The organism is Rhodococcus sp. KB6 (assembly GCF_001445685.1).
Classification (GTDB): Bacteria; Actinomycetota; Actinomycetes; order Mycobacteriales; family Mycobacteriaceae; genus Rhodococcus_F; species Rhodococcus_F qingshengii.
Genome location: NZ_LNAK01000057.1, coordinates 1 through 52,657, shown reverse-complemented (window position 1 = coordinate 52,657; position 52,657 = coordinate 1). Strand labels below are relative to the sequence as shown.

Here is a 52,657-nt window from a genome sequence, read left to right as displayed (position 1 = left end):
ACAGGTCGATGCCACGATGAAACGAGGATCGGCAACAACTGACCTCGGAATGCCTGGATTCGGATCGATCTCGGGAAGGACTTCCACATGATTACCAAGCTTGAATTCTTGTTCAGAGAAGCCTGCGTCTTCGGCCCCGCGTGGTCCGACGACCAGGACGCTCCAGGTGGCCACGACGGGTGCGATACCCGCAACAACGTCCTGGCCCAAGATCTCTCGGACGTGGTGTTCAAACCGGGAACACGTGACTGCGTCGTACTGTCGGGCGCGATGACCGACCCGTACTCCGGTGATCGCATCGAATTCGAACGCAGCCAGGCCAAGTCCGTCCAGATCGACCACGTCTTCCCACTCGCCGCGGCTTGGGACTTCGGCGCGAACTCCTGGACGCCCGCGCTTCGGATGAGGTTCGCGAACGACACGTCACTGAACCTGTTGGCCGTCAACGGCCCCGACAACCAGTCGAAAGGCGACAGCACGCCCAGTGAGTGGTTGCCGCCCAATCCTGCATACCGATGCTTTTACGCCGGCAAGTACTTGACCGTCGCGATTTCCTACGGCTTACCGGTCAGCCGGGCGGATCACTCGGCGTTGACAGAACTCGCCACTCGCTGTTGAGCTACCGGCCGTCCTTCACCACTCGACCGCTCTGAATGACGAGTGCGATGCGCTCACGATCGGCGAAGATGGACGGATCCGTCAACGGATTGCCGCGGAATGCAACGAGGTCGGCGAACTTGCCGACTTCGATGGTGCCGACCTCGTCGGCGATACCGAGAATGTCGGCGTTGATCCGGGTAGCGGAAACCAATGCGTCCATCGGGGTTTCGACCTTGGCGCGCAGGACTAGCTCCATTCCCCGGCCCGTTTGATCGGTACCGATGAGGTCCGATCCCAAGCCCACTCTGACCCCGGCATTTCGAGCGGCGAGGAGCCCGTCGATCTGCCCCTGCATCATCTTTCCGATGCGAGCCGAAATCGATTCGGGCAGACCCACCGACGCCGCACTGTCCGAGAGCGCCTGCACCACAGCCAACGTCGGCACCAACGCTACTTCGTGCTCGGCCATCAACTTGGCAGTCTCGTCGTCGATACCTGAGCCGTGCTCGACGCATTTTGCCCCGGCAGTGACAGCGTTACGGATTCCCTCGTTGTTGTGGGCATGCACCGTGACATAGGTACCGCGCGCATTGGCTTCCTCGACGGCAACTTCGATCTCGTCGACCGTGAACTGGGTATCGGTGAGCTTGTCATGAGTCGATACCACTCCCCCTGTGACACACAGTTTGAGGAAGTCCGCACCCCTGCGGAACGTCTCGCGAACGTTCTTTCGCATCTCGTGCGGACCGTCGGAAAGCAGAGACATACACCGTAATCCGGGGATGTCATGATCGGACCAGTCCGAAGTCGGCTCCCATTCGGCCGCCAGGTGTCCGTGTCCACCGGTCTGGCACTGGATCGGGCCGCACTGAATGATCCGCGGACCCGGAATCTTGCCCGAGGCGACAACTCCGGCGAGTCCACCGTCGATTCCGCCGCAGTCACGAACAGTGGTGAATCCCCCGTCGAGGGTCGATGCGCAGGTCGCGAACATGTCTGCAGCGAGCTCGGCTACCGAGATCTGACGCCGCAGGCTCGGTGCGAGATCGCTCGATCCACCGAGATGAACGTGTGCGTCGATGAGGCCGGGCGTGATTGTCAGCCCAGCGCAGTCCAGCACCTCCGCCCCCGTGGGTGGCGTGCCACCGAGTGCACTGATGCGCCCGTTTTCCACAGCAACAGCGCAGTTCTCGATCGGGTCGGCGCCCGTCCCGTCGATGATCGTTGCACCGGTCAGCCATACGACAGACATATTGAATGTTCCTCCGACGTGTACCGATCGCCGGAAGATTCCGCCGACATACCGAATAGGGTTCGGTTAGTATGATGCATATCGGCTCCCGAAATCAAGGAGTTGTCATCACTCGATGAAGTCCGAGATTGCTGACGAATCCCTCACCAGGAGAATCGATGCCGCGTCCCACCCAGCCGATACTGTCCACGCGAAACATCACCGACGCGGCTCTGGATGCTGTCGACGCGACCGGCGACTTCACCATGCCCGGGATCGCCAAGCAATTGAACGTGACTCCGTCTTCGCTCTACACACATATTTCGGGTCGATCCGAGATCGTCGAACTCATGCGCATCCGCGTGATGTCGTCGATCTCTGTCCCCCACCCACCGGCAGGGTGGAGCGAACGGATCAGCGCGTGGGGGTGGGCCTATCGCCGAGCTGCGGTCGAGCACTGGCGCCTCATCCCGCTACTCATGACCCGCAGCGTCCGCACCGAGGTAACTTTTGATATCGATACTGCACTGGTTCAGGCATTTTCGGACGGGGGTTTCGATTCGGCCGACACTCGTCACGCAATCTCCACGCTGGACAGTCTGGTTCTCGGATCAGTCGTGAAACTCTCGACGCCGGATGTCGCATGGACCCAATCCTCCAACCCGAGCGAGATCACGCGCGAGGCTACGACCCCACTGCGAACCGACGACACGTTCGACTTCGGCCTGCGAACCCTGATCGCCGGATGGATGGCTCAGCGCGTTGTTCGTCTGTATACCGAACCTCATTCGGATTCCGACGTCACTTCACGGTGAACGACCTGGTGTGCCATCCCGTGGCGCCACCGGGAATCGGCGGAGTGCGCTCTTCCACCTGAACGTTCCCGTCCAGATCCGTCGCTCTGACCTGCACCGTGTGCAAACCCGAGCCTGCATCCCACATCCACGACCATTGACGCCAGGTGTCGATCGAGTACTCCTGCGCCAGTGTCGCCGGTTGCCATTCACCGTTGTCGACGCGAACCTCGACCTTCTCGATCCCGCGATGCTGCGCCCAGGCCGTTCCCGCCACCAGCACCTGGCCCGGCTCGATGGGAGCCAGAGCTGCCGGCACCTCGATACGCGAGGACGTCTTGATCGGTGCCTGCGCACCCCAACCGCGCTGGGTCCAATAGGCCTCGACCTTGTCGAAACGCGTGAGTTCCCACTCCGTCACCCACTTGGTGGCGGAGACGAAACCGTACAGACCGGGAACGACCTGCCGAACGGGATAGCCGTGCTCGAACGGCAACGGCTCACCGTTCATCGCCACGGCGAGAATCGCGTCACGGCCGTCGGTGACTATCTCGACCGGGGTGCCGACTGTGAAGCCGTCGACGCTGGTCGAGAGGAGCATGTCGGCGTCGGGATGGACACCGACTTCGTCGAGCAGGTCCTTCATGGGATAACCGATCCACTTCGCGTTCCCGGCCAGAACGCCGCCCACCTCGTTCGAGACACACGTCAGCGTGATGACTCGCTCGATGGGCGTTCGCGCCACCAGATCGTCGAACGACAACGTCATCTCGCGGTCCACCATTCCGTGAATCCGCAGTTCCCACGAATCCGTCGTCAATTGCGGAACGAGGAGTGCAGTGTCGATTCGGTAGAAGTCGTCGTTGGGCGTGATGTACGTCGACGCACCCGCAATCGCGATGTCCGCACCCGCCGGAATCGGCGGCGCCGGGTCAGCGGCGGTGGGCACGACAAAATCTTCACGATTCGCTACTGCTCCGGCGATTCTCTGCCCCACGAACTTCCCGGCCGCACCCGCTGCCGCAGCCACTGCCAACGCCGCACCCGCAAGCAGGAGGAACTGACGACGAGGCAACCACGAGTCGGCGACGCCCGGCGAGAGCGGCACTTCGAGTTGTGTGATCAGCAACCGCAAGGTTGCGACGCCCGCCACCACACCGACCAGCGTCGGGAACACGTACATCGCATCGGCAGTCGGGCGCTGCATCGCCGCATACACACCAACCGCGCCCAGAAGAACGAGAATGACGCTGCCGATCGGGCGGCGTCGCCGTTCCAGGAGCCCGGCCACCGCACCGAGCAGAACGATCAAGATCGACATTCCGATGAACAGCGCCGGCTTGTCATTGGTACCGAAAGTGTCGATCGCGAACTCGCGAGCCCACGCCGGCGTTCGGTCGACGGTAGTCGCACCTACCGCGTAGAAGGGCGACGCGTCCGGGTTGATCGGCAGCGCCACCAGTTCACCGACGCCCAGGACGACAGCCGCGGCCAAGACCCCGGAGATCGCGTGAGCAGCCCATCTACGACGCGGTGGACGAGATTCGGTGCTCGGGTGCTCGTCGATGTTCTGTGTGACCATGTCGTCTCGGCTCTGTCGGTGCGAGTGGTGCTTCGATCGGATACCCGACATTCGGCGCTGCGGGCCATCCGGATGGGTGCACTCCTCCATCAAGAACTACTCCGAACTCGCGATTAGAGTGGGAACGATGACCGTCGACCTCAACAAGGACACGCTCCTGTGCATGTCGCTCTCCGGGCGACCGAGCAACATCGGCACCAGATTTCACAATTACCTCTACGAAGAATTGGGCCTGAACTTCGTCTACAAAGCCTTCACCACCGAAGACGTGCCAGCCGCGATCGGCGGCATCCGAGCACTCGGGATTCGAGGCTGCGGGGTGTCGATGCCGTTCAAGGAACAGGTCATCGAGCACATCGACGTCATGCATGATTCGGCCAGCGCCATCGACTCCGTCAACACGATCGTCAACGAGTCCGGAGTGCTGCACGCCTACAACACCGACTATCAGGCGGTGGCCGATCTACTGCGTGACAACAACGTCGACACGAGCCTGTCCGTCGCTGTCGCCGGCAGCGGTGGCATGGCAAAAGCAGTCGTCGCCGCGGTGCGCGACACCGGATTCACCGACGTCACCGTGATCGCCCGCAACCAGCAAGTGGGGTCATCGCTTGCGAAGCAGTACGGCTTCGACTGGCAGGCCGAACTCGGTGAGCTTCGTCCCGGTGTGCTGATCAACGCCACCCCGATCGGTATGTCCGGCGGCGCAGAAGCAGATGCACTGTCGTTCCCCGAGCACGCAGTGCGCGCAGCCGATGTCGTCTTCGACGTCGTCGCGATGCCTTCGAAGACGCCACTGATCGCGTTGGCGACCGAACTCGGCAAAACGGCGATCACAGGAGCGTCGGTCATTGCCCTTCAGGCCGCCGAGCAGTTCGTTCTCTACACCGGTGTGCGCCCGAGCGCGGAGCAGATCCAGCGAGCGTCGGAATACTCACGGGCGTAGGAACCACGTCGCCGTGAACGAGACCGGGGAGACTCCACCTCAACAACTCGCGCGGAACTTCAACGAGTTGTTGCAAGAGCTGCGCGTCGCGCTCTCTGGTGTGCAGATCCTGTTTGCCTTCCTGCTGGCCGTGGCATTCACCGAACGCTACGAGGAAGCGTCGGCGTACATCCGCGGCATCCACTTGGTGACGGTGATCCTTGTTGCCATCTCGTTCGGGTTCCTGATGGCACCCGCGGTCTGGCATCGCATGCTTTTCCGCCGTGGGCACCGCGAGAACATATTGCCCGTGGCCAACCGATTCGCCCTGTGCGGCATAGCCTTTCTGGCCGCCTCCATGACCGGCACGGTCCTGTTGATCGCCGAGGTCGCCGTCGGCGGAGTTGCCGCAAAGGTTTTGGCAGCGTGCGCCGCGATCATGTTCACGGCGCTGTGGTTTCTCGTGCCGTCATTCATCGATCGCACCAAGAGCTGACTCAGGCTCCGGTGTCGACGGCGCGAGTGCTGTCGTTGGACCACTGTGACGACGAGCCCGGGAACAGCGTCGCGTCGTAGCCGGCGATCGCGAGCGCCGCGATCTCGTGCGCTGCAGTCACTCCGGATCCGCAGTACACCGCCACCTTGTCTCCGACGCCCAGTCCGGCGAATCGCTCACGCAGGTGGGTCGTATCCAGGAATCGCCCGTCGCCGGTGATGTTCTCGGCGGCCGGCGCGTTCACCGCACCGGGGATGTGCCCTGCGACGGGATCCATCGGCTCGACCTCGCCGCGGTACCGCTCCCCGGCTCGGGCGTCGAGAAGGACACCGCCCTCGCTCGTCCAGTTGCCGACACCGTCGATGTCGACAGTCGGCATGTTGCCGCCGGTGAAAGTCACGTCGCCCGGGCTGACGGACTCGCCGATACCGGCCGCCAACGGCAGTCCTGCGGACTCCCAGGCCTGCAGCCCGCCGTCGAGCAGTCGGACATCCGAGAGTCCGGCCCACCGCAGCAGCCACCAACCACGGGCAGCGGCCGTGTTGCCGGTGGCGTCGTAAATCACCACCGAATCACCGTCGTCGATTCCCCAACGACGCGCCGCGGCCTGCAGGTCTTCGAGACTCGGCAGCGGATGCCTTCCCTTGCCCGGCGACGGCGGCGAGGCAAGTTCCTCGTCGAGGTTCACGAATACCGCACCGGGAATATGGCCGTCGCGAAAATGCTGCTCGCCGTTCGAATCACCCAGCGCCCATCGGACATCGAGCAATCGCGGCGCAGCGCCGGCCTCGATGAGAGCGGACAGTTCTTCGACGTCGATCAGCACGGGAAGTGTCATGAGCCCATCCTGACACGACCACTCATGCAACCCCGAAGAAGGCACCGAGGCCCACCAACAACACTCCCGTCACCACGTCGATTCGCTTGCCGACGCCAGGGCGACGCAGCTTCTTGCCGGCTCCGGCCGCCAACACCACCACGATCGCCCACCACAGTGCCGCGGCGACCACCGTCGCGCCCGCCAACATCAACGTGCGCAGCCCTGCGCCTTCACCCGGCTCGATGAATTGCGGGAGTAGCCCGAGAAAGAACAACAGCGCCTTCGGGTTCAGCAGGTTCGAGAGGAAGCCGTAGCGAAATGCCGTGGTGACCCCGATCGGTTCTTTCGCTGCCGGAATTCCCTCGTCCGAGGCTCGGGCTTTGAAAGCACTTCGAATCGCGGAGATGCCGAGCCAGGTCAGATATGCCGCCCCGGCGTATGTGAGCGCAGAGAGCAACTGTGGCCGTGTCGCCACAAGTGCGGAGAGACCAAGTGACGCGGCAGCGGTGTGAACGAAGAGCCCGGAAATCACACCGGCGGCCACCACCGCGCCGGTCCGACGATCTGCCAGAGAATGACGCAGGATCAGGACAAAATCCGGTCCCGGCGTGAACAGGACGATGGATAGCAGGGAGCCGAAAGCGAGCCATTGACCGACACTCATCCGAAATACCTCACACCCGAGCTGATTCGAGACACATGTTCATGCCAGGAGTGTGCAACTGGATCCGGGAAGTTCAAAACGACTCCGGATATAGTTCGGCAGATGACGAAGAATGAGCCTCTGGATCCGGTGGACTGGAAGATTTTGGCCGAATTGCAGAACGACGCGTCGATCACCAACAAGGTGTTGGCCGATCGAGTCGGCTTGGCGACGTCCTCGTGCCACGAGCGCGTACGACGCCTACGTGCCAACGGAACGATCAGCGGTATCCACGCGGTTGTCGATCCGGCAGCCGTTGGCCGGTCGATGCAGGCGATCATCGCCGTTCAACTGCGACCACACCGCCGCGACCTCGTCGACCGGTTCACCGCCGACGCCCTAGCACTGCCGGAAACGCTTGCGCTCTTCAACGTCTCGGGGCCTGAGGATTTCTTCCTCCACGTCGCGGTCCGTGACAGTGCTCATCTACAGCGAGTATTGATCGACCACCTCGCCGCACATCCCGAGGTCTGGCACGCCCAAACGCACCTCATCTACGGCAAAGCGGTCACCTCACCCATCCGACCGGACAGGTAAATCGGGTCTGGGGCGGGTCGGGCAGAATCACTGACCATGTCGGACTCCACAGATACCACCGAACCGGAAGCCGTTCGCAGCAACTCGCAACCGATGAGCGCAGGCATCGTCACGGCCCTCGTCGGCTTCACCAGTTCGTTCGCGGTGGTGCTCACCGGCCTCGCGGCTGTCGGTGCGGACGCAACCGAGGCGGCGTCCGGACTGCTGGTTCTGTGTGTGACCCAAGCGTTGGGAATGCTCTGGCTCTCACGCCGGTATCGGATGCCGATCACCCTGGCCTGGTCGACGCCCGGTGCCGCTCTGCTCGCCGGCGCCGGAGCGGTCGAGGGTGGGTGGCCGGCCGCGGTCGGAGCATTCATCGTCGTCGGAATCGCGATCGTGCTGACCGGACTGTGGCCGACGCTCGGAAGGATCATCTCGGCAATCCCGACGCCCCTCGCGCAAGCGATGCTCGCCGGGGTTCTGATGCCGTTGTGCCTGGCGCCGATCATCGCCGTCCGGGACGCACCGGCAGCGGTCGCGCCCGTCATCCTGGTTTGGCTTGCCGCGCAGCGCTTCTCCAAGCGATGGGCGGTTCCGCTCGCGTTTCTCACAGCAGCGGTCGTGATCGGGATCAGCCTCGTCACGTCGGATCGAGTGCTCGACGCCGGCGCCATGATTCCCCGCATCGATCTCACCGCGCCGTCGTGGACCTGGCAGGCAATGATCGGCATTGCGATTCCCCTCTACATCGTCACGATGGCTTCGCAGAACATTCCCGGTGTGGCCGTGATGAATTCGTTCGGATACACCGTTCCCTGGCGGCCGTCGATGATCGTGACGGGTATCGGCACCATCGTCGGCGCACCGGCCGGTGGCCATGCGATCAACCTCGCGGCGATCAGCGCAGCCCTGGCCGCCGCCCCCACCGCACATCCGGATCCCAAACGTCGATGGATCGCTGCCTTCACCGCAGGCTGGGCGTATCTCGTTCTCGCTGCCGGCGCGGCCGCGGTGGCCGCTCTGGTAGCCGCCGCACCGGCCGGAGTCATGGAAACTGTTGCCGGACTGGCGCTCCTGGCAACGCTTGCCGGCGCCCTCACGTCGGCGCTGAGCGAGGCGAGTGAACGTGAAGGCGCCGTGGTCACGTTTCTGATCGCCGCATCCGGGGTCAGTATCCTGGGAATCGGATCGGCATTCTGGGCGCTGTTAGTGGGGCTGATCGTGCGTGCAGTCCTACAGGGCACCACCCTGCCCCCACTCTCGCGAAAGTCCTCACTACAGTCGAAGCCGTGAGCACAGCGCAGACGCCCCCGTCGATCAGCGAGTTTCCCGTTCTCTGGCCCGTCCCGACGCGGTGGGACGACAACGATCACTACGGCCACGTCAACAACGTGACCTACTACTCGTACTTCGACACCGCGGTCAACGCCTGGCTGATGTCTTCCACAGGAACCGACATCCGCACCCTGCCTGCCATCGGCGTCGTCGCCGAGACGTCGTGCCGGTACCTGAGCGAGCTGTCGTTCCCCGAGCAGTTGCAGGTGGGTATCTCCGTCGAGAAGCTCGGCACCAAGAGCATCGTCTACGCGCTGGCGATATTCCACGAGGTCGAAAGCGGCCATTGGGAACCTGCCGCGACCGGGCGCTTCGTGCACGTCTACGTCGACGCCGACACCCGTAAGCCGGTGGAGATCCCGGCGGCCATCAGATCGGCAGCCGGGACCTTGACCGAAAACTAGCTCAGGCCGAGCTGATCTGCCGTCAAGACGGCGCGTGCAACGATTCCGTCGATCAGCGCGACCGTCGGGCCGCCGTGCTCGGCCTTGTTGCGCGGATCGTCGAGAATGCATCGCAGCACGCCCTCTGCGATGATCGAGAGCTTCCACAGAGCGAGTACGTGCCAGTATCCGACCGCTGACACGTCGCGGCCAGTCGCCTCGACGTAGGCAGCGACCAGCTCGTCACGGTTCGGGAAGCCTTCCAGCGTGGACGCCATGAACGGACCGGCAACCTTGTCACCGGCTTCCGGCCAGTACGCGAGTAGCGCACCGAGATCCGCGAGCGGCTCCCCCAACGTGCACAGCTCCCAGTCGACGACGGCAACGATGCGCCCCTCGGCCGGATCGGTGATGACGTTGTTGAGGTGGAAGTCGCCGTGAACCAACGTCACTTCGTTCTGTTCCGGAATGTTTCGGTGCAGAATCTCGGCCAATCGGTCGACATCCGGAACATCGCGGGTCTTCGACTTCTCCCACTGCGCCGACCACCGCTTGAGCTGACGCTCGGCAAAGGGCTTGCGGCTGGCCAGGTCGTCCAGCCCGGTCTCTTCCAGGTCAACTCCGTGGATGCTGGCGAGGGTTTTGGGCATCGCCAAGCCGACCGCGCGACGCTCGTCCTCGGTCAACTTCTGAGCCACCGGAACGCCGTCGATCACAACGCCGTCGATGTAGCTCATGAGGACCAGCGGAGCGTCCGTGATCTCCGGATCTTCCGTGATGCCGAGGATCTTCGGAACCGGCACTTTGGTTCCCTGGAGCGACGACAGGATGCGGTGCTCGCGGACGACGTCGTGCGCGGACGCCAACAACGTGCCGAGTGGAGGTCTGCGCAGTACCCACCGTCCTCCGCCCGCATCCGTCACGGAGTAGGTCAGGTTCGATTGCCCGTTACCGATCCTCTCGAAAGTCAGTGGTGTCGTGGCGCCGACCCCCAGTTCGGCGATCCACGCGGAAACAGCTTCTTCGTTCAAACCGACTGCAGTCACCGCACCGATGCTAGCGGTTGAAGTCCGATCGGTTGGCCGTACCGACACGTTTGTTACTCGCCAGTTCGCAGTTCAGGTCTTGATACGGCAGTGAAAATACTTGCGGATTTCCCAATCAGGGGGATCCTGATGGTAGAGCGACAACTGCATACGACACATCGGGATTGTGCGGCGTACTCACGAGGCGCGCCGGGCATGAGCAGAAACCGAGGTGAGCGAAGATGATCGACAACCTCGATTATCCGGTCCAACTCATCCAACCGAACGGCGCACGAGTGTGCCGTCCCGAATTCGACCGCCTGATAACAGACATCGGGCCTGACGAACTGCTGTCGTTGTATCGCGATCTCGTCGTGAGTCGCCGAATCGACACCGAAGCTGTTGCCCTGCAGCGTCAAGGCGAAATCGGTTTGTGGGCTCCGATGCTAGGCCAAGAAGCCGCCCAGGTCGGTTCCGCGAGAGCGCTCGCCCCAGACGACTTCGCGTTCACCAGCTACCGCGAACATGCCGTCGCGTACTGCCGGGGTGTTCCCCCCGAATTGCTGACCACCATGTGGCGAGGAATCTCCCATTCCGGTTGGGATCCAGAACAATTCAACGTCACCAATCCGGCGATCGTCGTCGGCTCCCAAGGGCTGCACGCCACCGGATACGCACTCGGCGCACACCTGGACGGCGCCGAGATCGCAACGATCGCGTACTTCGGCGACGGCGCCACAAGTCAGGGCGACATCGCCGAGGCGATGGGATTTGCCGCCAGTTTCCGTGTCGGCGTTGTCTTCTTCTGCCAGAACAACCAGTGGGCAATCAGTGAACCGGTATCCCTCCAGTCACGCACGCCCATCTCACATCGGGCAATCGGTTACGGCATCCCCGCGATCCGCGTCGACGGTAACGACGTCCTTGCCGTGCTCGCCGTGACGCGCTCGGCGCTCAATCGCGCACGCGAAGGCAGCGGCCCGACGTTCATCGAGGCGATCACCTGCAGAATGGGCCCGCACACGACCTCCGACGATCCGAGCAGGTACCGCACCGATACGGATATGTCGGAGTGGAGAAGCCGCGATCCGCTCGAGCGAATGCGTCTGCTCCTCGGCCGTCGCGATCTTCTCGGAGAAAACGAACTCAGCACCATCGCGGCAGCCGCCGACGACGTCGCCGCTGGACTGCGACGCGCAACCATCGCGCTCGCCGATCCGCCCCCGTCAGCGCTCTTCGATCACGTCTACGCCGAGGCACACTCACTGATCGACGCTGAACGCGAAGAGCATCGCGCGTATCTCCGTAGCCTGGAAGGGGCTTCGTCATGACCGTCATGAATCTGGTGACCGCGCTCAACACCGGCCTTCGACGCGCACTCGAAGACGATCGTCGCGTTGTCATCATGGGCGAGGACGTCGGCCGTCTCGGCGGCGTATTCCGGGTTACCGACGCCCTGCAGAAGGACTTCGGCGACACCCGGGTGATCGACATGCCCCTCGCCGAATCAGGGATCGTGGGAACAGCTTTCGGTCTTGCCTTGCGCGGATATCGTCCGGTCTGCGAAATTCAATTCGACGGGTTTGTCTACCCGGCTTTCGATCAGATCGTCTCGCAGGTGGCCAAGATCCAGTACCGCACCCGAGGCGCTGCCTCTGCGCCACTGACGATTCGGATTCCCAGTGGCGGCGGAATCGGTGCGGTGGAACATCATTCGGAGTCGCCGGAAGCGTACTTCGCTCACACCGCGGGACTGCGGGTGGTGTACCCGAGCAATCCGATCGACGGTTTTCACATGATCCGCCAATCCATTGCGGCCGACGACCCGGTGATATTCCTCGAACCCAAACGGCGCTACTGGGATACCGCCGACGTGGATACCGATGCTGCGCCCGAGCTTCCGCTCCACCGTGCTCGCGTCGCCCGCTCGGGGAACGACGCGACAGTGGTTGCTTACGGATCCATGGTCACCACCGCACTCGACGCCGCGCGGATCGCCGAAGAAGAGGGGCATGATCTGGAAGTGGTGGATCTGCGTTCACTCTCCCCCGTCGACTTCGACACGATCGAGGCGTCGGTGAACAAGACAGGCCGGCTTGTCGTCGTCCACGAGGCTCCGAAGTTTCTCGGCGTCGGCGCCGAAATCGCAGCACACGTCGCGGAACACTGCTTCTATCAGCTGGAGTCACCGATCCTGCGGGTCACCGGATTCGACATCCCCTACCCGCCCGCCAAGCTCGAGCGATTTCACCTTCCGGACGCCGACCGGATCCTCGCAGCACTCGACCGGACGCTGGCAGCATGAGTACAGGGCACGAATTCCGGTTGCCGGATCTCGGCGAGGGCCTGACGTCCGCCGATCTGGTCGAGTGGACGGTCAGCGTCGGCGACACGGTGGCACTCAATCAAGTTCTCGCCCAGGTAGAGACAGCCAAAGCTCTTGTCGAACTGCCGTCGCCCTACGTCGGCGTTGTCAGGTCACTCCTCGTCGAACCTGGCTCTACCGTCCCGGTCGGCACTCCGATCATCCGCATCGAGGAGTCTTCAGATTCACCGTCTCCAAGTGATTCGCAGTCTCCGAGTGTGCTGGTCGGGTACGGACCCGCGGCCGAGAGACCGAGCCGACGACGGAGCAGGATCACGCCGGACTCGCAATCCGCGGCGAGTACCGAGCGACGGCCCGCAACCCCCGCGGCGCGGCGCGCGGCCCGCGAAGCCGGCATCGATCTGAGCGAAATCACCGGCAGCGGATTCGACGGTGCCGTCACCGCGGCTGACGTCGCAGACGCGCTTACCGTGCAGGCGCCTTCGGATAACGCGACACGCCTGGCCCCGTCCGGCATACGAAAACAGATGGCGTCGGCGATGGTTGCCAGCACCCGCGCTCCGCAGGCCAGCGTCTTCCTCACCGCTGATGTCACGCCTTCGATGGAACTGCTCGGCAGGCTCCGTTCCTCGGAGGCGTTCACCGGACTGTCCCTCACTCCGCTGACTCTCGCTGCCAAGGCAATGGTGGCCGCCATCGCCTCGCACCCGATGGTGAACGCGCATTGGGACGAGGCCCGCGGCGACGCCGTCATCGACGATCACGTGAATCTCGGCATCGCCGTCGCCTCCGAACGTGGACTGTCCGTGCCCAACATCAAGAGCGCCCAGACCCTGAGCCTGGTCCAACTCGCACGCGCGGTGACCGAACTGACCGTCGCTGCCCGTGAGGGAAAGACGGACGTCCATCACCTGACCGGTGGCACCGTCACGATCACCAATGTCGGAGTCTTCGGCGTCGACGGCGGCATTCCGCTTCTCAATCCAGGAGAAGCCGTCATCCTCTGCCTGGGCTCGGTGAGCGAGCGTCCGTGGGTGATCGAGCGCAAGATCGAAGTGCGGAGCGTCGTGACACTGACGTTGACGTTCGACCACCGCGTGCTGACCGGTGAGCAGGCCGCGAGATTCCTCTCATTTGTCGCAGAGATGCTCGCGAACCCGGACCTGTTGCTGACTCACCTGTAGAAAGGAACGAGTGAGCGTCAACCCCACCGACCGCGCAGTCCCCACCTCCGCCCTGGTGCGCGCCCGCGCCGGCATCTTCGGCATTTTCGGCATCAACGGATTTCTCCTCGCGATGTGGGTCGTCCACATCCCGTCCATCGAACACCGAGTGGGGATCAGTCACTCGACGCTCGGCTCACTGCTTCTCCTTCTTGCTGTCGGAGCCATTGCCGGTATGCAATTGAGCGGTCCGCTCGCCGATCGATACGGCAGCAGGCGCATGGTCATCCTGGCGGGTAGCGGGCTGGCATTCGCCACTCTCGGCCCGGGATTTGCCACGAACACCTGGCAACTGGGCGCTGCACTTGTTGTATTCGGCTTCGCGAACGGCGCGTTGGACGTGTCGATGAACTCGCAGGCCGTCGAGGCCGAACAGTTGTACCGGCGCCCGATCATGGCGGCCTTTCACGGCATGTTCTCGGTCGGTGGCGTATTGGGCTCTGTCATCGGATTCGGCACTCTCGCACTGGATCTTCCGCCGTACGTCACGCTCAGCATCGCGTCGGCAATCGGCTTGCTGGCAGTCTGGTTGTGCTCGCGACCCCTTCTCCCTCACGTCGACGTGCATGCCGAAACCGGGTCGACTACCGGAAAGACACACGGCAGATTCTCGGCTCGCGTACTTGCCCTCGGAACCCTCGCCTTTGTTCTGATGCTGGCCGAGGGAGTGGCAAACGACTGGAGCGCGCTGCAGGTCAAGGAAGATCTCGGTGTTTCGAATGCCGTTGCCGCACTGTCGTTCGGCGCATTCTCCGCCATGATGACCGTCGGCCGGTTCACCGCGGATCGGATCAGCGCGGCGGTAGGCCCGGTGGCCGTGGTTCGCTACGGCGCGTTGCTGTCGTCCGTCGGAATGCTGACCGTCGTGGTATCCGGCTGGCTACCACTGACGTTGCTCGGTTGGGCACTGTTCGGCGCAGGCCTGTCGGGATGTATTCCGCAGATCTTCACCACGGCCGGAAATCTGGGCTCAGGTTCGGCCGGTACCAACATGTCTCGCGTCGTCGGCATGGGATACATCGGATTCCTCGCCGGGCCGGCAACCATCGGCTGGGTCACCAAGCTTGTGCCTCTCACCACAGCAATGTTGATCCCGTTTGCATGCGTCCTGGTCGCAGCGGGTTGTGCGGGTGTCGTTCGGCGCGATTCTCCGACCGCCTACAGACCTCACAGCTGATCCTCACGATCGGCACAGACTCAACAGGGATGCTGGTACTCGTGACCGTCTCGACCTCCACCCAGCACCCCGCTCCCTCCACAACCACTCGCTTCCTCGTCCTTGCCGCGATCGCCGTCGTAGCGCTGGGCGTCTTGTATTTCGTGCGACCCACCTCGCCCGGTTTGAGCGTCCCGGAACAGGTGCGCGCACTTGCCGAGTGGACGGTAGGCCGATTCGACGTCACCGCTGTACTCGCAGCCACTACCGCTCTGGCCGTCGTCTCGATGGTCCGCGGACTGCCATACGGCATCGGCGCGATCCTGCTCCTCGGAATGGGCGCCAATCTCACCAACGCGGCATTCGGTTCCTGGCTCCCCGATGTTCCCCAGGACCTATTGCCCAGCGGTCACGTCGCAGCGGCGACCGCGCTGTACTGCTCGGCGATCTTGATCTCCGCCCCGCAGTGGCGTCCGGTGGTCGCCGGGCTCGGATTCGTCGGAGTTGCTGCGATCGGTGCCAGCGCGCTCGCCGCCGAGCTGAGCGGCCTTTTCGGAGTGATAGCTGGCATTCTGATCACCCTGGTATGGGCCTGTGCCGCAGCCATTTTGATGGCACGATCGCCCATCGCCGCGAAACGTGAAGAGCTGCGCCCAGATACGGCAGCCATCGCGTTCTCCAGGCACCGGAGCATCCGACTTTAGTCCTAAATCTTTGGGATTCAGAGATTTTCGCCGATAGCTCTCCCGCCACGGTTGGACATGACGTATGTTCTGAAATGTCCGAATCAAGTAGTTCCACAGCGAAGGAGTCTTTACCGTGAGCCTCGAAGATCTGAACCCGCTCGAACTGATCCAGAAGTTGATCGAACTACTTTCCGGCTTCTCTTCCGACCCCGAAACCCCCGAGGTTCCGTAAAACGTCGCCAGAGGCGCCTGTTCCGAGTTTCGTCTCGGACCAGGCGCCTTTGTCGTTTCAGCACAAGAAGTCGTTTCAGCACAAGAAGTCGTTGCAACACACGACATCTTTGCAACACACGGCCACGAAAAAAGGCGTCCACTCGCAGCTGCGAGTGGACGCCCCTTCCGAGTACCAGCGCTAGAGCGCCTTGAGTTCCTCGGTTACTTCGGAGACCGACTTCTTGGCGTCACCGAAGAGCATCGAGGTGCCCTCGGCGAAGAAGAGCGGGTTCTCGATACCGGCGAAACCGGAGTTCATCGAGCGCTTGAGCACGATGACGGACTTCGACTGGTCGACGTTGAGGATCGGCATTCCGTGAATCGGTGAGCTCGGATCGTTGCGCGCCGCCGGGTTGGTGACGTCGTTCGCGCCGATCACCAAGGTGACATCGGTACGAGAGAACTCGTCGTTGATGTCGTCCATTTCCTTCATCGCGTCGTACGAGACATCCGCCTCTGCGAGAAGAACGTTCATGTGACCGGGCATACGGCCGGCGACCGGGTGAATGGCGTACTTGACCTCGACGCCCTTCGACTCGAGCAGTTTCGCCATGTCCTTGACGGCATGCTGAGCCTGCGCGACCGCAAGTCCGTATCCGGGTACGACGATGACCTGGTTGGCGTAGGCCATCTGGATGGCCGCGTCGGCGGCCGAGGTCGCCTTTGCCGTGCGCACGACACCGTCGGAGGATGCGGCTTCACCGCCACCACCACCGAAGCCGCCGGCAACGATGGCCGGGATGGACCGGTTCATGGCCTTGGCCATGAGGTTGGTCAAGATGGTGCCCGAAGCACCCACGATCATGCCGGCGACGATCATCGCCTGGTTGTTGAGCGCCAAACCTGCAGCAGCAGCTGACAAACCGGTCAGAGCGTTGAGCAGCGAGATGACGACGGGCATGTCCGCGCCGCCGATGGGCAGCACGACCATCAGTCCGAGGATGCCCGAGAGTACGAGCACGCCGACGATCCACAGTGAGCTGGTCGGGCCTTCCGGTGAGATCGCCTTGATACCGATGATCACCGAGAACGCGACGGCGGCAATGAGCAGCAGAGCATTGAGCGGCTGCTGGAGCTTACCGATTCCGATCGGACGACCAGGCAGAGTTTCCTGCAGCTTCAGGAACGCGATCACGCTGCCCCAGAAGGAGATCGATCCGATCACCGCGGCAAAGAGCGAAGCGATGACGATGTGCACCGTCGGCGACTCGCCGTGCTGGAATGCGGTGAAACCGTCCGAGTCCAGGAACTCCGCGTACGCGATCAACGCGACCGTGCCGCCGCCGACACCGTTGAACAGTGCCACCAACTGCGGCATGGCCGTCATCTTCGTCCGGAGCGCCGGCGGAACGCCGAGCACGACACCGATGACAAGGCCGGCAGCGATGAGGATCCAGTTCCCCATTTCCGCATCACGAATGGAGATCAGAGTTGCAACGACGGCGATGAGCATGCCGACCGCGGCGATCTGGTTGCCGCGGACTGCGGTCTTCGGGCCGGTAAGACCCATGAGGCCGTAGATGAACATCGAGAACGCGACAATGTAGAGCGCATTGACCAGGTATTCCATTACTGGTCACCATCCTTCGACACAGACTTGGCGGCCGGCTTGGCCTTGAACATCGCCAACATGCGGTCCGTGACCACAAAACCACCGACAACGTTCACGGTTCCGAAGACGAGCGCGACGAACAAGATGATCTGCAACCCGATCGAGGGATCGTGCACCTTGCCCAGGACGACCAACGCACCCAGGACGACGATGCCGTGGATGGCGTTCGTACCGGACATCAACGGGGTGTGCAGGGTGTTCGGAACTTTGGAGATCACAGCGAAACCGACGAACCCGGACAACACCAGGATCGCGATGTTCGCCAGAAGTGATGTGTACATCAGGCGCCCTTCTCTTCACGGGTGACGCACGCACCGGCCAGAACCTCGTCGGAGAAATCAGGCGCCAAGGCGCCTTCCACCAACATGAGTTCGATCAGCGCGGAAATGTTCTTCGAGTACAACTCGGACGCATGCTCCGGCATGGACGCCGGCAAATTCAGCGGAGAGCAAATGGTCACGCCGTGCTTGACGACGGTTTGACCCGGCTCGGTCAGCTCGCAGTTACCACCGGTTTCACCCGCGAGGTCGACCACGACACTGCCCGGCTTCATGCCTTCGACCGCGGCAGCGGTCACCAGGCGCGGCGCGGGACGACCCGGAACCAGAGCTGTGGTGATCACAACGTCGAAGCCCTTGATCGCATCTTCGAGTGCCTGCTGCTGCTTCGCTCGCTCGTCGTCGGTCAACTCGCGGGCGTATCCACCCTCGCCCGCCGCATCGATTCCGAGGTCGAGCCACTGTGCACCCACCGAACGCACCTGGTCGGCGACCTCAGGACGCACGTCGTACCCGGTAGCGCGGCCACCGAGACGCTTGGCTGTCGCCAGCGCCTGCAGACCTGCCACACCCACTCCGAGGACCAGAACCGTCGCAGGCTTCACCGTGCCCGCAGCGGTGGTGAGCATCGGGAAGAACCGCGTCGACTCCGATGCTGCCAACAGAACAGCCTTGTACCCGGACACGTTCGCCTGCGAGGACAACGCGTCCATCACCTGCGCGCGGGAGATACGAGGAATCGCCTCCACGGCGTATCCCTCGATGCCGGCGGCCTTCAACTCGGCGATGCGGTTGTCCGCATTACGCGGATTCAGGAAACCGATGAGCTTCGCGCCGGTACTGATCCGGGCGATCTCTTCTGTCGACGGAGGCGCAACCTTGACCACCACGTCAGCAGTCCACGGATCGCCGATCTTCGCGCCGGCAGCGGTGTACAACTCGTCGGGAATCAACGCCCCGAGACCGGCCCCGGACTCGACGACTACGTCGACACCCTTGCCGATCAAAGCGGACACAATTTTCGGCACCAATGCGACCCGACGCTCACCATCACTCGATTCTCGAGGGACGCCGACCGACGGACGCACTTGTGCGCTCTTCGATGTTTCCATTTTCCATTACCTTCTGCGGTTGGTGGTTCGCCTGCTGCGACGAGCGGCAACCAGCATGTGATGAGCGGAAGATGACCCGCTTTTGGGTGAATGGTGACTGATAGTAGCCAGAGTTAACGCGGCGTAGGGAAACCGACGACGCACTTTCTCCATCTGAATCGAGTCCGAACAGTATGTTTGGACATACCTGAAGAAGCCTACTGTGAGGCCGATCACACCGGAATGGCGGACTATTCCACTATTTGAAACGGGCGAAAGACGTAAAGGCATCAGAATGACGCGCCGAATAATCACCGTCGAGCGAGTTTACGAACCGGCTTCCGAATGTAACGCCGTCCGACTCCGCGTAGACCGACTCCGGCCACGCGGCCTCAAACGCGAAAACCTGCAGTACGCCTCGCACCGTCCTCGGATGCTCGACCCGTTGTTCTACTGACAGCAAGCAAGGACCTGCCGTACGGTCACGCGCAGGTCCTTGCCGACTATCTCGCAGAATTACTCTGATGTCCTAGTATTTCACTAGAGCATCAATTGCTCACATATTGAGACCGCAACTTGTGCTTGACGAGCTTTCCTGTAGCGGTCCTAGGCAATTCGTCGGCAAAGTCAATGCTTCTCGGAGCTTTGAAATGTGCGACCTGACTGCGAACGTATTCCAGCAATTCCTCGGCGACATGGGCACCAGGCTCGATTCCCTCCGCTAGTTGGACAACCGCCTTGACCTGCTCACCCATTTCTTCGTCGGGAACACCGATGACCGCCACGTCGAACACCTTCGGGTGCAAAGTAAGGATGTTCTCGGACTCCTGTGGGTAGATATTCACACCACCGGAGATAATCGTGAACGCGGCGCGGTCGGTCAGATAAAGGAAACGCTCGGAGTCGATATAGCCGATATCTCCACTCGTCGTCCACGTCGGATGATCCGGATGCTGCGCGGCAGCCGTTTTCTCGGGATCATTGTGGTACCGGAACGGCAAAGTCTCCCGCTCCCAGAACACGGTACCGATCTCGCCGACCGGAAGATCGCGCCCGGCGTCGTCACAGATGTGCACGATCCCCATCACTCCGTCACGCCCGACGGAACCCGGATGCGACAAGGCCTGCTCACTGTTGATGAAGGTAGCGCCCGAACCCTCGGTCGAGGCGTAGTACTCGTAGATCACCGGCCCCCACCAGTCGATCATTGCCGTCTTCACTTCGGGCGGGCAGGGAGCAGCAGCGTGAATGGCGACCTTCACCGTCGAGACGTCGTAACGATCACGGGTCTCCTTCGGAAGTTTCAACATTCGAACGAACATCGTCGGTACCCACTGACTGTGCGTCACAGCGTATTTACCGATCAACTCCAGCGCGGTTTCGGCTTCGAATGCATCCATCAAGATCACGGTTCCGCCGACCGAATTGATCACGCCGCAAAAACGCAGGGGCGCCGCGTGATAGACCGGAGCCGGGCACAAATAGACTGTGTCGGAATCGAACCCGTACATCGGTGCGAACACCGCGGTGTACGGATCCATGGTGGTGTTCACCTCACCCTCCGGGAGATCTCCTTTGATCCCCTTCGGCCTGCCGGTCGTTCCCGACGAATACAGCATGTCAGCCCCACGCGGCTGCGAGTCGAGTGGAGCAGTGGACTGCGCATCGACCGCGTCTTCGTAGTCGTCGAAGCCCTCGAGGGCGCCGCCGTACACCAATCGGTGCCGCACGCGTGGAATCAGCTTCTCGTCCAACGGAACTGCTGCGGACGCCTGCCCCGACGCCACCAGAATTGTCGCCTCGCAGTCGTCGACGATGTAGGCAGCCTCCGCAGCCGTGAGATGCCAGTTCACCGCGGTGATGTAGAGGCCGGATCTCAACGCTGCCCAGTACACCTCGAACGCCCGGAGATCGTTGTTCGAGATGAGAGCGACGTGGTCCCCAGGCTTGGCACCGACACTTCGGAAGTATCGCGCCAACTGCGTCGACCGTTCGTCGAGTTCCCGATAGGTGATGGACTCACCCGTCGCAGGGCGAATGACGGCGGGCTTGTCCGGCGTGGACTGGACAAAATTTCCTGGAAACACGAAGACTCCTCTGTCGGTGACGACAACGCCGCGTGAGCCTGATTCGGCGTCGACAATCCTGGTCTACCACAGGAACTCTGCCACCCTCGGAGGTTTGGCGACACCGACTCGAAGCATGGGAATGCCCGCTCACTTATCCGCCGGGACATACAGTGAGGAGAACCGCACCGTCCGAAACAGGAGATGTCCACATGAGTGGTTGGCCCCAGGACTCAGTAGTCGACGCATTGACCGAGGAATGGAGAGTCATCGACGCACTGCTGGCCGAACTCGACGGCGATCAGTGGTTGGCACCGTCGAACCTTCCGGGGTGGACGGTTCACGACATCGTGTCCCATCTGATCGGTACGGAATCACTGCTCTCGGGCATCAATCCGCCGTCGATCAATCTGGACGTGCACGCATTGCCCCACGTCCACAACGACATTGCGGCGTTCAACGAGCGCTGGGTCGAAGGCCTGCGGCGGACACCGCACTCGGACCTACTGACCCGATATCGCGAGATCACCGCCGAACGAACCGAAGCGCTGCGCTCGATGACCAGCGCGGACTGGGACGCCGAGACACAAACACCGGTCGGTCTTGCGCCCTATGGCCGGTTCATGCGTATTCGGACCTTCGACTGTTGGATGCACGAACTCGACATCAGAGATGCAGTTGGCATTCCGGGTGAGGAAGGCGGATTGCGCGCGGAGACTGCATTCGGCGAAATCACCGGCGCGCTCGGATTCGTCGTCGGAAAACGAGGAAAGGCGCCAGAGGGAGCACGGATCACTTTCGAACTCGAAGGGCCACTTGCCCGTTCACTTCACGTCTCGGTCGACGCGCGAGCAACACTCGTCCCGGAGTTGGACGGTCCGGCGACCACGACCATCTCGATGAGCTCACCGCTCTTCACCCGAATTGCCGGTGGCCGCGTCCACGCGTCGGATCACCGAACCGACATCTCGCTTCGCGGTGACACCACGGTGGGCACACGCGTCGTCGACAATCTGGCGTTCACGATTTGAGGGCTGGGTGGGTAGGTCGCGAAGGTACTGAGAAGTGAAACTGTTTCTCTCGTCCTACCGATTCGGCGACCACCGCGAGGCTTTTGTCGATCTCGTAGGCCGCGGCGCTCGCATCGCGGTCATCGCCGCGGCTGCAGATTCGTGGCCCGCCAATGCCCGCAGTTCAGCAGTCACCAGCGAATTGACTCCGCTACGGGCAGCGGGCTTCACCGCAGAGGAAGTGGATGTCCGAGACTTCCTGGGTGCATCGGAAGCACTGGAACTCCGGCTCCGCGAATTCGACTGCCTGTGGGTTCGCGGCGGAAACACGTTCGTCCTGCGAGCTCAGCTAGCTCGAAGTGGCGCTGACAGGGTCATCGAGATGCTGGTTCGTTCAGGCGTCGTGGCCTATGCGGGATACAGCGCCGGAGCGTGCCTGGCGACTCCGACTCTGATCGGGCTGGACGCGTCGGACGACCCCGCTGAAGTCATGCCAACGTGCGGTATCGACCCGATCTGGTCCGGGCTCGCGTTGATCGACTTCGCGATAGTGCCGCACGGCGGCGATTCGCTACTCGAAGATCCACAGGTGACTGCGCGGACGGTTGCGGCCCTGACCACGGCGGGCGCGCAATTCACCGTGCTTACAGATCACGAGGTGATACTCGTCGACCGTTGATGTAACGCAGACGGTTGATCTTGACGCAGACTGAGCAGTCGACTCGGCCCGACCGGATCAGCCGTGCTCTGCCACCGCGGTTCCGGCTGCCGGCGACTGACGCTCGAGCCTCGTCCACGCGATCTCCCAGCGCTTGACAGAGACCTCGTCAGCGTCCTCGAGAAGGGCGTCGAGGAGCAGGCGTGGATTTTCGCGCCATGCCAGTTCAGCGGCATGGACTTCCGCAGCCGAGAACAATCCGGAAGCCTCGAGATCACGAATCCATTCGCAGATCTCGCCTCGGTGAATCCGTGCGATGGTCTCGTATCCCAGACCTTCGTCAAGGAAGTCGTACGAAAAAATTGCGGCAAAGTAACTGTTCGACTCACGCTGCCCGAAAATCATGTGCGTTCCTTCCTCGAAGTTGTCCGACGAAGACTCGAAATCGAACCGTTGAGCAGCGACGCCAAAGTTTTTTTGGCGAAGTTGTAACGCTTCTTCTATCCCCGACGATTCAAACGCTAACCCCCCGAGCGGGTCTTTGGGATCACGTCCGAGAAACGATCTGATGACCAACGCAATACCCCTGGGGTTTCCGGCCACTCGCACCCATCATCGACACGCAACCAGCGCGCCGCTGACCTGCAATTTGCCCGTTTCAGGCCCTCCACTTAATCCATCCGAACACACGACAAAAAACTTTGTGACCGGTCCCACATATTGGGATAGTTACGATCGTGATGCATATGTATCACCCGTTGTGGGCACAAAAGTACGGGCAAATCGGCACGTACAGACCAGTTTTGTTCGTTCTCCATGGCGACGAAGGTCCCTTGAACGGTCGTCCAGTTGTAGTTGCGCTAAGTAACGGATCCCACGTCGGCAACCGATATTGCGGACGGCCTGCCAGGTAGCGTGCTCCAGAGAACGCAGACGCGGCGCGGCGCAACCGGCCGCCCTTTCGAAACGGAGCCCGAAGATGACCGAGACAGTGGCGCACAATCCCGCGGAAACGCGTTTCGAGATCCGAGTCGACGGCGAACTCGCCGGTTTCGCCGAGTACTCGGACCATTCCGGCGTCCGTGATTTCCACCACACGGTGACCTATCCGCAGTTTCGTGGGCGCGGGCTTGCCGCCATCGTGGTGCGTGAAGCGCTCGATCAGACCCGGAACGAGGGATTGAAGATCCTTCCGACGTGCTCGTACGTCGAGAAGTTTGTTGCGGAGAACCCCGTCTACCAGGCATAACCGAACGAGAACGGCCGGCGAAAAACCAGTCGCGAACCTGCAGACCCCGCTGCTAGCGTCGATGGTGCCGTCGTCGAAATCCTGGGCGGCACCATCTTGGGGAAGGAAAGAACGTGGTCGCCTCAGCAGATCGGCGTCCACCTGCGTCCACGGACGTAGCTATCCCCAGCTATCTCCCTCTCGTACTGGTCAATCTCGCGACGCTGTTCTCGGCGATCGGCAACGGTATCGCCATCGTCGTGCTCCCCTGGCTGGTTCTCGAACGAACCGGTAAGGCTACCGACGCGGCGATAGTTGCCGGCGCAGCAGCCATTCCGCTACTCGTGTCGAGCCTGTTTTCGGGGACATTCGTCGACAAGTTCGGACGCCGTCGAACGTCGATGATTTCCGACGCTCTCTCTGCGATGTCCGTTGCAGCGATTCCGATCATCGCGGCCACCGCGGGCTTGACGATCCCGGTGATCGCGGCGTTGGCCGCACTCGGCGCCGTGTTCGACCCCGCCGGAATGGCGGCGAGGGAGTCCATGCTTCCTGCAGCGACTCGGACCGCCAAGTGGAAGCTCGATCGAACCAACAGTGTGTACGAGGCCAACTTCAACGTCGCGTATCTGATCGGCCCTGGCATCGGCGGTGTCCTCATCGCAACGATCGGAGCGGTGAACACGCTCTGGGTCACGGCGGCAGGTTTTGTGTTCTCGATAGTCGTGGTCGCCTTCATCCGGCTTCCCGGCGCCGGAGTGCCCGAACACGAACACCGTCCGAAATCGATCTGGCACGGCACACTCGACGGTCTTCGGTTCGTCTGGAACAACAAACTGCTGCGCACCCTGGCGCTGATCGACATGGCAGTCGTCGCGCTCTACATGCCTGTGGAGAGTGTCGTGTTCCCGGTGTACTTCACAGAGTTGGATCAACCGGCCCAACTCGGATCGGTGTTGATGGCCTTGGCGATCGGCGGCATCATCGGCTCTCTCGCCTACGCCCCACTGGCGCCGATCATGTCCCGGCGGCTGATCATGATTTTTGCCGTCGCCGTTCTCGGCATAGCGATGCTGGCCATGGCGCTCCTACCTCCGCTGTGGGTGATCCTCGTACTTGCCGGACTGCAGGGCCTCGTCTACGGACCAGTCGGCCCGATCGCCAACTACGCCATGCAGACGCACAGCCCGGAGCACATGCGTGGACGCGTCGTCGGTGTCATGACGTCGACGGCCTACGCCGCCGGCCCGCTCGGCTACCTCGCGGTCGGCCCGCTGCTCGATCAACTCGGAATCGCGTCGACCTTTGTGGCCCTGTCGATTCCGATCATCCTGATCGCCGCAGTATGTGCCTCCCTACCGGTGCTTCGCGAACTGGATCGTCCGCGGCACTCGACCGACGTCAGTTGAACCCCATCACGTCGTTGCCCCAGGCGACGCGCAGTCCGTGATCGGGGTCGCTGACGAGGGTGTCGGCGGAGTCGATCAACAGCGTCGACCGCTTCTCTTCCTCGTACGGCGCCCAGTGCTTCGAGCCGTCGAGGGCCGCCGGCACGGCATGCCTGGCGAAGGCCAACCATCGCCGTTGGATACGGCCGGCCACCTCCATCGCAGCCTTCCGTCCGCCGAGCCAGAACGTGGGGTCGACGTTCAGGGTTCCGAAATTGCCGAATACATAAGGTAATTCGGTCGCGTGGCCCGCGCCGATCCGCGCCGCCTTGAGCATCGGCGTCGCGTGATCGAAGCGGTAGACCCACGTAGGGGAATGCCTGCAGTGCGCGTCGGCGATCCACAGGGTCGGCATGCGAAACGCCGCGTCCCGTGAAAGCGCCAGCGCACCACTCGGTTTCGCATGGTCAGGGTAAGCCGACATGATCTCGGCAAGTTTGGTCGCCGAGATGTCGGGGTGATCGTCGGCCAGTAATTGGAGCATTGCCTCGACGGACTGCGCACTCACCGGCATCAGCGGAGACTTCATGAACTTGAAGATCGACGCCTCGTCCTTGTTGGAACCGATGATCAGTGGGATTCGGTGCGCGTAACCCTTCTGGAAAGCCGCAACCGGGTAGTGCGGCACCAGATCGCGATCGACAACGGGTGCCATCGCCAAAGTTCCCGGAATCCGGGTCGGAATTTCGTTGACCAAATCATCGCTTGCCTTGACGAGCAGTTCCAGATCTGTGGTCAGCAGATCGCCTGCGTCTTCGGGGTCGATCGAGAGCAGTTCGAGAAACCGCTCTGCAACGGTCTTGGCGCGCTCGGCCCCGTAGACGGAGGTCGCGGGCGGACTCTGGGCAATCGCACGATGGAACAGACCTTCGGCGCTCGGACAGGTCATGAGCGTCGTGATGGATCCTGCGCCGGAGGACTCCCCGAACACGGTCACCGCACTCGGGTCACCACCGAAGGCGTCGATGTTGTCTCGAACCCATTCGAGTGCCGCAATCTGGTCTCGCAGACCACAGTTCGATTCGAAAACAGTATCCGCGGTGGAGAATGCAGACAGGTCCAGGAATCCGAGTGCGCCGACGCGATAATTGAAGGAGACGAGAACGACGTCACCGGTTTCAGCCAGATGACGGCCGTCGTAGATCGTTTGGGCGGCAGACCCGAGGCAGTAGGCGCCGCCGTGAATCCACACCATCACCGGTCGCGGCGTGCCGTCGGGTCGCGGGGCCCAGACGTTGATCGACAGGCAGTCCTCGTCGATTTTGAAGGCCCGATCGATCGGAACCGCCGGACTCTGGCCTTGCGGCGCGATCGGCCCGAACTCACGACAGTCGCGCACCCCGTCCCACGACTGTGCGGGTTGCGGCGCTCGGAACCTCCGCTCACCCACCGGCGCCGCTGCGTAGGGCATGCCCTTCCACGCGAATACACCGCCATCCGGATACCCGCGGGCTTCTCCGCCTCGCGCCCGGATCACCAGAGTTCCGTCCTCGCCGAGATTTGGTCGAACGTCGGTCTCCATGTCTGAATCCCCTCCCGACCCGCGCGTGTGGCAATCAAGACCAAACCTACCAATCTCGGACGGGTGTGCGCCGAGTACACAACCCCTCGGTGTTAAGGTCGCCTAGTTCTGACACGGGGTGCTCCGCATGGGCGGGGCTGAGAACACACCCGGGAACCTGATCAGGTAATGCTGACGAAGGGATGTCATGGCTACTACGCAGCCTGCATACAATTCTGCCGAAAACTCGGTGGCCACAGCGCCGTCGACGGATCGGTTCACAGATCGACTCTGGGCCGAGACGAAGGCCCTCCGCGAGTCGATCGACTCACTGGAGTTCCTCCGCCGCCTAGGCGACGGAACATTGCCTCTCGACGCGTTCCGCACGTACATCGAGCAGGACAAGCTTTATCTCGAGGGGTATTCGAAAGCGTTGTCCCTGGTCGCGGCCCATGCCCCGGATCCGCAGTCCGCGGGCTTCTGGTCGAATTCCGCGTCCACGGCAGCGACAGTGGAATCTGCGCTTCACGACGGACTTCTCACCGGTGGAATTCTTCCAGCGGGATCGGGAAGGCTCGAGCATTCGCAGGCCTGCCTGGGATACGTCTCGTATCTGACGGCGACTGCAGCAACTGCGCCTTACCCGGTCTCCGCAGCGGCAGTACTCCCCTGCTTCTGGATCTACGCCGAGGTGGGCCGCGATCTTGCCGCTTCAGCGCGCGAGGTACTCGACGCCGATCCGTCGCATCCGTACGCACAGTGGGTCACGACCTACGACGCACCCGAATTCCACGAGTCGGTGGCGCAGGCCCGCGTACTGGTCGATGCTGCGGCCGAAGCTGCCACCGAGACAGAGCGTGAGGCGATGAGTGAAGCATTCCGCATCGCCAGCCGCTATGAGCTGATGTTCTGGGATTCCGCACTCCACCAGCAGCCTTGGCCGGCGTCGTGATGTCGTTTGCGGCGCTGCGCCGCACGCTTGCCACGTCTGCCGCGATCGCAGCCGCGTTCACAGTTCTGACCGGATGCGCCTCTGACACCGGCTCTTCCGACGGGACCATTCGGTTCGCACTCGACTGGACACCGAACACGAACCACACCGGTTTGTACGTAGCACTCCAAGAGGGCTACTTCGAGGACGCCGGCCTGGACGTCTCGATCCTGCCGTACAACAACACCTCGCCCGACACCCTGGTCGATGCCGGCAATGCGGAGTTCGGCATCAGCACACAGAGTCAGGCCACGTTCGCCCGTGCAGCCGGCGCCGCCACGACGTCCGTCATCGCGCCACTTCAGCACCGCGCCACCGGCATCGGCGTGAAGGCGGATCGTGCGGACATCACGCGCCCACGTGATCTCGACGGGAAGACGTACGCCGGGTTCGGTGATCCCGGCGAAGTCGAAACGCTGCAGCAGATCATCCGCAACGACGGCGGGACCGGGAACTTCACGACGGTCACGCTCGGAACTTCCGCGTACGAAGCCGTGTACTCGGGCCAGGCAGACTTCACCGTCTCCTACTTTGCTTGGGAAGGCCTCGAAGCGGAGCGAAACGGAACTCCGATGCGGTACTTCCAGTACACCGATTACGGCTTCCCCGATGCGTATTCGATCGTGATCAACGGCAACCAGCAGTGGTTGAAGGACCATCCCGACGAGGCACGCAAATTCGTCAAAGCCGTTCAACGCGGATATCAGACTGCTGCCGACAACCCGGACCAGGCCGCGCAGGATCTCATCGACGCGAACCCCGGAGCTTTCACCGACGAAGACCTCGTGCGTGAGAGTCAGCGGATGCTCGCCGCCGACTACATGAAAGACGTCAACGGCGTTGTGGGCGCCCAGAATCTCGAAACCTGGTCGGGTTATTCGGGATTCCTCTTCGAGAACGGATTGCTCGCCGGACCCGACGGGAAGCCGTTGACCCAGAAGCCGGACTGGTCGGAGTACTTCACCAATGAGTATCTCGACGCGTCCTGACGTGAGCGGACGGTTGGTCTCGACCATGCGGCGGGCGCTTCCCGCGCTCGCCGTGGTGGTGCTCCTCGTGGCGGCGTGGCAGATCTACGTCGAGATCAGTGGGATTCGGCCGCAAGTACTTCCGTCTCCGGGGCGCGTTCTGTCCCAGGGGTGGGACAACCGCGAGATCATCTCCGGCCACGCCTGGTCGACATTGCAGGTCACGTTGGTCGGCTTCACTGCTTCATTGGTGTTGGCCTGGATTCTTGCTGTGGTCGTGGACTTTTCGCCGTGGTTGTCACGCGCGCTGGTACCACTTTTTGTCGTCTCGCAGACGCTGCCGATCATCGCCATCGCGCCGCTGATGATCATCTGGTTCGGCTTCGGGCTGTTGCCGAAGGTGTTGGTGATCGCCCTTGCGACGTTCTTCCCCATGACCATCGGACTCATCGAGGGATTTGCCGCGGCCGATCGGGAAGCGGGCGCTCTCCTGCGCAGTATGGGCAGCACTCGCTGGCAGGAGTTCCGATACGTTCGCCTTCCTTCGGCAATTCCGCGATTCTTCACTGCCCTGCGCATCGGCATCACGTATGCGGTCGTGGGTGCGGTGTTCTCCGAATACGTCGGCGCTACTTCCGGTTTGGGTATCTACATGAGCACCCAGAAGAACTCCTTCCGCACCGACCTGGTGTTGGCGGCCGTACTGGTGACCGCGTTGATCAGTGTCACGCTGTACTTGCTGACGTTCGCCATCGAGCGCATCGTTGCACCATGGGCGATGAACGAAAGGTCGCGGACATGACTGACCCGATGGTCGAGGATGCAATGGTCGAAATCCAGGACCTGACCAAGAGGTTCGACACGGCCGGAGAATCGCGTCTCGTGCTCGATTCGGTGTCCTTTGGCGCCGACGCGGGCGAATTCGTGTCGGTGATCGGGCCGAGCGGCTGCGGCAAGAGCACGATCTTCAACGTCCTGGCCGGGCTCGAATCCCCGACCGCGGGTTCGGTCCGTGTGGGCACGCGCGCAACGGAATCCGAACCAGCCACCGAGGTGCATACCGCGTACATGCCGCAGAAAGATCTTCTGTTCCCTTGGCGTTCGGTATTGGACAACACGGCCCTCGGTTTGGAAGTGCAGGGAGTCGGCAAGAAGGAAGCACGCGAGCGCGCTCGCGAGTTGTTCCCGGCGTTCGGACTGTCCGGATTCGAGGACGCCCGGCCGTCACAACTGTCCGGCGGCATGCGCCAGCGAGCGGCGATGCTGCGCACCGTTGTTCAGGGCAAACCTGTCCTGCTGCTCGACGAGCCGTTCGGCGCACTGGACTCGTTGACTCGGACCGAGATGCAGGCCTGGCTACAAGACGTGTGGCAGCAGTACCGGTGGACCGTGCTGATGATCACGCACGATATTCGTGAAGCGATCTATCTGTCCGATCGCGTGGTCGTTCTGTCGGCGAGGCCGGCAACGGTCAGGTGCGTCGTCGACGTTCCCTTGCCGAGGCCACGCGAACTGGACATGATCACCTCGCCCGAGTTCGCCGACGTCGAGCGTGAACTGCTTGCCGTTCTCCACGACGAGACGCGCAAGTCGCTACACCCCTAGCGGTTACTGACAATGCGCTGAGAGCGCGCCGATTTCACCTGCCGTTCAAGAGAAAGTGCATCGCAACGGTGCAACTTCGCGTAGGATGTCGCGGCGCGTTCGCCCAAAACGCCTTAATATCAGCAAGATCCGAACGCTCGACACGCAATCCGTCAACGCTGCACAATTCTCTGTACTCTTCGGTAACGTACACTCGGTCGCCTACGAGACCAACGGCCAGAAGGTAACTGGACGGTAAAGCGGAATCGTGGAGGCACAGTCATCGCAACAGATTTGGAAAGGGACAGCGTGAGCACACTGCAGTCAGGTCAGAGCCTCGGAGTCGGCCAGGAACTCAAGTCCGACAACGGCGCATACACCCTCACCTTGCAGGACGACGGCAACCTGGTTCTGTCCGAGGGCGGACAGGCTGTTTGGGCCGCAGGCACCAACGGATCCGGCGCCAACCGCGCCGAGGTGCAGGCTGACGGAAACTTCGTCATCTACAAGGACTCCGACGCCGTGTGGGCATCGCAGACCGCAGGCAACGACGGTGCCTCCCTCTCGGTTCAGGACGATCGCAACGTCGTTCTGTCCGCCGGCGGAAATGCTCTGTGGTCTTCGGACACTGCAATCGCAGCGCCGGCCGCCGAGGCTGCCCCGGAGCCCGCTCCGGCACCCGAGCCCGAGCCTGCCCCCGCCGCTCCGGCAGCGCAGAGCTACACCGTCGAAAGCGGCGACACCCTGTGGGCGATCGCAGAGCGTTTCTACGGTGACGGCAACCAATACCAGCGCATCGCGGATGCAAACGGCATCCCGAACCCGGATCTCATCAACGCCGGTCAGGTACTGACGATCCCCGCCTGATTCACTGCTTGACCTGGCCCTGGGTGCCGACGTCCGCGTCGGCACCCAGGGCCTTTTGTGTTCTACGCCACACAGATTCGCGTCCCGCCCAGCAGACCCTGATACTCCATTGCGGCATCTTTTCGCCTACAGTACTTCCGTACTGCTCCCGAAGGACAGGTGTGCATGAAAGACAGAACAGTCATGATCGGCGCTGTCGCAGTGGCCGCTGTTTCTCTGACATCAGGCCTCGTTTTCGGCGGAGCAGCCGGCGCATTCGGTGCCGGCGGCCCTGTGGTGACGCCTCCCACGCTGGTCTCGTCGGTTTCCGTGGAGTCCGTCGCCGGGATCGAACCGGCCGCGTTCTACAGCTCGGTTGCAGTCCCCACGGTTGTCATCCCGCCGACGCCGACCTGGCGAATCGCCGACGAGACGACTGCTCCTCGCAATCAGCCGCTTGTGGTGACCGCGACAAGCACGAGCTCCGCCACCTCGACTACGACGGCCACCAGTACGACAACACCCGTCTCATCCACCACAACTGCGTCGGCTACCGCGACCTCGTCACCGACCGCGACGGCCACAACCACCAAGACCAGCACCACCCCCGTTGTCACGACCGGGTCCACGCCGCCCGTCGTCGAGGTCTCGCCCGTTCTCGCCGGATAACCCTCGCCCTTTCGCCCGCACACCGCCTGGCGTGACGGCGGTTACAGGCACACTTCAGTCGCCGCTCTCGAATAACCGATCTACCTGCGACTACCTTCCTCGTCGTCACGGTTCGTGGTCCGCTGCAATCCGGTCGACCGGAAAAGGACAGCAGCATTGTCGGAGCCTCGCGATACCGTATCGGTCTGAGCTTTTGCGGAAGGAGGTGGCTGATGAGCGCAATGGGCTTCGATCTCGATGTCAGTGTCGACCGGGCGTGGGCAGAATTTCAACGTCGCCTCGGCGATCACATTTCCATCATGGTCGACGGCGACGTGCTTGCCGTGGAATCGTCCACCGGCGACTTCGATCCAGCTGACGGCGCAGCGCCATGCGTTCAGTTCCTCGTGTGGGACGAGAACACAGTCCGCTGCGAGGTTCCTTCCAACGACTTCCTTCATCCGCGCTATCGACTCGAAGATGCCGACGAACAAAAGTTGATCGCACTCGGCTGGAATCCGCCTTCCGAGAATCTCGAGGATCCGAACAACTCCCCCGCCTTCTGCGTCGACAAGGCGCAGAACTGGGCCGATCAGCTCGCAGCGATGACTGTCGCTGCATTCCGTGATGTGTTCGGTGTGCACCACCCGGCTTTTCTATCCAGCGATCTCACCGGCAACGAGCAGACTCCGGATTTCGATCCGTCGGTCGTCGAGTCGACAGAACTTCCGACACTCGACCCCACCGCGGCCTACATGCCCAACGACATCGACCACCTCAAGGAGTTGGTCACTCTCGCTTTGCTTCCCATGCTCGGCACTCTTCCCGAGCGAGACAGCGACGGCGACATACCCATTCGTGTCGGTTCGACTGTCATGTTCGTCGGTCCGCTTTCCGAGTCCATGGACGTGCAGTTGTTCTCCCCACTCGTTCAGGACATCAGCAACCGCACCCGTGCAGCCGAGGTCATCGCCGATCTCAACCGCAAGTGGTCGCGCATCAAGTTCGTCTTGATCGACGACCGTCTGTCGGTGTTCCTCGAGGTGGCGGGTTCACCATTCGTTCCCAAGCAACTCACCGATACGTGCGCCGCCCTGACATCGTTCCTGCGTACCGTGGACGACGAGTTCGCCGCACGCGTCGGCGGAGACCTCTTCTTCGCGAACAAGAGCGGTGATTCCTCCTCTCTACAGCCCGATCTGACAGCCGAGGACCTGCCTCCCGAACTCGAGACCCTGCTGCACCTCGATCTGGATGTGGCCGAGGATCTCGACGCGGTAGCCGATGTCTGCGGTCGTGATCGCGATCTGATTCTTCAGCTCCTCCACATCAGCAACGAATGGCAGATTCAGCTGCGTAGTCAGGCTGTGGACGCCCACAGTCGCGGGGACGCCGAAGAGGCGGCGGGCTACGAGGATCAGGTCGGCGGGTGGGAACTCATGGTCGACCGTCTGCGCGGGGCTTTGCGACTGGTGGTCCTGCCCAATTCTCGGACCGAGACGCCGGCAAAGCCGCAACCTGAGCAGATGGGCTTGTTTGCCGATCCCTTGCAACAGAGCCTCTTCGACGATCCGTCCTGATAACACGGATCGCCTTTCCCGCTATTCGAAGTGGGATTTGACGATCTGTCCGTGGACGCCCACGGTTCGATCGACTACCTGCGAGACCGTGAAATCGGCTGCGGCAGAAAGATAGGCGTAGGCCGTCGCTCGATCCATTCCGCGATCATGCTCGAGGAAGTCGAGCGCGTTGACCACCGCGCGCCGCATGGCGCCGTTGAGGTCACTGTTCTGCCCATCGACCGAACCGTTGGGGTCGGACAGGCCGATCGGAATCCAGGCCTCCTCGGTCTCAGCGAACGGGTATCCGAAAGCCACCGATGGAGCGTCACCGGAATCCTTCTTACACACGCTGAGTCGGAACGTGCCGCGCAGCGATCCTTCCATCGCGGTCAACGCTGCCTCACCGTCTCCCATCGCCATGTGGGGGTCACCGACGTAGAACAGGGCGCCTTCGGCAAAGACCGGCAAATAGAAGGTTGATCCAACACCGAGATGCCTGATGTCGATGTTTCCGCCGCCCAGCGTCGGAGGAATGGAGTTCGACGACGGGGATGTCGGGTCGGCATCCGAGGAATAGGCAACTCCCATCATTCCCATGAAGGGCCGCAGGGGAAACCGCACCTTCGACTGTCCGAAAGGCATCACGCCCTTGCCGTCTTCGATCGCCGTGAAAGTGGAAACACCGCCGTACTTCAACGGGTCCTTTGTTGCGCGCCCGTCTGTGGCGACCGGCGGCATGACTTCGTCCAGAGTGATTCCCGCTGGAGCGGTTCCGTCTGCTGTGACGGCGAGAGCGCCCTTGCCGTGTCTGCTCGACACAACGCCGTACGGCACGCGGGGAATGGCTTCGAGAGTCTCGATCTTGAGTACGTCTCCAGGCTGGGCGCCTTCGACGAAGACCGGGCCGGTGACGACGTGCGGTCCGTCCTTGTCGAAGTTTCGTTCGGTTCGGTTGTATTCGGCCGCAACGGCAATCGCATCCTCGAGCACGTCCTTCTCGGAAACGCCTTTGCTACCGAAGTATTCGAGAGGATTGCGCCCTTGATCCTCGAGAATTCCCTCGTGCGAGAGGGCGTCGATCGTGACGGTCTGGCCCGACTTCATCCGCATCACCTCGCGGGTGTGGACGTTGGGCACATAACCCCACATGACGTCCGACGGATCCGAACTCAGATAGTGATCGCCACTGACGTTTCCGCTGCCCGGTTGCAGAATCGGAATGCCATCGGCGAACGGTAGTGCAGAGGAGGACGATCCAGCCGGTGACGCGTTCGAGTGCGCGCATCCCGAAGCCACACCGGCAACTCCTACGCCCGCACCGAGGGCAGCGACTGCCCTCATGAATCCGCGTCGGCCAAGACCTTTCGTCAGGTCTTCGGCTGCGTTGCGGGCAAGAGTGTATTCCATCGAGATTCCTCCGGAGTGCGTGACGATGTGCGACTGCGAAGAAAGCTAGACCCGATTTGTTACTCGTTCATTACCATTTCATGGCAAGGAAATACCGCTGACTGAGAATGAATTCAGCGACGGCGAAGCCGCCAGAGCGAGGTCGTCTCTCGTGCCCGGGCAGCGTGAAGCGCATCGGTTCGGTCACTGACCTTTGCGTGCGTCGGTTTGACGTCCATGCGATCGACAACAGTGAGCCCACCGGCCGCAATCAGATCGTGCAGTTCGGATCGCGTTCGGAGACCGAGGTGTTCGGCAATGTCCGAGAGGATCAGCCACGCTTCTCCCCCGTCGTCCAGATGCGCTGCGACACCAGTCAGGAAGCCCTTCAGCATCGCTCCAGCGGGGTCGTAGACGGCGTATTCGATGGGCGAGGTGGCCTTGGCCGGAATCCAGGGAGGATTGCAGACCACCAACGGAGCGGTGCCTTCGGGAAAGAGGTCTGCTTCCACCACGTTCACCTGATCGCCGTAGCCAAGCCGCGAGAGGTTGCTACGAGCGCATTGCAGTGCCCGGGGGTCCTGGTCGGTGGCCGTCACCGTCTGAACTCCACGCCGCGCCAGGACGGCAGCAAGAACGCCGGTGCCGGTGCCGATGTCGAAAGCCGATTCCGTCGACGGCAGTGGCGCAGACGCGACAAGATCGACATACTCCCCGCGGACGGGTGAGAACACTCCGAAGGCGGGATGCACTCGTGCGTCGAGAGCCTCGATGAAAACACCTTTGCGGTGCCACTCGTGAGCGCCGATCGCGCCGAGGATGTCACGCAACGAGCGAACCGAAGGCTCACCGGTAATCCCGAAAGCTTCGGTCAACGCGACTTGCGCGTCCGGGGCTCGCCGGAGTGGAATCGACAGATCTGCATCCAAGGGAATGAGCAGCATGCCGAGGATCTGCGCGCGGCGTCCTTGGGTCTGCCGGTGGAGATGGAAGGCTTTGGCTGGGTCGTCGGACGCTCGGCGCGGCTTGCGGTCGATGCGCGACGCGACGGCCTTCGACAGTTGGCGAGCGTTCTGAAAATCTCCGCGCCACAACAACGCCGTGCCTTCGCATGCCAAGCGATAGGCGTCGTCGGCCTTCATCGTGTCGTCGGCGACAACGATTCGCTTGGGCACCGGGGCGTTGTTCGTCGAACCCCAACGGGCCGATTGCTCGACGTCGTTCTCGGTCCACACTGCGAATTGTTCAGTCATGTAAGCCCTTCCGGCGTCCGACGCATAGCGGCCGGTCTACCGGCTGATGTGGTCCAGATCTGCAAAATCTGCTCGTCTGGTGTCCACACTAGTCGGGACCGGCCGCGCTACATGACTGCGAGAGGGATGTCAGCCCTTGGCTACGCGAGCTGCCTCGGCGATCCGAGCCTCGGCGACCGCGTCAGCAGCCTCGCCGGCGAGGATTCCGTCGTTCTTCGACTTCGCGAAGATCTCGGTGACCGTGTCGAAGATCTTCTCGACCTTGAGCTTGACCTCTTCGGCCGAGTTGCCCTTCAGCTCGCCGGCAACCTGGATGAGGCCGCCGCCGTTGGCGACGTAATCGGGGGTCCAGGTGATGCCGCGGGCGCGGAGGATGTTCTCGACCTCGGGCACGGTGAGCTGGTTGTTGGCAGCGCCGCAGACAACCTCGGCCTTGATCGAGCGTGCGGTCGTGTCGGTGAGTGTTGCGCCCATCGCACACGGTGCGTAAACGTCGAGATCAGCGTCGATGATGCTGTCGACGATGCTCACCTGCGGGAAGTCCGCCTTGACGCGATCGAGCGCTCCGGCGTTGACGTCAGTCGCCAACACGGTTGCGCCGTCTGCGAGGAGAAGCTTGATCAGCTCGTAGCCGACCTTGCCTGTGCCCTCGACACCAACAGTCTTGCCTGCGAGCGACGGAGTGCCCCAATGCGACTGTGCCGCGGCGCGCATCGACTGGAATACGCCGAGGGCCGTCATCGGAGCGCTGTCGCCGGAACCGCCGACTGTAGCGTTGCGGCCGACGACGAAGTCGGTGTTACGACCGATGATGTCGAGATCGTTGGAGTTGGTTCCGACATCACCAGCGGTGATGTAGCGGCCGCCGAGGGTCTGGACGAATTTTGCGTAGGCGCCGAGCAATTCGTCGGTCTTGGCCGTTGCGGGGTCGCCGATGATGACTGCCTTGCCGCCGCCGAGGTCCACGCCGGCAACCGCAGCCTTGTAGGTCATTCCGCGCGAGAGACGCAAAACGTCTGTGACTGCGGCGGATTCGTCGGAGTACGGGTAGAAGCGCGTTCCGCCGAGCGCGGGGCCGAGCGTCGTGGAGTGGATGGCGACGATGGCCTTGAGGCCGCTCGCGGGATCCTGGAAGAAGCTCACCTGCTCGTGGGGGTAATCGCGCAGGTAGTCGGCGCGATCGAACACGCCCGCAGTGTCGTCATGGGAAACAACGGAGTTCACGGGCTCGGCGGTGAGAGTCATTGTGGGATAGACCTTTCCGAAGGATAAACGGGGTGCAGTCGAAACATTGGGACGAAATGGCCGTTGGGTACTATTGGGGACAAATAACCCAAAGAGAATCCCGCTGAGCAATTCGTGGAACCAATGCTCTGCCTGAGCTACGATTTGGTCAATGCAAATCTCTTGAACTAGTCAATTCGATCATCCAGTGACCCATATCACTGAGGAGAGGTTCACAAAGTGCTCAGCATCGACAAGCTCGACGTCCAGTTGCTCGGACTGCTCAGCAAGGACTCGAGGATGAGTGTGGCCGAGTTGGCCAACTCGTTGGGCGTCGCCCGCAACACCGTCCAGTCGCGAATGAAGCGCATGGAATCCAACGGACTTCTCACCGGGTTTCGGCCGAATCTCAATCTCCCCGAGGTCGGTATCCCGATTCAGGCATTTGTCGGTCTAGAACTCGAGCAGGGCAAGATCAGCGCAGTCGCTCGGAGTCTGACCGAGTTGCCCGAGGTGATCGAAATTCACGCCACAACGGGTCGCGAGGATTTGCTCGTTCGCGTCGCCACCTCGACGCACGCGGCGCTGCAGAAGTTGGCCGAGCAGATCGTGTCACTTCCAGGCGTCACGCATTCGACCACGACCATCGCTCTGACCAATCCCCTTCCGTATCGAATTCAGCCTCTCCTCGAGCACCTCACCAATGACGCCGGCTGGGGTCGTTCGACCGCCTTCCCCCGTCAGCAGGACTAGGACGGGTGGTCGCGTCGATGCTTCCCAGTGCGCTAGTTTCATGGTTATGAGTGAGATCCAGGGACAGCGCATCGCGTTCATTCAGGCGACGTGGCATCGCAACATCGTCGACCGTGCACGCGACGGATTCACCGACGCGATCGTCGAGCTCGGCTACCCCAAGGACACGGTTGATTTCTTCGAGGTACCGGGAGCTTTCGAGATCCCGCTGCATGCTCGGCGGTTGGCCAAGACCGGCCGCTACCAGGCCATCGTTGCCGCAGGTCTGGTCGTCGACGGCGGTATCTACCGGCATGACTTCGTGGCGACGGCTGTCATCGACGGTCTGATGCGCGTGCAGCTCGACACCGACGTTCCGGTCTTCTCGGTGGTCTTGACGCCGCATCACTTCCACGAGCACGCCGAGCACGTCGACTACTTCAGCACGCATTTCGTGAAGAAGGGCGCCGAGGCTGCTCGCGCGGTCGACGCCACCGTCAAGTCGTTGAAGGCCCTGCCCACCAACTAGTCGTCACCCAAGTCTCGCTGAGTCGAATGCCATCGGCTCAGCGAGATTTTTTGTGTCTATCGAGGGGTCTCGACGCTTGCCAGTGCGGAGGCATTCGAGTCGTCGACTTCGCCGTAGCGGTCGACGCATTGCTGAAAGAAGTCCCGCATCTCGGTGACTACCTGGATGTGGCTGTTCAACGACTTCTCCAACGAATCTTCACCGCCGACGGCCTTCTTGGAGAACTTCGCGGCGAGGTCCTGCCCAGACTTGAGTGTTCCCATCCCCTTCACGTCTCCGATTCGCTCACACATGAGCACCATCGCTCGCAGCTCGTCGAGCAGCGAATTACAAGCACATACAATCGGTTTCGCAACATCGGGCTCGACAATCACAAGCCCCCTCGCCGTGCTCACCGCGGGAGGTTTCCATCGAGGTGTTCTGCGACGTCTGCAACCAATTCACACGCCGACTCTTGGTGCGTGACCCCGGCCTTTGCTTCGACATTTACCCACACCGAACCCTGCGTTGCCGCAAAAGCCACGTAGCACCCATCGGCTGCTGCATCGCTTCCTCGCTGGAACCGGATACCCGCGCGATCGCCAATCGTCATTTCAACAAACTCCGCATATTCCGGGTTTCGGGTCACTTCAATCTGGGTGTATCGGTTGGAGAGAACTGACACGAAGAACCACGTTCCCGCCCATGAGCAAATTCTCCATCCAGGCTGCTCAACTCCCGCGATATCAACTTCCTCGGTAGCCGGATCAAGCCCCACTTCTTCCAACACCGAGTCCGGGATGTCCTTGCACGGATCGAACAGACCCTCTTGGCCGGATGCAGGCTCAGCCGCCCCCTCCACGACTGAGCTGCATCCTGCCGCAGCCCACACCAACACCCCAGCCATGAGCAGTCGCCCAACCCCCACCGACCCCCGCATGGCACCCCCTGTTGATGTGGACCCACTGTATTGGATGCACCGGAGGCTCGATCGGTTCCCGCAATCTTGAAATTCCCAGGTCACGATTCCTGGTTCACTCAGAGCGCATCTCCAGCGATTGACGCTCAGCTCAGCAGTCGCATACTGGAGAGGTTGACTACGACTTCGGGAAGGCACCGAGTGAGCGCACCGAAAGCCCCGGCCAAACCAGCGATCCTCAGCGTCGACGACGATCCTGGTGTTTCGCGTGCCGTCGTTCGAGACCTCCGCAAACGGTACGGAGAGAAGTACCGAATCATTCGTGCGGAGACCGGCGACCAGGCTCTCGAGACCTTGCGTGAAATGAAACTTCGCGGCGATGCAGTCGCTGTCATCGTCGCCGATTACCGCATGCCTGGTTTGAGTGGAATCGAGTTCCTCGAACAGGCAATGGACCTGTATCCCGTAGCTCGGCGCGTTCTACTGACCGCCTACGCCGATACTGATGCTGCGATCGACGCCATCAACGTCGTCGATCTCGACCACTACCTCCTCAAGCCTTGGGATCCGCCGGAGGAGAAACTGTACCCCGTCATCGATGCGCTGCTCGATGCCTGGGCAAGCTCGAGTCATCACCCCGCCGAGGAAACAAAGGTGATCGGCCATCGTTGGTCCGAGCGATCCTCCGACGTTCGAGAGTTCTTGGCACGCAACCAACTTGCCTATCGCTGGTACATGTCGGACGAGCCGGAAGGCCAACGACTGCTCTCGGCTGCCGGTACCGACGAACTGCGGCTTCCCGTCGTCATCGCATCCAATGGGGATGTCCTCGTCGAGCCCACTGACGCCGAACTCGCCGACAAACTCGGGTTGAGTACCACCCTCTCCGAAGACTTTTACGATCTCGTTGTCATCGGCGGCGGCCCTGCGGGTCTGGGCGCTGCTCTGTACGGCGCTTCGGAGGGACTTCGGACGGTTCTCATCGAACGGCGGGCGACCGGCGGTCAGGCCGGCCAGAGTTCACGAATCGAGAATTACCTCGGCTTCCCCGACGGAGTGTCCGGCGCACAGTTGGCCGATCGGGCGAGGCGCCAGGCAACCAAGTTCGGCGCCGAGGTCATCACCGCGCGAGACGTCACCGGTTTGGAAATCAACGGCTCGGCCCGCACAGTGCGTTTCGACGACGGTTCGTCGGTCGACGCCCATTCGGTCATCTTGGCGACCGGTGTTTCCTATCGCCAGCTTTCGGCGCCGGGACTCGATACATACACCGGCCGAGGGGTCTACTACGGATCGGCCGTCACCGAAGCCGCTCGGTGCAGCGAACAAGATGTGTACATAGTCGGCGGCGCCAATTCGGCAGGGCAAGCTGCGGTCTATCTCTCCCGCGGAGCTAGGTCCGTCACCATTCTCATTCGCGGCAACTCGCTCGAAGCCTCGATGTCCTACTACCTGATTCAGCAGATCGAAAAGAATCCGAAGATCACCGTGCGCACGTGCACGGAGGTAGTCGGCGCTGAGGGTGACGATCACCTCGAACGAATCACACTGCGTAACAGAGCCACCGGAGAAGAAGACACTGTCAATGCTCAGTGGTTGTTCATCTTCATCGGAGCCGCTCCCCTCACCGACTGGCTCGGCGACGTGGTGGTCCGCGACGGAAATGGCTTCGTTCTTGCCGGCCCGGACCTTCCGTCCGAAGGCGTCACCCCGGACGGGTGGCCGCTCGACCGCGCACCACATCATCTCGAAACCAGTGTCCCCGGAGTGTTTGTCGCCGGGGACGTACACGCCGAATCGGCCAAGCGCGTCGCGTCGGCCGTCGGAGAGGGCGCGATGGCCGTGATGTTCGTCCACCGCTATCTCGCTCAACAATAGGGAGATTCGATGTCCATTCCTGAATGCAGCCCAGACTTGCTTCGCACCCTGTTCCTCTTCGAGAAGCTCACCGACGATCAGCTCGAATCACTCTGCCAGGCAGGCCATATCACCGAGATCGATCGAGGTCAGGTCTACCTCGAAGGTGAGCCTGCCACCTGCTTCTACGTCCTCATCGAGGGCGAGGTGGTGCTGTCCAAGCTGTCGGGCGGCGAAGACATCGAGATCAACAGGACCACCCAGCGCGGCGTCTACTCGGGAGGCTGGACGGCGTATCTCGGCGATCGTGTACCGCAGGTCTACGCGGGGTCGATGCGAGTGACGACTCCTTCGACGTTCTTCGTCCTGGACGCCGACAAGTTCGGCAACGCGATGCGCGAGTGGTTTCCAATGGCGGTTCATCTACTCGAAGGTGTTTTCTTCGGCAAGAAGAACACTCAGCAGATCATCGATCAGCGAGAGCGACTCCTTGCACTCGGATCACTGTCGGCCGGGTTGACTCACGAGCTCAATAACCCTGCAGCCGCAGCGGTTCGAGCGACAGCCTCTTTGCGCGAGCGTGTTGCAGGCATGCGTCACAAACTGGGGATGGTTGCATCGGGCACCTACGACCGCGATGCCCTCGTCACTCTCATGCGACTTCAAGAGGAAGTTGCAGAGGTTGTCGCCAAGGCGCCGACGCTCACTCCCCTCGAAGCCTCCGATCGGGAGGATTCGTTGGGTGAATGGTTCGAGGATCATTCGATTCGAGAAGGTTGGGACCTGGCTCCGACCTTCGTGCAGGCTGGACTCGACACCGCTTGGCTCGAGAACGTTGCTGCAGCCGTTGACGAGTCCGTACTCGAAGGCGCAATTCGCTGGCTGAATTACACCATCGAATCCGAACTCCTGATGAACGAGATCGCCGACTCCACAACGAGGATCTCGACGCTCGTCGGTGCGGCCAAACAGTATTCACAGATGGATCGCGCTCCCTTCCAGACCATCGATGTCCACGAATTGCTCGACAGCACGTTGATCATGTTGGGGCAAAAGATCGGAAGCGGAATCGAAGTCGTCAAGGAGTACGACCTTGCGTTGCCTCCGATCGACGCCTACGCCGCCGAACTCAATCAGGTGTGGACCAACCTGATCGACAATGCGGTGTCTGCCATGGACGGATCGGGAACACTCACCGTTCGGACAAGCCGCGCTGGCGACCGCGTGTGCATCGAGATCTGCGACACCGGCGCCGGGATTCCCGATGACGTCATCGACAGGATCTTCGAACCCTTCTTCACGACTAAGCCTGTCGGTGAGGGAACCGGTCTCGGCCTTGATATTTCATGGCGAATTGTGGTCGGCAAGCATCGTGGTGAGCTGCGGGTCACGTCGGAGCCCGGTAACACCCGGTTCAGAGTTTTGTTGCCAATCGCGGGCCCACCGCGGGATACGCGCGACGACTAGTCGCCCTTGCACGGCCGGTAGGCAAAGCGCACGATGAAATGACCGACTTCAGTCAGCGAGAGGGTGGACCATGACCGACGGACTTCCAGCGGGGATCGATCCGAGCGTGCCGCCTAGTGGCGCGGGATGCGTTGAATGCGATGCGAGCGGCGGTTGGTGGGTCCACCTGCGTCGATGCGCGCAATGCGGTCACGTGGGGTGTTGCGACTCCTCACCGTCACAGCACGCGAGCAATCATGCGGCCTCGACGAAGCATCCGTTCATGCAGAGCTACGAACCCGGTGAGGATTGGTTCTGGAGCTTCGAAACCAACGAGGCGTACGACGGACCTGAATTGGCGGCGCCCACTTCACATCCCGTAGATCAGCCGACGCCGGGGCCTAAGGGTCGTGTCCCAGCCGATTGGCAGCAACACATCCACTGACTCAGTTCGGTTGGTCGATCGACCTCAAAGTCGATACGTTCGACGACGCCTGTTCCAATGCGTTGTCGATGCAGGCTTGAAACTGAGCCTGCATTGCCTCCACGACCGCGATATGACTCGCCAACACATCGACCAGCGCATCGGGACCACCGACAGCCTTCTGCGCGAACTTGTCCCGCAACGCCTGCGCCGAACCCAGAGTCCCGAAGCCGTCAACTGTTCCCAATCGCTGAGCGGGAACGGAGAGGTTGCGCAACTCAGCAAGCCAGTCGCCGCAATAATCGCGCAGTAGTTCCGCAGTTTTCGGATCGAGTGAAAACATCTCAACCATTGCCGCCATCCCTCTCAACGCAAGTATCACTTTGGTAAGTACGCCAGCAGGGCGATCGCCTGGCGGGTCGCCAATGCACAGACTTCCTCCTGGTGTCGCTCGCCCAGAAATGCGTCCACTCTTACGAACACCGCACCCTGAACAACTGGAATCGCGACCATGCACAGATTTTTTTGGACGTCGGTGACCTCGCGAAAGATGACAGCGCCGGGAGCAACCATTGGAGCATCACGGATGTCAGTGTCCTTGGGATTTCGACGAACGTCGTCAAGCGTGTGAAATGTCGACCAAACGCCCAGCGCGTACCAGTCGGATTCCCAGCTACAGATTTCGAACTCCGCTTGACGTACGCCGAGCACTCCATTGTCCTCCGTCCCGACGTCAACGCCAAGACTCGAGACAACATCGTCCGGGATCGCCGAACATGGATCGAAGAGTCCATCAGCTCCATCTGGGCGAACCGCATGCCCCTCGACCGTCGAGGAACAACCCCCAACCAAAAACGCGGCCGCGACCAAGACCACTGCACCCCTCACTCCCACAGCACTCCCCCTCGTTCGCGACCCGCTCACAGTATTGGACGCTCGCCAGCACCGATCGGTTCCACCCCATTGCATTCCGTTGCAACCCTTCACCCACGCCGATAATCGGCCTAGCGTCGATCTACCAGGGGATTCACAACGAAGTGAGGTGCGGATCAATGAAGGCAGCACGGTTCCACGGGCAGAAAGACATCCGGATCGAAGAGATCCCTGAGCCCGAATTGCGGCCAGGAACAGTCAAGCTGAAGGTCGCATGGTGCGGAATCTGCGGCACCGATCTCCACGAGTACCTCGAGGGACCGATCTTCATCTCCGCACCGGGCCACCCGCATCCACTCTCACACGAGAATGCGCCGGTCACGATGGGCCACGAGTTCTCCGGCACCGTCGAAGAGGTCGGCGAAGGTGTCACGGACGTCGAGGTCGGTGAAAATGTTGTCGTCGAGCCGTACTTCGTCTGCAACGAGTGCGCCCCGTGCAAGGCGGGCAACTACCACCTGTGTACGAAGATGGGGTTCATCGGCTTGGCCGGCGGCGGTGGCGGACTCAGCGAGAAGGTCGTCGTCGACCGTCGCTGGATCCACAAGATCGGCAACATCCCGCTCGACGAGGCAGCTCTCATCGAACCGTTGAGCGTCGCCCATCACGCCGTCGTACGCAGTGGAGCCGAAAGCGGCAACGTCGCCATCGTGGGCGGAGCCGGACCGATCGGACTCCTCGTTGCGGCAGTCCTCAAGGGGCTTGGTGTTACGACGATCGTCACCGAACTCAGCGAAGCCCGCAAAGCCAAGGCTCTCTCCAGCGGCGTGGCCGACTACGTCATCGATCCCACCACCGAAGACGTCAAGGCGCGTGTCCTCGAACTCAGCGGAGGTATCGGCGCAGACATCGGATTCGAGTGCGCAGGCGTCAACGCCGTCCTCGACACCATGCTCGACACCGTCAGGCCCGCCGGAGTTGTTGTCAACGTGTCGATTTGGGGCAAGCCCGCGACCATCGACATGCAGAAGCTGGTCCTCAAGGAAATCGATCTACGCGGAACCATCGCGTACGTACGTGACCATGAAGCGGTCATCAAGATGGTCCAGGACGGTGTCGTCGATCTGGCGCCATTCATCACCGGTCGCATTCAGCTCGAAGAGTTGATCTCCGAAGGATTCACCACACTGATCGAGCACAACGACACGGCGGTCAAGATTCTCGTCAGGTCGTGACCGGACGGGGCACCTCGGGACCCACCGCAGTCAGCGACCCAGGTGCCCGCCCCTTGCCCCATCCGATCTTCTCTCGGTAGCGGCCGATGTGATCGTCCTCGATCACATCGGCCGTTTCCAACGGTGTGGATTGCGGATGCACATACAGCGCATCCGTCGGGCAATAGGCCTCACACATAAAGCAGGTCTGGCAATCCGATTGGCGCGCAATCACCGGGACGCCCGAGGGCGTCCGGTCGAAAACATCTGTGGGACAGACGTCTACGCACTTGTCGCAGCCGATGCAGTCAGGCGCAGAAACCAGCTCGATCATGACGCCACCAGTGCAAACCCGACAGATTCAGAAGTCCGGGTCCACACCGAATCCAAACCGCCGGTGAGGACGTGATGGTGCTGCGTCACATCGAGTTCGGGATAATCGTCCCGCTTGCTCATTCCCCGAGTCTCGGTCCGCGCCAACGTCGAGTGGTACATCCAGCGACCGACGGCCGTGATTGCGGCAGCCTGCCGCGCCGCCATCCGACCTGCTGGGTCCGCGCCCAGATCCGCACTCACTGCACCCCAGAGCGATTCGAGCTCACCAAGCGCTGCGGATACTCGATCACCGCTGCGGAGGTAGTTCTTGTCGAAGGGAATCAGCTGCGCCTGAGCAGCTTTCACCACATCGTCGGCAGTAAACCCGGTTCGTACCGGATTACGCAATGCGACGGTTCCGGCTCCGCGTAGACCACTGGTAGCCCCGCGTCCGACCGACAGCGCATAGCGCGCAGCACCGATTCCCGCCCATGAACCAGAGGACATCGCCCACGCGGCGTTGTGACTTCCCCCGCCGGTAAACCCTCCGCAGATTCGCTCTCGGGTCGCTGCGTCCCCGGCGGCAAACAGACCTGGAACGGATGACGCGCAATCGTCGTCGACGACGTTGATTCCCCCAGTGCCGCGCACCGTGCCTTCAGCGAGCATGCCGACCTCGAATTTGTCGGTGAAGGGATCGATTCCGCGGCGATCGAATTGAAGGAAGAAGTTGGGTTGCCCCAGTCTCATTCGACGCTGCACCTCGGCGTCGGCCCGATCGATCTGCGCGAAGACCGGCTCGTTCCGCAACGTGCTGGCGATGACGGACCTCCCCTTCGCCGAACCGGCCCCTTCGAGCACTCTTCCGTCTGCGTGGAAGAACGTCGCGTACGCGTAGTAAGCCGTCTTGGTGATCGTCGATCCGGCCGCTGCGATTCCGTACGCGTTGGAGAACTCCATGCCGGAGAACTCGGCTCCGACTTCCGCTGCCATCAATGCACCGTCACCGGTATCGACGTTGGTGCCCAGCGCACCGGACAGAAACGCACAACCTCCGCTGGCGACCACTACCGCGCCTGCCGAGACGCGGTAGTCCTGATGTTCGTGACGCTGGTATCCGGCGACTCCGCGAACTCGTCCTTCACCGTCCACCAACAGCTCCAGTGCCGGCGAATGGTCGAGGATCCGCACGCCGGCTCGACGAATCCAGGTGCGCATCCGTCGCATGTACTCAGGCCCCTGCAAGCCGGTGCGGATCTGCTTGCCCGTGGTGGGGTCGACGGGGAACGGATATCTGCCCTCCACCGCGAGGAGGTCCATGTTGGAGTAGGTTTGCGCGAGGACGCGGTCCATCCAATGGTGGTCGGCAAGATATCCGCCGAGCGCCTCGCGTCCGGCCTTTGCCCGCTCACGGGCAGTCGTATCCGGTTCGACGTACCAAACACCCGTTCCGGAGGGGGCCGTTGCGCCGCTCGTTCCGCAGTAGCCCTTGTCGACCAGGACGACGTCTGCACCGGCCTTGGCCGCGCGCAACGCTGCCCATGCGCCGGCGGGGCCACCACCGATCACCAATACATCGGTGGAGAGTTCGAGGACGTCCGTCACTGGCCAGCTCCTGTCAGAGGTCTACGCAACACTTCTGTTGCCGTAATATTCCTCGGACGAACTACCCAGCGCCACAGTCAGAATCACTGTGAACTCAACCGCTCACCGTTGCATCGACTGAGCGCTAAGACGCTTCCCGCTCCTCGTCGGTGCACAACGCGGAGTACTTGGCGAAGGCTTCCTGCAAGGTCAGCGATTTTCGTCGCTCGGTGATGTCGCGGGGCTTTCCCTGCGCGACACATCGACGCGCATGTTCGATCACAGCTTCACGTATGACGCTGGAAATGTCCGCGCCCGTGAGCTCTTGGAGGGTCTCTAGGGCCCTCAGTTCCTCTACGTCGAATCTCACCGTTACCGATCGTCTAGCCACGCTCAGGATGTTACTTGCGGGTACACCAAATTTGGTGAGTTACAAATGCGTCGAGTCGAATATCTTTGGGCGCCAAAACCTTCGAATTCCGATCTACGTGGGTAAATAGTTTTCCACTCACGGCACTCATGTAATGCAACGCACACGGCGCTAGCCAGCGTGCCGACGGACACTGTCGCTGTCTATGCTTGCGAAACACTGCCTTCGATCGGAGATAATCGCGTGAGCATCGACCACATTGTTTCCGCAGTCGACGGCGACGCTGCCGAGCGGATCAAGACGGCTCTGGCCCTGAGAGCTGAAACCTCGACGGACACGACCACGCTGGTGTTCGACGGCGTGAGCATCGAGATTCCGCCGTCGGTCGGCGACGCCGTCGTGCAGCTCCTGACCTACCTCGCTGCCGGAGACAGCGTCGCCCTCGGGCCCGTCGCAGAACTCCTCACCACCTCGCAGGCAGCAGAGATCCTCGGCGTTTCGGACACGTATGTACGCAAACTCGCCGACGCCGGGAAACTTCCGATCGAACTACGCGGCACCCACCGCAGGTTCCGCCTCGATGACGTGATGGCCTACCGCGAGCAGTTCCCCAAACGCGCCTAGCTCTTCGCGTACATTCCTTGGATCTCTTTCGAGAACCGATCGACGACGACATTGCGCTTGATCTTGAGCGTCACTGTCATCTCACCGTCTTCCTCGGTCAGATCGCGATCGAGAATGACGAACTTCTTGATCGACTCCGCATGTGAGACAGCGGCATTGGCGTCGTCGACGGCCTTCTGCAGCTCCGCTCGAAGGTCCTTGTCGTCACGTAGTTCGGCGACGGTGGCACCAGAAGGCTTGCCGTTCTCGGCCTTCCACTTCTCGAACACCTCGGGGTCGACGGTCAGCAGCGCCGTGATGTAGGTCTTCCCGTCACCGACGACGACTGCCTGCGAGACGATGGAATGTGAACGGATACGGTCTTCCATCGGGCCGGGCGAGACGTTCTTGCCGCCCGCCGTCACCAGTAGATCCTTCTTGCGTCCCGTGATGGAAAGGTAACCGTCGCTGTCGAGTTCACCGAGATCCCCGGTGCGCATCCAGCCGTTGACAAACGACTCTTCGGTGGCCTTGTCGTTCTTCCAGTAGCCCTTGAAGACAACCCCGCCGTTGAGTTCGATCTCGCCGTCCTCGGCGATGCGAACCCCGTTGCCGCCCATCGGCTGTCCGACGGTTCCGATCTTCTGAGCACCCGGGACGTTGACGCAGTGCGCCGCAGTGGTTTCAGTGAGACCGTAACCCTCGTAGATCGGAACTCCGAGCCCACGGAAGAAGTGCCCCAGCTCAGGAGTCAGGGCGCCGCCGCCGGAGATCGCGAACCAGCACTCGCCGCCGAGAGCCTCACGAAGCTTCGAATACACGAGCTTGTCTGCCACTGCGTGCTTCGCCTTCAAGATCAGCGAGGGACCGCCATTGTCGAGCGCTTGGCTGTATTCCTTGGCGGTGGCTTCGGCGAAAGCGAAGATCGCGCCTGGGATCTTTCCACCGGACTCCGCCTTGCGTGCTGCGCCGTCACGAACTTTTTCGAAGACACGCGGAACACCGAGGATGGTGTTGGGCTTGTATCGCTCGAATTGGGTTGTGATGGTGGCAAAGTCGGACCAGTGGGCCTGCGACGCACCAGCTTCGAACGTCGCGAGGGACACCGCGCGGGCCAGTACGTGAGCGAGCGGCAGGAAGGTCAGGACTCGGTTTCCCGGAACCGCCACCTTGCCGATCGATGCCGTGAGAATCCCGCGCACCTCGGACAGGAAGTTGCGGTGCGTGAGGATGCATCCCTTGGGACGGCCTGTCGTGCCGGAGGTGTAGACGAGTGACGCCAGATCGTCGGCCTTGATGCCCGCGAGTCGCTTCTTCAGCTCGGTGTCGTCGACGTCGGCACCCTGTGCGGTTAGCTTCTCGACTGCTCCGTCGTCGATCTGCATGACGGCTTTGAGAGTGCTTGGCGCGTCCTGGAACAGCTGCTCGTGCGCGCCGGTTTCGACGATTGCGATGACGGCCTCGGAGTCTTCGAGGATCCAGCTGACCTGCCCCTGAGACGACGAGTCGTAGATCGGGACGGTAGCGGCGCCGGCCGCCCAGATGGCGAAGTCGAAGAGCGTCCACTCGTATCGGGTCGCGGAGAGGAGTGCGACGCGGTCGCCTGCCTGCACGCCAGCGGCGATGAGACCGTTTGCGACGCCGGTGACCTGCTCGGCGAACTCTTTGGCTGTGACGTCTACCCAACCCTCGCCCTTGGGGCGGGAGAACACCGTCAGTTCGGGCGTGCGCTCGGCGTGAGTGAAGACGGTGTGCACCACGGACTCGTTGTCGGAGATGGTGAACTGGGCTTTGGCGCTGTACTCACTCACAGGGTGTCATCTCCGTTGGTCTGCGATTCGATGCTGGTTCTGAAGCGGTGGAGTGCGCGGGCGAAGTCTGCGACCTCGGACTCGGTCCAATCGTGCAGCCTGCCGGCGACTTGGTCGAGCCGACGCGCGTCGGCGGCGTCGAGGTATTTGCGGCCAGCCTCCGTGAGGTGCAGCGGATTGCCCTGACGAACGGATCCCGGATCGGCATATACCCAGCCTGCCTCGATGCACCCGCGCACTTGGCGCGAGATGGTCGAGCGGTTGACGCCGAAGACTTCGGAGATCTCCGTGGCCTTGCATCCGTCATTGCGGCCGATGAAGGAGAGGAACGAATGCTGGGCGATCGACGGGTGGTCATCGGAATGCCGATCCCCCGTCATCAACTGCCGCGTCAGGTGCACCAGCTCGTCATGAACGGCTGGTGGACCGGTGAGCGCCGTTGCTCCGTCGTGTTGCACTGGGCAACTATAACGCTGCCCCCAGTGTCCGACGCAATATGACCGCCGCCACCGACAAGAAGTCCGTCGGTGGCGGCGTGAAAAGTTAGACCAGATCCTCACCGTTGCGGCGAGCAGTTGCCCAATCCTTGAAGAATCCCTTGCTGATGACTCCCAGCACGACCAAGACCAACGCCGGCCAGATCAGAACATAAATGGTCAGTAGAGCTGTACTCATTCGTATTCCTTCCACTTGTCTCGACGGTTACTTTCCGGACGCTCCCACGGCAGGAAGCTCGTCATCGTCGAAGTCTCCCGTCCGCTGCTTGATCAGTTCGAAATCGAACGTCTCACGCTGATTGACGGACATCGCAAAGCACACGACGGTACTGACGGCATAGGCCACCAAAGATCCGCTGAGCGTTGGGTAATCGTGCAGGAAGCCGATCGCGAACGGCGCGGACAGCACGATCGCCAGGCCACCGACGATCTGCGCAACCTTCAGACCGAAGAATCCAAATACCATGAGTCCCAGCACCACTCCGATACCGATAACGGCAACGATGTCGGAGAAGAGCCCGAACATCCCATCCATCGGCACCCAACTGAATCGGACGGGCAAGAAGGCGGCAAGCGCCACCAGAACCGACACAGTGAAGGCCTTGTTGGTGACCTTTCCCCAATAGAAGCTCGCGATAACCGGGAACACCAGCGCGCCCCACAGCGCGCCGACGAACACCAACAGATCAAGAATGCTCAGTTGCAGACTTGCCAAGGAGATAGCCGCCGCCGTGGCAACTATCATCGTTACTCGGCCGATGAGCAGCATCCGTCGAGGGTTCGCATTGGCCTTGCCTGCGACGGCTTGGCCGTAAACGTCGGTCATCACGATGGACGAGAGCGCAGCAAGGTCCGAGTCTGCCGTCGATGACAGCGCGCCGATGATCATGACAAAGAAGACGGCCAGCAAAATTCCGGGCAGGTACGACGCGGCCATCTGCGGAATCAGGTTGTTGACGTCACCATCCATCGGCTCGATTCCGAGGTACAGAGCGAGAACACCCAGCATTCCGACACCAATGACCGTTGCGCCGTATCCGACGGTTGCGGTGATGAAGGTGGGCTTGATCAGGTCTTCGCGGACCGCGAACAGACGTTGGGCAATGGTCTGGTTGCCGATTGCGTAGGCAAGAACTGCCGCGATGTACGGCGCGCCCTGCTCGAAGAAGGCAACGCTCGAGAAGAAGTTGCCCTGCTCAGCAGTAAGGTTGCCTGCCCCGGATTCGAAGGCTGCCGGGAACCCTGCCGCAAAGAAGATGAACGGCACCAAAACCGCTACCGCACCGAGCATTCCGATCAGCTGAACGAAGTCGGTCAACACCGAAGCGCGGAAGCCCGACCACAACGTGTACAGCAAAACGCCCAGCGCAACGATGAACACACCCTGGATGAAGTTGAACGGCGAAAGCAACGCGATCAGCAGACCACCAGCGAGGAAGTTCGACATCAAACTGATGAGACTGCCGACGATATTGGAGCCCGCGAGCATCAGCTGACTCGAGCGTCCGTGCCGCGCGTACATGACCTCAGCCAGGGTGTGGGCTTTCGGCGCTACTTTGCGAATTCGCTGGCCGAACGGATAAATGAAGAGAATCATCAACGCGCCCCACAAACCGTAGTGAATGGGGCCGGAGATTCCGTAGGTGTAGCCAGAAGTGGCAGATGCGTACATCGACGACGCCCAAATCCAGGTGGCCGTCATGCTCGCGGCCGAAACACCAAATCCTAATTTGTTTCCGGCGGTCATAAAACCGTCGGCATTTTCCTGTTTCTTACCAATACGAAGAGAAATCAGAAATGTTCCACCATAAAAAGCAACAAGCAGTGAAACAATTACCAAGGTACTGAACTGGACCATGTCGGACCCCGTCACATGCCACATCCTTCGCACATAATCGGCAGAGCAAAGCGCAAAACCCCTGTTCAGGATCTTTGCGCTTCGTTTCTGCACGCCCTAGGTGTATGAGGAACGGACGTTAGTTACGCGGTGCCGGCGGTAAGCGGCGGGCGGTCGTCCTCCGCGTGTTGAATGCGGTCGATGATAATTGTAGTGAACGTTCCAGATTTCCACGG

The 52,657-nt window shown here is 61.7% G+C and carries 54 protein-coding genes, 2 pseudogenes and 1 riboswitch; of the genes and pseudogenes, 30 read left to right on the top strand and 26 right to left on the bottom strand.

Going from position 1 to position 52,657, the window contains the following annotated elements; translation table 11 throughout:
* Positions 1-117 precede the first annotated feature (117 nt).
* Positions 118-618: pseudogene (locus ASU23_RS11975) on the top strand (HNH endonuclease family protein); the annotation flags it as partial.
* A 1-nt stretch (position 619) separates the two neighbouring features.
* Here the strand turns inward: ASU23_RS11975 and ASU23_RS11970 are convergent.
* Positions 620-1,852, bottom strand: a complete 1,233-nt coding sequence (locus ASU23_RS11970) for an amidohydrolase family protein (protein ID WP_058037987.1) — start codon at positions 1,850-1,852, stop codon at positions 620-622.
* A 158-nt stretch (positions 1,853-2,010) separates the two neighbouring features.
* Here ASU23_RS11970 and ASU23_RS11965 point away from each other — a divergent pair, with 158 nt between their 5' ends.
* On the top strand, positions 2,011-2,646 hold the full coding sequence (locus ASU23_RS11965) for a TetR/AcrR family transcriptional regulator C-terminal domain-containing protein (RefSeq protein WP_007726121.1): 636 nt from the start codon (positions 2,011-2,013) through the stop codon (positions 2,644-2,646).
* On the opposite strand, the gene ASU23_RS11960 is transcribed toward ASU23_RS11965, so the two are convergent.
* Positions 2,633-4,207, bottom strand: coding sequence for a molybdopterin-dependent oxidoreductase (locus tag ASU23_RS11960; RefSeq protein WP_020908339.1), 1,575 nt, complete (start codon positions 4,205-4,207; stop codon positions 2,633-2,635). The two genes, ASU23_RS11965 and ASU23_RS11960, sit on opposite strands and share 14 nt — an antisense overlap.
* 127 nt (positions 4,208-4,334) lie before the next feature.
* Between ASU23_RS11960 and ASU23_RS11955 the strand changes: the two genes are divergently transcribed.
* On the top strand, positions 4,335-5,153 hold the full coding sequence (locus ASU23_RS11955) for a shikimate 5-dehydrogenase (RefSeq protein ID WP_007726117.1): 819 nt from the start codon (positions 4,335-4,337) through the stop codon (positions 5,151-5,153).
* Positions 5,154-5,166: 13 nt separating this feature from the next.
* The gene (locus ASU23_RS11950) at positions 5,167-5,628 is read left to right on the top strand and encodes a DUF6328 family protein (RefSeq protein WP_003941357.1); all 462 of its coding nucleotides are present in this window, start codon (positions 5,167-5,169) and stop codon (positions 5,626-5,628) included.
* Between the two features lies 1 nt (position 5,629).
* Here ASU23_RS11950 and ASU23_RS11945 read toward each other — a convergent pair whose 3' ends face one another.
* The gene (locus ASU23_RS11945) at positions 5,630-6,466 is read right to left on the bottom strand and encodes a sulfurtransferase (protein WP_058037986.1); all 837 of its coding nucleotides are present in this window, start codon (positions 6,464-6,466) and stop codon (positions 5,630-5,632) included.
* A gap of 22 nt (positions 6,467-6,488) precedes the next feature.
* Positions 6,489-7,112, bottom strand: coding sequence for a LysE family translocator (locus ASU23_RS11940; RefSeq protein ID WP_058037985.1), 624 nt, complete (start codon positions 7,110-7,112; stop codon positions 6,489-6,491).
* 102 nt (positions 7,113-7,214) lie between these two features.
* Between ASU23_RS11940 and ASU23_RS11935 the strand changes: the two genes are divergently transcribed.
* Genes ASU23_RS11935 through ASU23_RS11925 form a run of 3 tightly spaced genes read left to right on the top strand, consistent with a single transcriptional unit; the run spans position 7,215 to position 9,409 of the window.
* Positions 7,215-7,688 (top strand): Lrp/AsnC family transcriptional regulator, encoded by a 474-nt coding sequence (locus ASU23_RS11935; RefSeq protein WP_003941284.1) that lies wholly within the window; start codon positions 7,215-7,217, stop codon positions 7,686-7,688.
* A gap of 36 nt (positions 7,689-7,724) precedes the next feature.
* Positions 7,725-8,963 carry a benzoate/H(+) symporter BenE family transporter gene (locus ASU23_RS11930; RefSeq protein ID WP_058037984.1) on the top strand — a complete coding sequence of 413 codons (1,239 nt, stop codon included), beginning with the start codon at positions 7,725-7,727 and terminating at the stop codon, positions 8,961-8,963.
* Positions 8,960-9,409, top strand: a complete 450-nt coding sequence (locus tag ASU23_RS11925) for a thioesterase family protein (RefSeq protein WP_007726113.1) — start codon at positions 8,960-8,962, stop codon at positions 9,407-9,409. The genes ASU23_RS11930 and ASU23_RS11925 overlap by 4 nt, the downstream gene beginning before the upstream one ends.
* Here ASU23_RS11925 and ASU23_RS11920 read toward each other — a convergent pair.
* The gene (locus tag ASU23_RS11920; RefSeq protein ID WP_058037983.1) at positions 9,406-10,434 is read right to left on the bottom strand and encodes a phosphotransferase family protein; all 1,029 of its coding nucleotides are present in this window, start codon (positions 10,432-10,434) and stop codon (positions 9,406-9,408) included. The genes ASU23_RS11925 and ASU23_RS11920 overlap by 4 nt on opposite strands.
* Positions 10,435-10,655: 221 nt before the next feature.
* Here ASU23_RS11920 and pdhA point away from each other — a divergent pair, with 221 nt between their 5' ends.
* From pdhA to ASU23_RS11895, 5 genes are read left to right on the top strand one after another with little or no spacing between them, the layout of a single operon-like run.
* On the top strand, positions 10,656-11,744 hold the full coding sequence (gene pdhA / locus ASU23_RS11915) for a pyruvate dehydrogenase (acetyl-transferring) E1 component subunit alpha (protein ID WP_058037982.1): 1,089 nt from the start codon (positions 10,656-10,658) through the stop codon (positions 11,742-11,744).
* Positions 11,741-12,718 (top strand): alpha-ketoacid dehydrogenase subunit beta, encoded by a 978-nt coding sequence (locus ASU23_RS11910; RefSeq protein ID WP_058037981.1) that lies wholly within the window; start codon positions 11,741-11,743, stop codon positions 12,716-12,718. The genes pdhA and ASU23_RS11910 overlap by 4 nt, the downstream gene beginning before the upstream one ends.
* The gene (locus tag ASU23_RS11905; protein WP_058037980.1) at positions 12,715-13,923 is read left to right on the top strand and encodes a dihydrolipoamide acetyltransferase family protein; all 1,209 of its coding nucleotides are present in this window, start codon (positions 12,715-12,717) and stop codon (positions 13,921-13,923) included. The genes ASU23_RS11910 and ASU23_RS11905 overlap by 4 nt, the downstream gene beginning before the upstream one ends.
* A gap of 10 nt (positions 13,924-13,933) precedes the next feature.
* Positions 13,934-15,139 carry an MFS transporter gene (locus ASU23_RS11900; RefSeq protein ID WP_058037979.1) on the top strand — a complete coding sequence of 402 codons (1,206 nt, stop codon included), beginning with the start codon at positions 13,934-13,936 and terminating at the stop codon, positions 15,137-15,139.
* A gap of 41 nt (positions 15,140-15,180) precedes the next feature.
* On the top strand, positions 15,181-15,822 hold the full coding sequence (locus ASU23_RS11895) for a hypothetical protein (protein ID WP_003941332.1): 642 nt from the start codon (positions 15,181-15,183) through the stop codon (positions 15,820-15,822).
* A 394-nt stretch (positions 15,823-16,216) separates the two neighbouring features.
* Here ASU23_RS11895 and ASU23_RS11890 read toward each other — a convergent pair whose 3' ends face one another.
* The 4 genes from ASU23_RS11890 to ASU23_RS11875 all read right to left on the bottom strand — a co-directional run bounded on the left by ASU23_RS11890 (position 16,217) and on the right by ASU23_RS11875 (position 21,145).
* Complete coding sequence (locus ASU23_RS11890; RefSeq protein ID WP_003941368.1) at positions 16,217-17,647, bottom strand: NAD(P)(+) transhydrogenase (Re/Si-specific) subunit beta; 1,431 nt, start codon at positions 17,645-17,647, stop codon at positions 16,217-16,219.
* Positions 17,647-17,970, bottom strand: coding sequence for an NAD(P) transhydrogenase subunit alpha (locus ASU23_RS11885; protein WP_003941319.1), 324 nt, complete (start codon positions 17,968-17,970; stop codon positions 17,647-17,649). Before ASU23_RS11885 ends, ASU23_RS11890 begins: the two co-directional genes overlap by 1 nt.
* Positions 17,970-19,079, bottom strand: a complete 1,110-nt coding sequence (locus tag ASU23_RS11880) for a Re/Si-specific NAD(P)(+) transhydrogenase subunit alpha (protein WP_003941381.1) — start codon at positions 19,077-19,079, stop codon at positions 17,970-17,972. The genes ASU23_RS11885 and ASU23_RS11880 overlap by 1 nt, the downstream gene beginning before the upstream one ends.
* A gap of 527 nt (positions 19,080-19,606) precedes the next feature.
* Positions 19,607-21,145, bottom strand: coding sequence for an AMP-binding protein (locus ASU23_RS11875; protein WP_042447907.1), 1,539 nt, complete (start codon positions 21,143-21,145; stop codon positions 19,607-19,609).
* A gap of 191 nt (positions 21,146-21,336) precedes the next feature.
* Between ASU23_RS11875 and ASU23_RS11870 the strand changes: the two genes are divergently transcribed.
* Together ASU23_RS11870 and ASU23_RS11865 are read left to right on the top strand one after the other, a co-directional pair.
* On the top strand, positions 21,337-22,155 hold the full coding sequence (locus tag ASU23_RS11870) for a maleylpyruvate isomerase family mycothiol-dependent enzyme (protein ID WP_058037978.1): 819 nt from the start codon (positions 21,337-21,339) through the stop codon (positions 22,153-22,155).
* Between the two features lie 34 nt (positions 22,156-22,189).
* Positions 22,190-22,813, top strand: a complete 624-nt coding sequence (locus ASU23_RS11865) for a Type 1 glutamine amidotransferase-like domain-containing protein (RefSeq protein WP_042447910.1) — start codon at positions 22,190-22,192, stop codon at positions 22,811-22,813.
* Positions 22,814-22,870: 57 nt separating this feature from the next.
* Here the strand turns inward: ASU23_RS11865 and ASU23_RS11860 are convergent, their stop codons facing one another.
* Positions 22,871-23,197, bottom strand: a complete 327-nt coding sequence (locus ASU23_RS11860) for a hypothetical protein (protein ID WP_003941297.1) — start codon at positions 23,195-23,197, stop codon at positions 22,871-22,873.
* Positions 23,198-23,771: 574 nt separating this feature from the next.
* Between ASU23_RS11860 and ASU23_RS11855 the strand changes: the two genes are divergently transcribed.
* Together ASU23_RS11855 and ASU23_RS11850 are read left to right on the top strand one after the other, a co-directional pair.
* Positions 23,772-24,041 (top strand): GNAT family N-acetyltransferase, encoded by a 270-nt coding sequence (locus ASU23_RS11855; protein ID WP_007726096.1) that lies wholly within the window; start codon positions 23,772-23,774, stop codon positions 24,039-24,041.
* Between the two features lie 161 nt (positions 24,042-24,202).
* Positions 24,203-25,429, top strand: a complete 1,227-nt coding sequence (locus tag ASU23_RS11850; protein ID WP_039972654.1) for an MFS transporter — start codon at positions 24,203-24,205, stop codon at positions 25,427-25,429.
* On the opposite strand, the gene ASU23_RS11845 is transcribed toward ASU23_RS11850, so the two are convergent.
* A complete protein-coding gene (locus ASU23_RS11845; protein ID WP_058037977.1) occupies positions 25,422-26,990 on the bottom strand; it encodes a carboxylesterase/lipase family protein in 1,569 nt (522 codons plus the stop codon). The genes ASU23_RS11850 and ASU23_RS11845 overlap by 8 nt on opposite strands.
* 104 nt (positions 26,991-27,094) lie before the next feature.
* Positions 27,095-27,190: riboswitch (TPP riboswitch) on the top strand.
* Between ASU23_RS11845 and ASU23_RS11840 the strand changes: the two genes are divergently transcribed.
* The 7 genes from ASU23_RS11840 (at position 27,178) to ASU23_RS11810 (ending at position 33,586) form a co-directional block, all read left to right on the top strand.
* Positions 27,178-27,921 carry a TenA family protein gene (locus ASU23_RS11840; RefSeq protein ID WP_007726090.1) on the top strand — a complete coding sequence of 248 codons (744 nt, stop codon included), beginning with the start codon at positions 27,178-27,180 and terminating at the stop codon, positions 27,919-27,921. It overlaps the preceding riboswitch by 13 nt.
* Positions 27,921-28,949, top strand: a complete 1,029-nt coding sequence (locus ASU23_RS11835) for an ABC transporter substrate-binding protein (protein WP_058037976.1) — start codon at positions 27,921-27,923, stop codon at positions 28,947-28,949. Before ASU23_RS11840 ends, ASU23_RS11835 begins: the two co-directional genes overlap by 1 nt.
* Entirely contained in the window at positions 28,927-29,730 is an 804-nt protein-coding gene (locus ASU23_RS11830) for an ABC transporter permease (RefSeq protein WP_058037975.1), read from the top strand. Before ASU23_RS11835 ends, ASU23_RS11830 begins: the two co-directional genes overlap by 23 nt.
* A gap of 8 nt (positions 29,731-29,738) precedes the next feature.
* Entirely contained in the window at positions 29,739-30,533 is a 795-nt protein-coding gene (locus ASU23_RS11825; protein ID WP_030536826.1) for an ABC transporter ATP-binding protein, read from the top strand.
* Positions 30,534-30,821: 288 nt separating this feature from the next.
* Positions 30,822-31,379, top strand: a complete 558-nt coding sequence (locus tag ASU23_RS11820) for a LysM peptidoglycan-binding domain-containing protein (RefSeq protein ID WP_003941373.1) — start codon at positions 30,822-30,824, stop codon at positions 31,377-31,379.
* Positions 31,380-31,544: 165 nt separating this feature from the next.
* Entirely contained in the window at positions 31,545-32,027 is a 483-nt protein-coding gene (locus ASU23_RS11815) for a hypothetical protein (RefSeq protein ID WP_058037974.1), read from the top strand.
* 212 nt (positions 32,028-32,239) lie between these two features.
* Complete coding sequence (locus ASU23_RS11810; RefSeq protein WP_003941353.1) at positions 32,240-33,586, top strand: hypothetical protein; 1,347 nt, start codon at positions 32,240-32,242, stop codon at positions 33,584-33,586.
* A gap of 21 nt (positions 33,587-33,607) precedes the next feature.
* Here ASU23_RS11810 and ASU23_RS11805 read toward each other — a convergent pair whose 3' ends face one another.
* The 3 genes from ASU23_RS11805 to ASU23_RS11795 form a co-directional block, all read right to left on the bottom strand.
* Positions 33,608-34,975: an acetamidase/formamidase family protein gene (locus ASU23_RS11805; protein WP_058037973.1), complete on the bottom strand. Its 1,368-nt coding sequence runs from the start codon at positions 34,973-34,975 to the stop codon at positions 33,608-33,610.
* A 113-nt stretch (positions 34,976-35,088) separates the two neighbouring features.
* Positions 35,089-36,207 (bottom strand): class I SAM-dependent methyltransferase, encoded by a 1,119-nt coding sequence (locus ASU23_RS11800; RefSeq protein ID WP_058037972.1) that lies wholly within the window; start codon positions 36,205-36,207, stop codon positions 35,089-35,091.
* A 129-nt stretch (positions 36,208-36,336) separates the two neighbouring features.
* Complete coding sequence (locus ASU23_RS11795; RefSeq protein WP_058037971.1) at positions 36,337-37,452, bottom strand: Glu/Leu/Phe/Val dehydrogenase; 1,116 nt, start codon at positions 37,450-37,452, stop codon at positions 36,337-36,339.
* Between the two features lie 219 nt (positions 37,453-37,671).
* Here ASU23_RS11795 and ASU23_RS11790 point away from each other — a divergent pair, with 219 nt between their 5' ends.
* Both ASU23_RS11790 and ASU23_RS11785 read left to right on the top strand, forming a co-directional pair.
* The gene (locus tag ASU23_RS11790) at positions 37,672-38,184 is read left to right on the top strand and encodes an Lrp/AsnC family transcriptional regulator (RefSeq protein ID WP_003941343.1); all 513 of its coding nucleotides are present in this window, start codon (positions 37,672-37,674) and stop codon (positions 38,182-38,184) included.
* Between the two features lie 46 nt (positions 38,185-38,230).
* Positions 38,231-38,692, top strand: coding sequence for a 6,7-dimethyl-8-ribityllumazine synthase (locus ASU23_RS11785; protein ID WP_007726074.1), 462 nt, complete (start codon positions 38,231-38,233; stop codon positions 38,690-38,692).
* Between the two features lie 56 nt (positions 38,693-38,748).
* Here the strand turns inward: ASU23_RS11785 and ASU23_RS11780 are convergent, their stop codons facing one another.
* Both ASU23_RS11780 and ASU23_RS11775 read right to left on the bottom strand, forming a co-directional pair.
* Positions 38,749-38,955, bottom strand: a complete 207-nt coding sequence (locus ASU23_RS11780) for a hypothetical protein (RefSeq protein WP_253741299.1) — start codon at positions 38,953-38,955, stop codon at positions 38,749-38,751.
* Between the two features lie 128 nt (positions 38,956-39,083).
* A complete protein-coding gene (locus ASU23_RS11775) occupies positions 39,084-39,578 on the bottom strand; it encodes a DUF3558 domain-containing protein (protein WP_082661388.1) in 495 nt (164 codons plus the stop codon).
* Between the two features lie 213 nt (positions 39,579-39,791).
* Here ASU23_RS11775 and ASU23_RS11770 point away from each other — a divergent pair, with 213 nt between their 5' ends.
* From ASU23_RS11770 to ASU23_RS11760, 3 genes are all read left to right on the top strand, one after another.
* The gene (locus ASU23_RS11770; protein ID WP_058037970.1) at positions 39,792-41,468 is read left to right on the top strand and encodes an FAD-dependent oxidoreductase; all 1,677 of its coding nucleotides are present in this window, start codon (positions 39,792-39,794) and stop codon (positions 41,466-41,468) included.
* Between the two features lie 9 nt (positions 41,469-41,477).
* Positions 41,478-42,914: an ATP-binding protein gene (locus tag ASU23_RS11765; protein WP_058037969.1), complete on the top strand. Its 1,437-nt coding sequence runs from the start codon at positions 41,478-41,480 to the stop codon at positions 42,912-42,914.
* Positions 42,915-42,984: 70 nt separating this feature from the next.
* Positions 42,985-43,338, top strand: coding sequence for a UBP-type zinc finger domain-containing protein (locus ASU23_RS11760; protein ID WP_058037968.1), 354 nt, complete (start codon positions 42,985-42,987; stop codon positions 43,336-43,338).
* 1 nt (position 43,339) lies between these two features.
* Here the strand turns inward: ASU23_RS11760 and ASU23_RS11755 are convergent, their stop codons facing one another.
* Together ASU23_RS11755 and ASU23_RS33325 are read right to left on the bottom strand one after the other, a co-directional pair.
* Positions 43,340-43,669, bottom strand: coding sequence for a hypothetical protein (locus ASU23_RS11755; protein ID WP_253741297.1), 330 nt, complete (start codon positions 43,667-43,669; stop codon positions 43,340-43,342).
* 26 nt (positions 43,670-43,695) lie between these two features.
* Complete coding sequence (locus ASU23_RS33325) at positions 43,696-44,286, bottom strand: DUF3558 domain-containing protein (RefSeq protein ID WP_253741301.1); 591 nt, start codon at positions 44,284-44,286, stop codon at positions 43,696-43,698.
* Positions 44,287-44,369: 83 nt separating this feature from the next.
* Between ASU23_RS33325 and ASU23_RS11745 the strand changes: the two genes are divergently transcribed.
* A complete protein-coding gene (locus ASU23_RS11745) occupies positions 44,370-45,425 on the top strand; it encodes a 2,3-butanediol dehydrogenase (protein ID WP_003941279.1) in 1,056 nt (351 codons plus the stop codon).
* On the opposite strand, the gene ASU23_RS11740 is transcribed toward ASU23_RS11745, so the two are convergent.
* The 3 genes from ASU23_RS11740 to ASU23_RS11730 form a co-directional block, all read right to left on the bottom strand.
* Positions 45,415-45,738 carry a ferredoxin family protein gene (locus tag ASU23_RS11740; RefSeq protein WP_007726052.1) on the bottom strand — a complete coding sequence of 108 codons (324 nt, stop codon included), beginning with the start codon at positions 45,736-45,738 and terminating at the stop codon, positions 45,415-45,417. The two genes, ASU23_RS11745 and ASU23_RS11740, sit on opposite strands and share 11 nt — an antisense overlap.
* Positions 45,735-47,324, bottom strand: a complete 1,590-nt coding sequence (locus ASU23_RS11735) for an FAD-dependent oxidoreductase (protein WP_058037966.1) — start codon at positions 47,322-47,324, stop codon at positions 45,735-45,737. The genes ASU23_RS11740 and ASU23_RS11735 overlap by 4 nt, the downstream gene beginning before the upstream one ends.
* A 124-nt stretch (positions 47,325-47,448) precedes the next feature.
* On the bottom strand, positions 47,449-47,694 hold the full coding sequence (locus ASU23_RS11730) for a hypothetical protein (RefSeq protein ID WP_231915792.1): 246 nt from the start codon (positions 47,692-47,694) through the stop codon (positions 47,449-47,451).
* A 222-nt stretch (positions 47,695-47,916) separates the two neighbouring features.
* On the opposite strand from ASU23_RS11730, the gene ASU23_RS11725 reads away from it, so the two are divergent.
* Complete coding sequence (locus tag ASU23_RS11725) at positions 47,917-48,297, top strand: helix-turn-helix domain-containing protein (protein ID WP_058037965.1); 381 nt, start codon at positions 47,917-47,919, stop codon at positions 48,295-48,297.
* Here ASU23_RS11725 and ASU23_RS11720 read toward each other — a convergent pair.
* The 5 genes and pseudogenes from ASU23_RS11720 to ASU23_RS34810 all read right to left on the bottom strand — a co-directional run.
* Positions 48,294-50,087 (bottom strand): long-chain fatty acid--CoA ligase, encoded by a 1,794-nt coding sequence (locus ASU23_RS11720; protein ID WP_058037964.1) that lies wholly within the window; start codon positions 50,085-50,087, stop codon positions 48,294-48,296. The two genes, ASU23_RS11725 and ASU23_RS11720, sit on opposite strands and share 4 nt — an antisense overlap.
* Positions 50,084-50,545: a MarR family winged helix-turn-helix transcriptional regulator gene (locus ASU23_RS11715; protein ID WP_058037963.1), complete on the bottom strand. Its 462-nt coding sequence runs from the start codon at positions 50,543-50,545 to the stop codon at positions 50,084-50,086. The genes ASU23_RS11720 and ASU23_RS11715 overlap by 4 nt, the downstream gene beginning before the upstream one ends.
* An 85-nt stretch (positions 50,546-50,630) precedes the next feature.
* The gene (locus tag ASU23_RS34495; RefSeq protein WP_003941363.1) at positions 50,631-50,762 is read right to left on the bottom strand and encodes a putative transporter small subunit; all 132 of its coding nucleotides are present in this window, start codon (positions 50,760-50,762) and stop codon (positions 50,631-50,633) included.
* 27 nt (positions 50,763-50,789) lie between these two features.
* On the bottom strand, positions 50,790-52,442 hold the full coding sequence (locus ASU23_RS11710; protein WP_172827044.1) for a sodium:solute symporter family protein: 1,653 nt from the start codon (positions 52,440-52,442) through the stop codon (positions 50,790-50,792).
* Between the two features lie 96 nt (positions 52,443-52,538).
* Positions 52,539-52,657 (bottom strand): annotated as a pseudogene (locus tag ASU23_RS34810) (IS481 family transposase); the annotation flags it as partial.

What these genes read in the sequence shown, in the direction of transcription:
- ASU23_RS11970 (WP_058037987.1), bottom strand. Translation starts at nt 1,852, where the DNA reads ATGTCTGTCGTATGGCTGACCGGTGCAACGATCATCGACGGGACGGGC.
- ASU23_RS11965 (WP_007726121.1), top strand. Translation starts at nt 2,011, where the DNA reads ATGCCGCGTCCCACCCAGCCGATACTGTCCACGCGAAACATCACCGAC.
- ASU23_RS11960 (WP_020908339.1), bottom strand. Translation starts at nt 4,207, where the DNA reads ATGGTCACACAGAACATCGACGAGCACCCGAGCACCGAATCTCGTCCA.
- ASU23_RS11955 (WP_007726117.1), top strand. Translation starts at nt 4,335, where the DNA reads ATGACCGTCGACCTCAACAAGGACACGCTCCTGTGCATGTCGCTCTCC.
- ASU23_RS11945 (WP_058037986.1), bottom strand. Translation starts at nt 6,466, where the DNA reads ATGACACTTCCCGTGCTGATCGACGTCGAAGAACTGTCCGCTCTCATC.
- ASU23_RS11940 (WP_058037985.1), bottom strand. Translation starts at nt 7,112, where the DNA reads ATGAGTGTCGGTCAATGGCTCGCTTTCGGCTCCCTGCTATCCATCGTC.
- ASU23_RS11935 (WP_003941284.1), top strand. Translation starts at nt 7,215, where the DNA reads ATGACGAAGAATGAGCCTCTGGATCCGGTGGACTGGAAGATTTTGGCC.
- ASU23_RS11930 (WP_058037984.1), top strand. Translation starts at nt 7,725, where the DNA reads ATGTCGGACTCCACAGATACCACCGAACCGGAAGCCGTTCGCAGCAAC.
- pdhA (WP_058037982.1), top strand. Translation starts at nt 10,656, where the DNA reads ATGATCGACAACCTCGATTATCCGGTCCAACTCATCCAACCGAACGGC.
- ASU23_RS11910 (WP_058037981.1), top strand. Translation starts at nt 11,741, where the DNA reads ATGACCGTCATGAATCTGGTGACCGCGCTCAACACCGGCCTTCGACGC.
- ASU23_RS11905 (WP_058037980.1), top strand. Translation starts at nt 12,715, where the DNA reads ATGAGTACAGGGCACGAATTCCGGTTGCCGGATCTCGGCGAGGGCCTG.
- ASU23_RS11890 (WP_003941368.1), bottom strand. Translation starts at nt 17,647, where the DNA reads ATGGAATACCTGGTCAATGCGCTCTACATTGTCGCGTTCTCGATGTTC.
- ASU23_RS11885 (WP_003941319.1), bottom strand. Translation starts at nt 17,970, where the DNA reads ATGTACACATCACTTCTGGCGAACATCGCGATCCTGGTGTTGTCCGGG.
- ASU23_RS11880 (WP_003941381.1), bottom strand. Translation starts at nt 19,079, where the DNA reads ATGGAAACATCGAAGAGCGCACAAGTGCGTCCGTCGGTCGGCGTCCCT.
- ASU23_RS11870 (WP_058037978.1), top strand. Translation starts at nt 21,337, where the DNA reads ATGAGTGGTTGGCCCCAGGACTCAGTAGTCGACGCATTGACCGAGGAA.
- ASU23_RS11860 (WP_003941297.1), bottom strand. Translation starts at nt 23,197, where the DNA reads ATGATTTTCGGGCAGCGTGAGTCGAACAGTTACTTTGCCGCAATTTTT.
- ASU23_RS11855 (WP_007726096.1), top strand. Translation starts at nt 23,772, where the DNA reads ATGACCGAGACAGTGGCGCACAATCCCGCGGAAACGCGTTTCGAGATC.
- ASU23_RS11845 (WP_058037977.1), bottom strand. Translation starts at nt 26,990, where the DNA reads ATGGAGACCGACGTTCGACCAAATCTCGGCGAGGACGGAACTCTGGTG.
- ASU23_RS11840 (WP_007726090.1), top strand. Translation starts at nt 27,178, where the DNA reads ATGGCTACTACGCAGCCTGCATACAATTCTGCCGAAAACTCGGTGGCC.
- ASU23_RS11835 (WP_058037976.1), top strand. Translation starts at nt 27,921, where the DNA reads ATGTCGTTTGCGGCGCTGCGCCGCACGCTTGCCACGTCTGCCGCGATC.
- ASU23_RS11830 (WP_058037975.1), top strand. Translation starts at nt 28,927, where the DNA reads ATGAGTATCTCGACGCGTCCTGACGTGAGCGGACGGTTGGTCTCGACC.
- ASU23_RS11825 (WP_030536826.1), top strand. Translation starts at nt 29,739, where the DNA reads ATGGTCGAGGATGCAATGGTCGAAATCCAGGACCTGACCAAGAGGTTC.
- ASU23_RS11815 (WP_058037974.1), top strand. Translation starts at nt 31,545, where the DNA reads ATGAAAGACAGAACAGTCATGATCGGCGCTGTCGCAGTGGCCGCTGTT.
- ASU23_RS11810 (WP_003941353.1), top strand. Translation starts at nt 32,240, where the DNA reads ATGAGCGCAATGGGCTTCGATCTCGATGTCAGTGTCGACCGGGCGTGG.
- ASU23_RS11805 (WP_058037973.1), bottom strand. Translation starts at nt 34,975, where the DNA reads ATGGAATACACTCTTGCCCGCAACGCAGCCGAAGACCTGACGAAAGGT.
- ASU23_RS11800 (WP_058037972.1), bottom strand. Translation starts at nt 36,207, where the DNA reads ATGACTGAACAATTCGCAGTGTGGACCGAGAACGACGTCGAGCAATCG.
- ASU23_RS11795 (WP_058037971.1), bottom strand. Translation starts at nt 37,452, where the DNA reads ATGACTCTCACCGCCGAGCCCGTGAACTCCGTTGTTTCCCATGACGAC.
- ASU23_RS11785 (WP_007726074.1), top strand. Translation starts at nt 38,231, where the DNA reads ATGAGTGAGATCCAGGGACAGCGCATCGCGTTCATTCAGGCGACGTGG.
- ASU23_RS11780 (WP_253741299.1), bottom strand. Translation starts at nt 38,955, where the DNA reads ATGGGAACACTCAAGTCTGGGCAGGACCTCGCCGCGAAGTTCTCCAAG.
- ASU23_RS11775 (WP_082661388.1), bottom strand. Translation starts at nt 39,578, where the DNA reads ATGGCTGGGGTGTTGGTGTGGGCTGCGGCAGGATGCAGCTCAGTCGTG.
- ASU23_RS11765 (WP_058037969.1), top strand. Translation starts at nt 41,478, where the DNA reads ATGTCCATTCCTGAATGCAGCCCAGACTTGCTTCGCACCCTGTTCCTC.
- ASU23_RS11760 (WP_058037968.1), top strand. Translation starts at nt 42,985, where the DNA reads ATGACCGACGGACTTCCAGCGGGGATCGATCCGAGCGTGCCGCCTAGT.
- ASU23_RS11755 (WP_253741297.1), bottom strand. Translation starts at nt 43,669, where the DNA reads ATGGTTGAGATGTTTTCACTCGATCCGAAAACTGCGGAACTACTGCGC.
- ASU23_RS33325 (WP_253741301.1), bottom strand. Translation starts at nt 44,286, where the DNA reads ATGCAATGGGGTGGAACCGATCGGTGCTGGCGAGCGTCCAATACTGTG.
- ASU23_RS11745 (WP_003941279.1), top strand. Translation starts at nt 44,370, where the DNA reads ATGAAGGCAGCACGGTTCCACGGGCAGAAAGACATCCGGATCGAAGAG.
- ASU23_RS11740 (WP_007726052.1), bottom strand. Translation starts at nt 45,738, where the DNA reads ATGATCGAGCTGGTTTCTGCGCCTGACTGCATCGGCTGCGACAAGTGC.
- ASU23_RS34495 (WP_003941363.1), bottom strand. Translation starts at nt 50,762, where the DNA reads ATGAGTACAGCTCTACTGACCATTTATGTTCTGATCTGGCCGGCGTTG.
- ASU23_RS11710 (WP_172827044.1), bottom strand. Translation starts at nt 52,442, where the DNA reads ATGGTCCAGTTCAGTACCTTGGTAATTGTTTCACTGCTTGTTGCTTTT.